At 73.4% G+C, this 55,688-nt stretch carries 55 protein-coding genes and 1 pseudogene (1 of these 56 running past the window's edge); 22 read left to right on the top strand and 34 right to left on the bottom strand.

What is annotated here, in order from left to right; all coding sequences use genetic code 11:
* Nucleotides 1–78: 78 nt before the first annotated feature.
* On the bottom strand, nt 79–1,284 hold the full coding sequence (locus G5C62_RS01015; RefSeq protein WP_241175645.1) for a zinc-dependent alcohol dehydrogenase family protein: 1,206 nt from the start codon (nt 1,282–1,284) through the stop codon (nt 79–81).
* 184 nt (nt 1,285–1,468) lie between these two features.
* On the opposite strand from G5C62_RS01015, the gene G5C62_RS01020 reads away from it, so the two are divergent.
* The gene (locus tag G5C62_RS01020) at nt 1,469–2,575 is read left to right on the top strand and encodes an acyl-CoA desaturase (protein ID WP_164699727.1); all 1,107 of its coding nucleotides are present in this window, start codon (nt 1,469–1,471) and stop codon (nt 2,573–2,575) included.
* Between the two features lie 34 nt (nt 2,576–2,609).
* On the opposite strand, the gene G5C62_RS01025 is transcribed toward G5C62_RS01020, so the two are convergent.
* The 5 genes from G5C62_RS01025 to G5C62_RS01045 all read right to left on the bottom strand — a co-directional run bounded on the left by G5C62_RS01025 (nt 2,610) and on the right by G5C62_RS01045 (nt 6,072).
* Complete coding sequence (locus G5C62_RS01025; RefSeq protein ID WP_164699728.1) at nt 2,610–3,281, bottom strand: sigma factor-like helix-turn-helix DNA-binding protein; 672 nt, start codon at nt 3,279–3,281, stop codon at nt 2,610–2,612.
* Nucleotides 3,278–3,775 carry a hypothetical protein gene (locus tag G5C62_RS01030; protein ID WP_164699729.1) on the bottom strand — a complete coding sequence of 166 codons (498 nt, stop codon included), beginning with the start codon at nt 3,773–3,775 and terminating at the stop codon, nt 3,278–3,280. Before G5C62_RS01030 ends, G5C62_RS01025 begins: the two co-directional genes overlap by 4 nt.
* Nucleotides 3,776–3,779: 4 nt before the next feature.
* Complete coding sequence (locus tag G5C62_RS01035) at nt 3,780–4,319, bottom strand: gamma carbonic anhydrase family protein (protein WP_036335893.1); 540 nt, start codon at nt 4,317–4,319, stop codon at nt 3,780–3,782.
* A 126-nt stretch (nt 4,320–4,445) separates the two neighbouring features.
* Complete coding sequence (locus tag G5C62_RS01040; RefSeq protein ID WP_164699730.1) at nt 4,446–5,336, bottom strand: NAD(P)H-hydrate dehydratase; 891 nt, start codon at nt 5,334–5,336, stop codon at nt 4,446–4,448.
* Nucleotides 5,317–6,072: a histidine phosphatase family protein gene (locus G5C62_RS01045; RefSeq protein ID WP_164699731.1), complete on the bottom strand. Its 756-nt coding sequence runs from the start codon at nt 6,070–6,072 to the stop codon at nt 5,317–5,319. The genes G5C62_RS01040 and G5C62_RS01045 overlap by 20 nt, the downstream gene beginning before the upstream one ends.
* Nucleotides 6,073–6,203: 131 nt before the next feature.
* Here G5C62_RS01045 and G5C62_RS01050 point away from each other — a divergent pair, with 131 nt between their 5' ends.
* A complete protein-coding gene (locus tag G5C62_RS01050) occupies nt 6,204–6,785 on the top strand; it encodes a YdeI family protein (protein WP_206330419.1) in 582 nt (193 codons plus the stop codon).
* A 65-nt stretch (nt 6,786–6,850) separates the two neighbouring features.
* Complete coding sequence (locus G5C62_RS01055) at nt 6,851–8,956, top strand: hypothetical protein (protein WP_164699732.1); 2,106 nt, start codon at nt 6,851–6,853, stop codon at nt 8,954–8,956.
* Nucleotides 8,957–9,257: 301 nt separating this feature from the next.
* On the opposite strand, the gene G5C62_RS01060 is transcribed toward G5C62_RS01055, so the two are convergent.
* From G5C62_RS01060 to G5C62_RS01070, 3 genes are all read right to left on the bottom strand, one after another.
* Nucleotides 9,258–10,259 carry a C40 family peptidase gene (locus G5C62_RS01060; protein ID WP_164699733.1) on the bottom strand — a complete coding sequence of 334 codons (1,002 nt, stop codon included), beginning with the start codon at nt 10,257–10,259 and terminating at the stop codon, nt 9,258–9,260.
* 131 nt (nt 10,260–10,390) lie between these two features.
* On the bottom strand, nt 10,391–10,870 hold the full coding sequence (locus G5C62_RS01065; protein WP_036335898.1) for a hypothetical protein: 480 nt from the start codon (nt 10,868–10,870) through the stop codon (nt 10,391–10,393).
* Between the two features lie 91 nt (nt 10,871–10,961).
* Complete coding sequence (locus G5C62_RS01070) at nt 10,962–11,267, bottom strand: hypothetical protein (RefSeq protein ID WP_036335899.1); 306 nt, start codon at nt 11,265–11,267, stop codon at nt 10,962–10,964.
* A gap of 275 nt (nt 11,268–11,542) precedes the next feature.
* Between G5C62_RS01070 and G5C62_RS01075 the strand changes: the two genes are divergently transcribed.
* Entirely contained in the window at nt 11,543–11,755 is a 213-nt protein-coding gene (locus tag G5C62_RS01075) for a hypothetical protein (protein ID WP_241175646.1), read from the top strand.
* 36 nt (nt 11,756–11,791) lie between these two features.
* Complete coding sequence (locus G5C62_RS01080) at nt 11,792–11,947, top strand: hypothetical protein (RefSeq protein ID WP_156119141.1); 156 nt, start codon at nt 11,792–11,794, stop codon at nt 11,945–11,947.
* Between the two features lie 24 nt (nt 11,948–11,971).
* Here the strand turns inward: G5C62_RS01080 and G5C62_RS01085 are convergent, their stop codons facing one another.
* Nucleotides 11,972–13,363 (bottom strand): metallopeptidase TldD-related protein, encoded by a 1,392-nt coding sequence (locus G5C62_RS01085; RefSeq protein WP_164699735.1) that lies wholly within the window; start codon nt 13,361–13,363, stop codon nt 11,972–11,974.
* Nucleotides 13,364–13,439: 76 nt separating this feature from the next.
* Nucleotides 13,440–14,954 (bottom strand): TldD/PmbA family protein, encoded by a 1,515-nt coding sequence (locus G5C62_RS01090; protein WP_036335902.1) that lies wholly within the window; start codon nt 14,952–14,954, stop codon nt 13,440–13,442.
* 161 nt (nt 14,955–15,115) lie between these two features.
* On the opposite strand from G5C62_RS01090, the gene G5C62_RS01095 reads away from it, so the two are divergent.
* From G5C62_RS01095 to G5C62_RS01105, 3 genes are all read left to right on the top strand, one after another.
* Nucleotides 15,116–15,943, top strand: coding sequence for an MBL fold metallo-hydrolase (locus tag G5C62_RS01095; protein WP_164699736.1), 828 nt, complete (start codon nt 15,116–15,118; stop codon nt 15,941–15,943).
* Nucleotides 15,944–16,067: 124 nt separating this feature from the next.
* Nucleotides 16,068–16,535 (top strand): hypothetical protein, encoded by a 468-nt coding sequence (locus G5C62_RS01100; protein WP_036335905.1) that lies wholly within the window; start codon nt 16,068–16,070, stop codon nt 16,533–16,535.
* A gap of 47 nt (nt 16,536–16,582) precedes the next feature.
* Nucleotides 16,583–16,969: a cupin domain-containing protein gene (locus G5C62_RS01105; protein ID WP_036335906.1), complete on the top strand. Its 387-nt coding sequence runs from the start codon at nt 16,583–16,585 to the stop codon at nt 16,967–16,969.
* Nucleotides 16,970–16,978: 9 nt separating this feature from the next.
* Here the strand turns inward: G5C62_RS01105 and G5C62_RS01110 are convergent, their stop codons facing one another.
* Complete coding sequence (locus tag G5C62_RS01110; protein WP_164699737.1) at nt 16,979–18,271, bottom strand: amidohydrolase family protein; 1,293 nt, start codon at nt 18,269–18,271, stop codon at nt 16,979–16,981.
* A 72-nt stretch (nt 18,272–18,343) separates the two neighbouring features.
* Here G5C62_RS01110 and G5C62_RS01115 point away from each other — a divergent pair, with 72 nt between their 5' ends.
* The 3 genes from G5C62_RS01115 to G5C62_RS01125 are packed head-to-tail and all read left to right on the top strand — an operon-like array spanning nt 18,344 to nt 20,396.
* Nucleotides 18,344–19,033, top strand: coding sequence for a DedA family protein (locus G5C62_RS01115; RefSeq protein ID WP_036335909.1), 690 nt, complete (start codon nt 18,344–18,346; stop codon nt 19,031–19,033).
* A complete protein-coding gene (locus G5C62_RS01120) occupies nt 19,030–19,707 on the top strand; it encodes an HAD family hydrolase (RefSeq protein WP_164699738.1) in 678 nt (225 codons plus the stop codon). The genes G5C62_RS01115 and G5C62_RS01120 overlap by 4 nt, the downstream gene beginning before the upstream one ends.
* Nucleotides 19,704–20,396: an alpha/beta family hydrolase gene (locus G5C62_RS01125; RefSeq protein ID WP_241175647.1), complete on the top strand. Its 693-nt coding sequence runs from the start codon at nt 19,704–19,706 to the stop codon at nt 20,394–20,396. The genes G5C62_RS01120 and G5C62_RS01125 overlap by 4 nt, the downstream gene beginning before the upstream one ends.
* A gap of 30 nt (nt 20,397–20,426) precedes the next feature.
* Here G5C62_RS01125 and G5C62_RS01130 read toward each other — a convergent pair whose 3' ends face one another.
* From G5C62_RS01130 to G5C62_RS01150, 5 genes are all read right to left on the bottom strand, one after another.
* Nucleotides 20,427–21,635: an SRPBCC family protein gene (locus tag G5C62_RS01130; RefSeq protein WP_164699739.1), complete on the bottom strand. Its 1,209-nt coding sequence runs from the start codon at nt 21,633–21,635 to the stop codon at nt 20,427–20,429.
* Between the two features lie 166 nt (nt 21,636–21,801).
* Nucleotides 21,802–22,659, bottom strand: a complete 858-nt coding sequence (locus tag G5C62_RS01135) for a xanthine dehydrogenase family protein subunit M (RefSeq protein ID WP_164699740.1) — start codon at nt 22,657–22,659, stop codon at nt 21,802–21,804.
* On the bottom strand, nt 22,656–25,154 hold the full coding sequence (locus tag G5C62_RS01140) for a xanthine dehydrogenase family protein molybdopterin-binding subunit (protein ID WP_164699741.1): 2,499 nt from the start codon (nt 25,152–25,154) through the stop codon (nt 22,656–22,658). Before G5C62_RS01140 ends, G5C62_RS01135 begins: the two co-directional genes overlap by 4 nt.
* Nucleotides 25,151–25,705 (bottom strand): (2Fe-2S)-binding protein, encoded by a 555-nt coding sequence (locus tag G5C62_RS01145; RefSeq protein ID WP_164699742.1) that lies wholly within the window; start codon nt 25,703–25,705, stop codon nt 25,151–25,153. The genes G5C62_RS01140 and G5C62_RS01145 overlap by 4 nt, the downstream gene beginning before the upstream one ends.
* Nucleotides 25,706–25,882: 177 nt before the next feature.
* Complete coding sequence (locus G5C62_RS01150) at nt 25,883–27,103, bottom strand: MFS transporter (protein ID WP_164699743.1); 1,221 nt, start codon at nt 27,101–27,103, stop codon at nt 25,883–25,885.
* Between the two features lie 123 nt (nt 27,104–27,226).
* On the opposite strand from G5C62_RS01150, the gene G5C62_RS01155 reads away from it, so the two are divergent.
* Nucleotides 27,227–28,012: a hypothetical protein gene (locus G5C62_RS01155; protein ID WP_164699744.1), complete on the top strand. Its 786-nt coding sequence runs from the start codon at nt 27,227–27,229 to the stop codon at nt 28,010–28,012.
* A gap of 13 nt (nt 28,013–28,025) precedes the next feature.
* Here the strand turns inward: G5C62_RS01155 and G5C62_RS01160 are convergent, their stop codons facing one another.
* From G5C62_RS01160 to G5C62_RS01175, 4 genes are all read right to left on the bottom strand, one after another.
* Entirely contained in the window at nt 28,026–29,348 is a 1,323-nt protein-coding gene (locus G5C62_RS01160; RefSeq protein WP_164699745.1) for a multidrug effflux MFS transporter, read from the bottom strand.
* A 132-nt stretch (nt 29,349–29,480) separates the two neighbouring features.
* Nucleotides 29,481–30,908 carry a mycofactocin biosynthesis glycosyltransferase MftF gene (gene mftF / locus G5C62_RS01165; RefSeq protein WP_164699746.1) on the bottom strand — a complete coding sequence of 476 codons (1,428 nt, stop codon included), beginning with the start codon at nt 30,906–30,908 and terminating at the stop codon, nt 29,481–29,483.
* Nucleotides 30,905–31,441 (bottom strand): cysteine hydrolase family protein, encoded by a 537-nt coding sequence (locus G5C62_RS01170; RefSeq protein WP_164699747.1) that lies wholly within the window; start codon nt 31,439–31,441, stop codon nt 30,905–30,907. Before G5C62_RS01170 ends, mftF begins: the two co-directional genes overlap by 4 nt.
* Nucleotides 31,438–32,916 carry a cytosine permease gene (locus tag G5C62_RS01175; RefSeq protein WP_206330420.1) on the bottom strand — a complete coding sequence of 493 codons (1,479 nt, stop codon included), beginning with the start codon at nt 32,914–32,916 and terminating at the stop codon, nt 31,438–31,440. The genes G5C62_RS01170 and G5C62_RS01175 overlap by 4 nt, the downstream gene beginning before the upstream one ends.
* Nucleotides 32,917–33,055: 139 nt before the next feature.
* Here G5C62_RS01175 and G5C62_RS01180 point away from each other — a divergent pair, with 139 nt between their 5' ends.
* Nucleotides 33,056–33,382 (top strand): PadR family transcriptional regulator, encoded by a 327-nt coding sequence (locus G5C62_RS01180; RefSeq protein ID WP_164699748.1) that lies wholly within the window; start codon nt 33,056–33,058, stop codon nt 33,380–33,382.
* A complete protein-coding gene (locus G5C62_RS01185) occupies nt 33,379–34,350 on the top strand; it encodes a hypothetical protein (RefSeq protein ID WP_164699749.1) in 972 nt (323 codons plus the stop codon). Before G5C62_RS01180 ends, G5C62_RS01185 begins: the two co-directional genes overlap by 4 nt.
* A 58-nt stretch (nt 34,351–34,408) precedes the next feature.
* Here the strand turns inward: G5C62_RS01185 and G5C62_RS01190 are convergent, their stop codons facing one another.
* The gene (locus G5C62_RS01190; protein ID WP_036335573.1) at nt 34,409–34,660 is read right to left on the bottom strand and encodes a type B 50S ribosomal protein L31; all 252 of its coding nucleotides are present in this window, start codon (nt 34,658–34,660) and stop codon (nt 34,409–34,411) included.
* 189 nt (nt 34,661–34,849) lie between these two features.
* Here G5C62_RS01190 and G5C62_RS01195 point away from each other — a divergent pair, with 189 nt between their 5' ends.
* Nucleotides 34,850–35,863: an iron-siderophore ABC transporter substrate-binding protein gene (locus tag G5C62_RS01195; RefSeq protein ID WP_164699750.1), complete on the top strand. Its 1,014-nt coding sequence runs from the start codon at nt 34,850–34,852 to the stop codon at nt 35,861–35,863.
* A gap of 47 nt (nt 35,864–35,910) precedes the next feature.
* Here the strand turns inward: G5C62_RS01195 and mftE are convergent, their stop codons facing one another.
* The 5 genes from mftE to mftA all read right to left on the bottom strand — a co-directional run bounded on the left by mftE (nt 35,911) and on the right by mftA (nt 40,652).
* Nucleotides 35,911–36,615, bottom strand: a complete 705-nt coding sequence (gene mftE / locus G5C62_RS01200) for a mycofactocin biosynthesis peptidyl-dipeptidase MftE (protein ID WP_241175648.1) — start codon at nt 36,613–36,615, stop codon at nt 35,911–35,913.
* 370 nt (nt 36,616–36,985) lie between these two features.
* Nucleotides 36,986–38,824, bottom strand: coding sequence for a bifunctional diguanylate cyclase/phosphodiesterase (locus tag G5C62_RS01205; RefSeq protein ID WP_164699751.1), 1,839 nt, complete (start codon nt 38,822–38,824; stop codon nt 36,986–36,988).
* A 166-nt stretch (nt 38,825–38,990) separates the two neighbouring features.
* Entirely contained in the window at nt 38,991–40,208 is a 1,218-nt protein-coding gene (mftC, locus tag G5C62_RS01210; protein ID WP_164699752.1) for a mycofactocin radical SAM maturase, read from the bottom strand.
* Nucleotides 40,205–40,522 (bottom strand): mycofactocin biosynthesis chaperone MftB, encoded by a 318-nt coding sequence (mftB, locus tag G5C62_RS01215; RefSeq protein ID WP_164699753.1) that lies wholly within the window; start codon nt 40,520–40,522, stop codon nt 40,205–40,207. The genes mftC and mftB overlap by 4 nt, the downstream gene beginning before the upstream one ends.
* Before the next feature lie 10 nt (nt 40,523–40,532).
* Nucleotides 40,533–40,652, bottom strand: coding sequence for a mycofactocin precursor MftA (gene mftA, locus G5C62_RS01220; protein ID WP_064972396.1), 120 nt, complete (start codon nt 40,650–40,652; stop codon nt 40,533–40,535).
* A gap of 135 nt (nt 40,653–40,787) precedes the next feature.
* Here mftA and mftR point away from each other — a divergent pair, with 135 nt between their 5' ends.
* Nucleotides 40,788–41,381: a mycofactocin system transcriptional regulator gene (gene mftR, locus G5C62_RS01225; protein ID WP_241175649.1), complete on the top strand. Its 594-nt coding sequence runs from the start codon at nt 40,788–40,790 to the stop codon at nt 41,379–41,381.
* A gap of 53 nt (nt 41,382–41,434) precedes the next feature.
* Nucleotides 41,435–42,622: a GGDEF domain-containing protein gene (locus G5C62_RS27720; RefSeq protein WP_164699755.1), complete on the top strand. Its 1,188-nt coding sequence runs from the start codon at nt 41,435–41,437 to the stop codon at nt 42,620–42,622.
* 17 nt (nt 42,623–42,639) lie between these two features.
* On the opposite strand, the gene G5C62_RS01235 is transcribed toward G5C62_RS27720, so the two are convergent.
* Nucleotides 42,640–43,191 carry a hypothetical protein gene (locus G5C62_RS01235; protein ID WP_164699756.1) on the bottom strand — a complete coding sequence of 184 codons (552 nt, stop codon included), beginning with the start codon at nt 43,189–43,191 and terminating at the stop codon, nt 42,640–42,642.
* A gap of 212 nt (nt 43,192–43,403) precedes the next feature.
* Here G5C62_RS01235 and G5C62_RS01240 point away from each other — a divergent pair, with 212 nt between their 5' ends.
* Both G5C62_RS01240 and G5C62_RS01245 read left to right on the top strand, forming a co-directional pair.
* A complete protein-coding gene (locus G5C62_RS01240) occupies nt 43,404–43,874 on the top strand; it encodes an SRPBCC family protein (RefSeq protein WP_164699783.1) in 471 nt (156 codons plus the stop codon).
* Nucleotides 43,875–43,931: 57 nt separating this feature from the next.
* Nucleotides 43,932–44,711, top strand: a complete 780-nt coding sequence (locus tag G5C62_RS01245; RefSeq protein WP_164699757.1) for a DUF389 domain-containing protein — start codon at nt 43,932–43,934, stop codon at nt 44,709–44,711.
* An 11-nt stretch (nt 44,712–44,722) separates the two neighbouring features.
* On the opposite strand, the gene G5C62_RS01250 is transcribed toward G5C62_RS01245, so the two are convergent.
* Together G5C62_RS01250 and G5C62_RS01255 are read right to left on the bottom strand one after the other, a co-directional pair.
* Entirely contained in the window at nt 44,723–45,442 is a 720-nt protein-coding gene (locus G5C62_RS01250) for an Atu4866 domain-containing protein (RefSeq protein WP_164699758.1), read from the bottom strand.
* 82 nt (nt 45,443–45,524) lie between these two features.
* A complete protein-coding gene (locus tag G5C62_RS01255) occupies nt 45,525–46,739 on the bottom strand; it encodes a cysteine desulfurase-like protein (protein ID WP_164699759.1) in 1,215 nt (404 codons plus the stop codon).
* Between the two features lie 300 nt (nt 46,740–47,039).
* Between G5C62_RS01255 and G5C62_RS01260 the strand changes: the two genes are divergently transcribed.
* On the top strand, nt 47,040–47,435 hold the full coding sequence (locus tag G5C62_RS01260) for a helix-turn-helix domain-containing protein (protein WP_206330421.1): 396 nt from the start codon (nt 47,040–47,042) through the stop codon (nt 47,433–47,435).
* A 719-nt stretch (nt 47,436–48,154) separates the two neighbouring features.
* Here G5C62_RS01260 and G5C62_RS01265 read toward each other — a convergent pair.
* From G5C62_RS01265 to G5C62_RS01275, 3 genes and pseudogenes are all read right to left on the bottom strand, one after another.
* Nucleotides 48,155–49,323, bottom strand: a pseudogene (locus G5C62_RS01265) (IS3 family transposase).
* A 37-nt stretch (nt 49,324–49,360) separates the two neighbouring features.
* Nucleotides 49,361–50,890: an RHS repeat protein gene (locus tag G5C62_RS01270; protein ID WP_164699760.1), complete on the bottom strand. Its 1,530-nt coding sequence runs from the start codon at nt 50,888–50,890 to the stop codon at nt 49,361–49,363.
* Between the two features lie 457 nt (nt 50,891–51,347).
* Nucleotides 51,348–52,748, bottom strand: a complete 1,401-nt coding sequence (locus G5C62_RS01275) for a bifunctional 3-(3-hydroxy-phenyl)propionate/3-hydroxycinnamic acid hydroxylase (RefSeq protein ID WP_164699761.1) — start codon at nt 52,746–52,748, stop codon at nt 51,348–51,350.
* A gap of 65 nt (nt 52,749–52,813) precedes the next feature.
* Here G5C62_RS01275 and G5C62_RS01280 point away from each other — a divergent pair, with 65 nt between their 5' ends.
* Complete coding sequence (locus tag G5C62_RS01280) at nt 52,814–53,209, top strand: DUF3224 domain-containing protein (protein WP_164699762.1); 396 nt, start codon at nt 52,814–52,816, stop codon at nt 53,207–53,209.
* Between the two features lie 34 nt (nt 53,210–53,243).
* Here G5C62_RS01280 and G5C62_RS01285 read toward each other — a convergent pair whose 3' ends face one another.
* Entirely contained in the window at nt 53,244–55,142 is a 1,899-nt protein-coding gene (locus G5C62_RS01285) for an L-lactate permease (RefSeq protein WP_064972398.1), read from the bottom strand.
* Between the two features lie 223 nt (nt 55,143–55,365).
* On the opposite strand from G5C62_RS01285, the gene G5C62_RS01290 reads away from it, so the two are divergent.
* A protein-coding gene (locus G5C62_RS01290; protein WP_036335589.1) for an NDMA-dependent alcohol dehydrogenase crosses the window boundary here: on the top strand, nt 55,366–55,688 show its 5' end (the start). Its footprint extends 805 nt past the window's final position; only the first 323 of its 1,128 coding nucleotides appear in the window; it begins with the start codon at nt 55,366–55,368; its stop codon lies off the right edge, out of view.

Below are 55,688 nucleotides of genomic sequence, written 5' to 3' on the forward strand. Positions count from 1 at the left end.
CCTGGTCGACGCCCGGGGCCTCGCCGCTGCGGGTGGAGCCGGACGACGGCTGCCCGGGTGGGTTGTTCGGTGGGTTCGTCACGTGGCGTGGCGCCTGATCGGCGCCCCTCCCTTCGGGTCGGCGCGCGGGGGGTGGTCGTCCGGGACGGCGTGCCCACCGGCTCCTCGTCCTCGCCGTCGTCCGGCGGCACCGGGCTGGTGGGCGCGACCGGGACGGGCGTCTCCGGCTCCGTGGGCGTCGGCGTGCCCGTGGGCACGTCGTTGGGCAACGCGGAGTTGGGCACGTCGACCGTCTGCCCGTTGGGGAGCGTGACCGGCGTCGTCCAGGCCGAGTTCGCGGGTGACCAGCAGCTCCGGGTGCAGCCGGCCGGCCGTGATCAGCGAGAGCATCGCCGGGTAGTCGGCCGCCGCCATCCCGTGGCTGCCCAGCAGGGCGAGCTCGCCGGCGATCACCCGCTCCATCGGGATCTCCGGGCGGCCGAGCACCGGCGGCAGCAGCCCGACCTGCACGTGCCGCCCCCGCGGGCGGAGGCTGCGGATGGAGTTCAGGCAGGTCACGGCGGCGCCGAGCGCATCCAGCGATACGTGCGCACCGCCATCGGTCAGCTCGGCGATCGCGCCGGGGACGTCGCCGGCGCCGTCCACCGTGTGCTCCGCACCGCAGGCCCGGGCCAGCTCGAGGGCACCCGGGGCGATGTCGACGGCCACCACCCGGGCCCCGGCCGCCACCGCGACCTGGACCGCGGACAACCCGACCCCGCCGCAGCCGTGCACCGCCACCCACTCCCCGGGCCGCACCCGGCCGACGCCGGTGACGGCCCGGAAGGCGGTGGCGAACCGGCAGCCCAGGCCGGCCGCGGTGGCGAACGGCATGCCGTCGGGCAGGGCGACCAGGTTGACGTCGGCGGCGTCCAGGGCGACGTACTCGGCCAGGGAACCCCAGTGCGTGAACCCGGGCTGCGTCTGGTTCAGGCAGACCTGCCCGGCGCCCTCCCGGCACGGCCCGCAGTGCCCGCACGCGCAGACGAACGGCACGGTGACCCGGTCGCCCACCGACCAGGTCCGCACCCGGTCACCGACCGCGGCCACGGTGCCGGCCAGTTCGTGGCCGGGCACGTGCGGCAGGACGACGTCGGGGTCGTGGCCGGACCAGCCGTGCCAGTCGCTGCGGCAGATCCCGCTTGCTCCGACCCGGACGACGACGCCGTCCCGGTCGGGGGTGAGGTCGGGCACCGACCGGACCGTCAGCGGGCCACCGAACTCCTCGAACACCAACGCGCGCACCCCGACAGCCTCCCTCAGGGGGCCGGGGCGGCGGCGTCGGCCCGGCACCCGCATGGCACAGGTGTGCGCCGTCGCCTACCGTCGGCGCTACGCGGTGCTCCAGCCAGACGTAGCGCGGTCCCCTGTCGTCGCCGGTCAGACCGGCACAGCCCGGAGCAGCCCGGGACCCAGCCTGAGAGAGCAGATGACCGCCACCACCCTGGAGGGCTCCACGCCCCTCCCTGCCCGGGCGCCTCGCCCCGAGCGAGCCCGCGACCGTCAGGTCAGCGTCTACGCCGAGCTCTCGCAGCAGGTGAAGGACGCCGGGCTGCTGAACCGCCGCCGCCCGTACTACGTCGTGTCGATCGCGCTGACCGTGGCCGCCTTCGCCGGGGTCTGGGTGGCGATCGTGGCACTGGGCGACTCCTGGTGGCAGCTGGGGCTGGCCGTCGTCTTCTCGCTGGTCTGCACGCAGTTCGGCTTCCTGGGCCACGACACCGCCCACCGGCAGGCCTTCGGCTCGCACCGGGCCAACGAGTGGAACGCCCGGGTGCTCTCCTGCGGTTTCGCGGGCATCGGCTACGGCTGGTGGATGCAGAAGCACAACCGGCATCACAACGCCCCGAACCAGATGGGCAAGGACCCCGACATCGAGTCCGCGGTGCTGGCCTTCACGCCGGACGACGCCGAGGACCGGATGAGCGGGCTGCGTGGCTGGTGGACCCGGCACCAGGGCTGGGCGTTCTTCCCGCTGCTCTGCTTCGAGGGCGCGGCCCTGCACGCCAACAGCCTGGCCACCCTGGCCCGCGAGAAGGCGATGCCGCACCGCCGGCTGGAGATCGCGATCATCGCGGCCCGGCTGGGGCTCTTCGTCGCCGCGGTCTTCCTGATCATGCCGCCGCTGCTGGCCGTGGCGTTCATCCTGGTCCAGCAGGCCGTGTTCGGTCTGCTGCTGGGTGGTTCGTTCGCGCCCAACCACAAGGGCATGCCGATCGTCCCGAAGAACGCGAAGGTCGACTTCCTGCGCCGTCAGGTGCTCATGTCGCGCAACATCAAGGGCGGCCGGGTCACCGACTTCATGATGGGCGGCCTGAACTACCAGATCGAGCACCACCTCTTCCCGAGCATGCCGCGGCCGAACCTGAAGAAGGTGCAGCCGATGGTGCGCGCGCACTGCGCCCAGTACGGCATCAGCTACACCGAGACGTCGCTGGTCGGCTCGTACCGGATCGTCGTCCAGTACCTGAACCGCGTCGGGCTCGGCGAGCGCGACCCGTTCGTCTGCCCGCTGACGGCCTCGATCCGCAACTGACGTCGGGCTCCGCTGCCTCACCGGCAGCGGGGCCTCATCGTCCGGTGAACAGCAACAGCAGGACGACGAGGACGAAGAACCCCGCCAGGGCGAGCAGCCCGGCCCGGTGCCGACGCTGCGACCGCTCACCGTCCAGCACCCAGCCGTGGACGTCGCCGATGTCGGCGGGGGCCCGCCCGGCGAGGTCGCCCACCCGGGCCGCCGCGGTTCCGCCGTCCACCTCGAGGAGCTCGCCCAGCCGGCCGAGCCCGTCGGCGATGCGCGCCCGGACGTCGGCCACCGGCGCGCCCAGCGCGTCGGCGACTGCCGCCTCCGACAGGTCCGTGCCGTACCGGAGTGCGAGGGCCGCCCGCTGCCGCGGGAGCACGTGGGCCAGCGCGGCCGCCGTCTCGTCCGACGGGACCGGATCCGGGTGCGCCGAGGCGAAGCCGGGGATGCCGGTGGTGCCGGCCATCAGCCGGGAGTCGGCGAGCACCGCACCGAACCGGCTCCACCGCCGGCCCAGGTGCGCGGCCACCAGCTCCCGCCGGAGGGCGGCCGCCGCCTCCTCCCGGTCCGCGAGCCGGTCCCAGCGGCCGTGGACGGCGATCAGCGCCTCCTGCAGCAGGTCCCCGGCCGCGCGGCCGTCACCGGTCAACAGGTACGCCGTGCGGAGGGACGGCGTCGACTCCGCGGCGACGAACTCCTCGAACGCCCCAGCGGTCATGCGCTCCCCGGCGACGCCACCGGCTCGGACCAGCCGGCCACGTGACCGAGCCAGGCGAGCCCCAGCCACGCGCCGGTCAGTGACCCGTGCGCCGACCCGTCGCTGACGGTCAGCGTCCACTCCGCCTCCGGGTGGCGGGGCGAGCGCGAGCCGGTTCCGGGCACCGCCGCCACCACCCGCCACGCCTCGACCGGCAGCCGTCGCGCCGGCCTCCCCGCCGGGGTCGCCCAGACCCCGGTCCGCGTCGCCTGCACCGGCTCCGACGGGCCGGACTCGGGCATTCGCAGGGTCAGCGGACCGAGGTCCAGGTAGTCGTCCGGGTCGGCCGGCAGGGTCCACCCGGGTCGACGAGCCCCGGTCCCGGCGTCCGCGCCCAGGGTCGCCAGCGCGGAGACCAGATGGACGACCCCGCCGAGGAACCGGCCGGCCCGCCGGGCCGCTGAGGTGTCATCGACGGTCCAGGAGACCTGACGGCGCAGCTCCTCGGCGCTCATCCGCTCAGCCCGCCTGCTGCACCCGGCGGACGGCGCGGTGCTGGTCGAGCCGGTCGGTGTAGCTCTTCGCGTTCAGCTCGATCGCCGTGCGGTCGTCCTCGGTGGTCTCCCGCCGCACCTTGGCTGGCACCCCGGCGACCAGGGAGTTCGGCGGGATCTGCGCGCCCTGCATGACCACGGCGCCGGCGGCGACGATCGAACCGGAGCCGATGTGCGCGCCGTTGAGGACGGTGCTGCCCATGCCCACGAGCACGTGGTCGTCGACCCGGGCGCCGTGCAGCACGACGTTGTGGCCGACGGTCACGCCGCGACCGATCACCAGCGGGTGCCCGGGGTCGCTGTGCAGGGTGGACCCGTCCTGGACGTTGGAGTCCGCACCGATCTCGATGACCTCCGAGTCGGCCCGGGCGATGGCGCCGTACCAGATGCTGGCCCGCGGCCCCATCCTCACCTTGCCGACCACGACGGCCGTGGGGGCGACGAACGCCTGCTCGTCGATCTCCGGGGCACCGAAGTCGAGGGCTCCGATGTAGCTGTCAGCCACGTTGCTGCACTCCTCACCGAGGTCGCGGGCGGTTCCCGCTGCTGGGCGCAGCAGATCACACCGGGCCGTCGGCGCGCCGGGTGACCACGACGTTGCGCAGGGAAGCCGTCGGGACCAGCCGCCAGCTCAGAGGTCCACCTCGGCCATCACCCGGGGGATCTCCGGTGGCAGCTCGCGGGCGAGGAAGCCCAGCTGCCCGACGGTCGCGGCCAGCCGCTCACCGGCCCGGCCGTGCAGGTGCGCGGCCCAGACGGCCGCCTGGGCCGGCTCCGCGCCCCGGGCCAGCAGCCCGGCGACGATCCCGGCGCGCACGTCGCCGGAGCCGGAGACCCCCAGCCCGGCACCCCCGCTCTCGTCGGCCCAGAGCCGCCCGTCGGGTGCGGCGATCCAGCTGGTCACCCCGCCCAGGCCGACCACGGCGCGGGTCTGCTCGGCCAGCCGCTGGGCGGCACCCGCCGGGTCGTCGTCCACCTCGTCCGGTTCCACGTGCAACGCGATCGCCAGCTCGGCCGGGTTGGGGGTGAGCACGACGTTGCTGCCCAGGTGGTGCAGGCAGGCCGGGTCGGCGGTGACGGCGGCCAGCCCCAGCGCGTCCAGCGCCACCGGCCCCTCGAGCTCGGGCAGCAGCTGTTCGACCAGGCTCCGGGTCTCCGGCTCGTCGGCCATGCCTGGACCGATCAGCACCGCCGAGGCCTGCTGGGCCAGGTCGAGGAACAGCTCGGCCGAGGAGCCCCGGATGGCGCCGGCCTCGGTGGACGGCACGCCGCGGACCAGCGCCTCGGGCAGCGAGATGGAGACGTGCGGGGCGACCTTGGACGGGACGACGACCTGGAGCTTCCCGGCCCCGGAGCGCAGCGCGGCCTCGGCGGCCAGCAGGACGGCGCCCACGGTCTCGGTGCTCCCGCCGACGACCAGGATCGAACCGCGGGCCTCCTTGCCGCCGGTCGGCTCGGGCAGTCGCCAGTCGCGGAGCACCTGGGGGCTGACCAGGGTGTGGTCAGGCCGGGGACGGGACATCGGTCTCCTCGGTCACGGGGGCGCCCTCGCCCCGGTCGGCGTCGTCCAGGTGGTCGACGCCGTTGAAGCCGGCAAGCCGGAACAGCCCGCCGTCGGCGGACTCGTAGCGGGTCACGGACGTGTTGGCGACCTGCTCGGCCCGGTCGATGTCCAGCAGCTGCTGCTCGGAGAGCTCCTCCAGCACGTACCGGAAGACCATGATCACGGCCTGGTGCGAGACGCAGAGCAGCCGCTCGCCGTCGTGCCGCAGCGCCTCGGTGGCCAGCAGGCTGCGCACCCGCAGGGCGACGTCGGCCCAGCTCTCCCCGCCCGGTGGCCGGTAGTAGAACTTGCCGAGCAGCTCCCGGCGGCCGGCCTCGTCCGGGTGCTCCTCGCGGATGCCCTGACCGGTCATGCCGTCGAAGACGCCGAAGTCCCGTTCCCGCAGCCGCTCGTCGTAGCGGACGGTCAGGTCCAGCCCGCTCGCCGCCACCGCCCGCCGGGCGGTCTCGGCCGCGCGGCTGAAGGGCGAGCTCAGCACGGTGGTGGGGCGCTCGTCCGCCGGCAGCCCCGCCAACCACGCGCCGAGGGCGTCGGCCTGCCGCTCGCCGGTGTCCGACAGCGGGACGTCGGGGTCGCGGACGTCGAGCTCCAGCCGGCCAGAACCGGTCTCGTGCGCGTGCGCATCGGCCAGGTTGCCCACGCTCTCGCCGTGCCGGACCACCCACAGGGCAGTGGGGCCAGGTGCCCGTGCCATCCGTCGTCCCGTCCGTCGTCGCGGCGCCTCTGCTGGGCGCCGTCCGCCCTGCGGTAGCCGACCGGCCGCCCGGACAAACCGGACGCCGGGCCCCCTGGACGGCGCGGGTGCGGCTGCGGACGATGGCCGGCGTGGCCGACGAGAGCACGTTCGAGACCCGGGTGTTCGCGACCCCCGCCGACTTCGACGCCTGGCTGGCCACCGAGCACGACCGGGCGCCGGGCCTGTTCCTGAAGATCGCCAAGAAGTCGGCCGGCATCCCCTCCCTGACCGCGGCCGAGGCGGTCGAGGTGGCGCTCTGCCACGGCTGGATCGACGGCCGGGCCAACCGCGTGGACGACGACTGGTTCACCGTCCGGTACACGCCGCGGCGGCCGAAGAGCGTCTGGTCGCAGAAGAACGTGCAGACGGTGGCCCGGCTGGTCGCCGAGGGCCGGATGCGCCCGGCGGGGCTCGCCGCGGTGGAGGCCGCGCAGGCCGACGGCCGGTGGGACCGCGCCTACGCCGGGCCCGCCACGATCACCGTGCCCGACGACCTGGCCGCCGCACTGGCGGCGGCCCCCGCCGCCCAGGAGGCGTTCGCCGGGCTCGACGGGGCCAACCGGTACGCCGTGCTGTGGCGGGTGCACACCGCCGCCACGCCGCAGACCCGGGCCAAGCGGATCGCGGCCTGCGTGCAGCTGCTCGCAGAGGGTCGCCGCTTCCACGACTGATCCGGCAGGGACTGCACCTGAGAGCAGTCCTGGCCACGAACTCCCCGTTCCAGCAGGATGCCCCTATGAACGTCTTAGAGTTCGCGCAGCAACTGCCCTCGGCCCCGCCACCACCAGTCGTCGATGAGTCTCGCGGACTCAGCCGGGTTGCCAACATTCGTCAGGATTTCGTCGCACCAAATTTGCTGGAACGGGAGGGCCCGCAAAACGCTCCGGCTGTTCTGATTATAGCCCCAGCGGCGGCGGGAAAGAGTACGGCAGCGGAAGCCATAGCAGCATCCAGCAACGGCCTACTGGCCGACCTAGCCGGGCAGCGAGTCGCCGACGGGTCCTTCGTGGGACTACTCGACGAGGGGCTAGGCGAAGATGCCAGTTTGACGTTCAAGCGATCACTGCGAGCAGGCCACAGCACACTTGTCCTCGACGCACTGGACGAGACGCACGTCTCGTCCAGTGAGGCAAACTTTGTCGCATTCCTACAAGGACTGGCCCGTTTCCTGCGAACGTCACAGGGCGCACGGAACGTTGTCTTGATGGCGCGCCACGAAAGCGCAGAGTGGGTCCGGTTCGCTTTCGATACCGAGAATGTCCCGATCGCCGAGCTTGAGCTTGATTACTTTAGTCGCGACCAAGCACTCGCCTACCTTGACCTGAAACTGGACGCACTGTTTCGGAAGAACGAGCGAACGCTTGCCCACCGCCAGCATCGAGAGAGCTTCCAGACATCACGCGACACCGTCCTGAGCCGCTTGGGGGAAGCTGCTGGCTATCCGACACTCGACCAAGCTTGGACTAGCGCAAACGGCCGCAGATTGCTCGGCTATTCGCCAGTGCTTGAAGGCTTGGCAACCTATCTGCACGTTCCTGACTTTCGCAACCTTGATGTGGGGCACCTGACGACTCTGACGGACACGTTCCCGGAGTGGACCCTCCTCTCGAACCTCATGCTCCGCCTACTGGAGCGTGAGCATGACAAGTTTTTGAACAACTGGCTCGACGATATCAGCCGAGCCATGTTCACAGCAGAGCAGCTCAATAACCTATACGACGTCCGAGAGCAATGCTCCCGGCTGGCCGTTCGGTCGTTTAAGCACAGCACGACGACGGATTTTGACGAGCAGGTACCAGACTCGCTCGTGGACTCATATCGTGCCGCAATCGAATCACAGCTCTCCAATCACCCGCTACTTGCCACCAACGACCAATTCGTGAACAGCACCTTCCGTGATTACGTCGCGGCGTTTGTCCTAGTCAACGGATCACATGATGAACAGCGCGCCGTTGCGCGCGTGCTCCGAGGCGGCTCCGACCTTCCCTCGCCGGGGCTGGCCCCGTTCATGCTCAGCCTCTTGGAAGACCGAGCCCTTAGCACGGAACTGCTCGATCTCGCACTAGCCTCTCTCGGCGCGAGAGAAGAGGCTCGAGCTCAATACTCCTTCAGTCTGAGGAGCCTCAGGAGTGATGGGCTACTCACGATTGAACTTGACTCGTCGATGGGCGAGGCACCAGCCGTCATGACAGTGCCGACCCACTCTCCGGGCACCGTCTTGCTGCCCGCACGGATCAAGCGCTTGGACCTGACCACGGATGACGAGGTCCGCATAGAAGGCCGATCATTACGCATCGGACCCGATGTGCAGATCGACGCCATGTTCGTGACGCTTAAGGGGGCAGAGTGTGCGATCGAGGCGCATAGGGGATTGAGTATTCGCGGTCAGATTGTGACTGCGGACTGGGACCAGCAGGTCCGCATCTCTGGCCAGGGACTGCTTATTGAAGCTGTCGAATCTGAGGGGTGGGTGCAGCGCTTCTCCAGAGAACCGTCCCTCTCGGAGGACAGGGCCGATGTTCAAGAGTATTACCACGCCCTGCGCAGACTTCTGCGCTTTTTCCGGCGGACTCAACACGTCGCGGCCGGCACATTGGCTGCCGACAAGGAGCAAATCTGGAGATTCGTGCTGCGCACCGACGACAAGGCCGACGCAATAATGAAGACCCTCACTGACGATGGTTACGTGCGCTACCACGGCCCCGAATACAGGTTAAGTCAGGACTTCTTGGCAAGCCTCGCCCTTAGCTTCGAGGACATCGGACGGGCAATAGTGACACCCGAGCTGTCACGCTTCCTGCATCGGGTCGCCCAGCAGGCCGCCGCCCCAGAGTCTCCCTAGACGAACAGCTGGCGATGTCTGCCGTACCCCTATCGGCAGGCATCGCCGGAAGCTGACTGCGGTAGTCCAGCGCGGTGCCTTCATGCTCCCTGAAAGGTCGGCATCACTGACCACCCTCCCCGACGTCACAATTTGCTGGTTAGTCGTCCACCGTCAGGCACTAAAGGGCTTCACCATGTTGCGGCGGAAGGTTAGGGTCCGAAAGGCTAGGGTCCGAGCGGGCTGGACGCTGGAACTAGCCCTGCGAGTGCGCCCATGGCAAGCCAGAATTGGTGGCTAGCTGGTCGGGGCCGTGGACAACTCAGCCGGTGACGCGGCGAGCGCTGACGTAGCCGCCCTTGTCCACGCTGGTGACCGCGACTGGGCGGCCGGAGACGCTGGCGTGCACCATCTGGCCGTTGCCGATGTACATGCCCACGTGGCTGATCGGCGAGTAGAAGAAGACCAGGTCGCCGGGCTGGAGCTCCGCCCTCGACACGGCGACGCCCAGGCTCGACTGGGCGCGGCTGGAGTGCGGCAGCGAGATGCCCGCGGCGGCGTAAGCGTACTGGGTGAGGCCGGAGCAGTCGAAGGAGTCCGGGCCTTCGGCGCCGATGCCGTACATGTCGCCGATCTGGGCGAGCGCGGTCTGCACGGCGACGCCGGCGGCGGCCGTCGGGGCCGGGGCGGGGGCCGGGACCACGTCGGGCCCGGAGATGACGTTGTGCACCCGGACCTGGTCGGCGGCCGACAGGCGGGCGAGGTCGGCCTGGTACCCGGCGAGATCGCCCTCCAGCTGCTCCTTCTGCGCCCGCAGCTCTGACTCGGCGGCGGCCGCGGCGGCCGCGGCCGCGGTGGCGTCCTGCTGCGCCTGCTCGGCCGCGGACCGGGCGGTGGCTGCCGTGGCGACGATGCCGTCGGCGTGCGTGGCCAGCTGATCGAGGGTGTTCATCTGCTGGATCAGGTCGTCGGCCGAGCCGCTGGTCAGGAAGGCGGCGAGCCGGCCGCGGGTGGTGCCGACGTACCCGGCCTGGGCGATCGACCGCAGCTGCGGCTCGAGCGCGTCCAGCTGCGCCTGCGCCTGGACGGCCGCGGCAGCGGCGGCATCCGCGGCGGCCTGGTGCTGCACGGCGGCGGCCTCGGCCTCGTGGACCTGCTCGTCCAGGGCGGTGAGCTCGAGCCCGGCGTCGGTGACGGCCTGCCTGGCCTCGGCCGCAGTGGTCGGCGCCGCGACGCCGACCGACGGGGTCAGGACGACGGCCGCGCCGACGGTCAGCGCGAGGGCGGCAGCGCGCGTCCACCGCCGGTTGGTCGATCGGTTCACTGGGCCTCCGTCTGCGCACGTTCCGCCCGGGGAGGGGCGAGGGACTCCGTGCACGTCTCGACGGACGGTAGGGAGATCGCGCTCTTGTCAAGAGGCGCGGCGCGCCGGGACCGATCGGTCCACAGTGGACCTCAGTCCCACAAGCCCCGTGCGCCTCTCCTGCCCCGCACCGGCGCGACGAGGCGGTCGGCGACGGCGCCGGTGGCGAAGGAGTAGACGGCCTTGTGCGCCACGTCGACCACCTGGTCCCGCCGGGACCAGGTCCACGGCGGCGCGCCCACGCCGGTGACGTTCTCCAGGGTCTGGTCGACCGCCAGCCGCACGGAGGTGTGCCAGGCGGAGGCCCGCACGCCGCGCAGCCCGGCCGCGGCCCAGACCCCACGCAGCGCGCCGACGGCGGCGCCGGTGCCCCAGTGCATGAGGTGGTTGCGCACCGGGGGGCGCGCGGAACCGGGGAGCCGCCGCCCGGTGGCCAGGGCGGTGAGCGTCCGGGCCGGGACATAGGAGTCCGGGCGACCGGTCACCTGCTGTTCGAGCTTCTCCCCCACCGTCATGACCGCCACCCCGGCCAGCCCGGCCACCGCACCGCGTACCGCTGCTCTCGCCCACATGGGCACCGGCCTACCCGGAGAGGAGGCCCGGCAAAGACGACGAGCCGCCCACCGGTTCCCCGGTGGGCGGCTCGGTCGGATCTGGTGGGGCTCAGCCGGCGGCAGGCTCCGAGGCGTCCAGTGCCTCGACCGCGGCGACGTCGCGCAGGATCGCGGACAGCTCGGCCGACGTCCACGCCTCACAGCAGTCGCAGGTGCCGGTCGGGGTGAAGCTGCGCAGGCCCAGGCTGCCGCCGGCCTGGTCCTCGGCGAGGGACAGCTGGCCGTCCTCCGGGTTGCGGTGGCATCGACACGACGAGGCGCACATGCCCAGGCCCCAGCCCGAGACGATCACGGACGGGCCGTTGTCGTGGACCTTGCCCACCTGGAAGATCGAGGGCTTCTGGCAGTACGTCATGTGGAGCTCCCCTCGCCGTCCTGCCGGAGAGGCAGGGGGTCGTCGTCGGCGTTCGTGGGGAAGTAGACACGAATTGCGTTTCATGTCCGTGACACAGGGGCACGAAACGCGGTTTGGTCGCCGAGTTGCGCACACCCGTCACACCCACCACGCCCATCCCGGCCGCCCCGGGGACCGCACCCCGCCCCAGCGGTGCCGTGGCGGGGGCGTCCCGGCGCGCGTGCATCCGCCGGCGACCAGCGGGGTAGGGGCCGGCCATGTCGATGAGCGCACCCATGGAGCCGAACCTGCCGAACGCGGACGACGGGATCCCCGCGGCCGATCCCGGGGCCGGGGCCCCGCCGACGGCCGAGGGCTTCGGTGTCGGGGGCGAGGAGCCGGACGCCCCTGAGGAGGGCGAGGGCGACGCCGAGGCGGCGCCGCCGACCGACACGGCCTTCCGGACCCCCGAGCCCGACGACGTCGGCCGCGGACCCGTCACCCCCTGACCGTTCCGGCCGGGCTCCACGGGGTACCCGGTCGCCATGACCGAACCCGCCGGCTCCGACCCGGCCACCGAACCCACCTCCACGGACGCCGGCACGCAGGGCCCCGAGCCGACCGGTGACCCGGTCGACCCGGCGGTCGCGACGTCGAGCCCCGACCCCGGCCAGACGGGCCGCGACCGGCGCGAGCACTGACCGGGGTCGGCCGCCCGGCCGGCGTCAGCTGGCCGGGCTGACCGAGCTCATGTTGAAGTCGGGCACCCGGAGCATCGGCATCGAGGCCCGGCTGAACCAGTCGTTCCACTCCCGCGGCAGGGTCCGCTCGGTGCGGCTGGCCTCGGTCGCCCGGCCCAGCAGGTCGACCGGCGACTCGTTGAACCGGAAGTTGTTCACCGCGCCCGTCACCTCGCCGTCCTCGACGAGGAAGACCCCGTCGCGGGTCAACCCGGTGACCAGCAGCGTCTGCGGGTCGACCTCACGGATGTACCAGAGCGTGGTCAGCAGCAGGCCGCGTCCGGTGCGCGCGATCATCTCCGCCGGCGAGGCGGTGGCGGTGGGGTCCTCCAGGATGATGTTGTCCACCGCGGCGGTCGCCGGTGCGGTCGTCCGCAGGGCCCAGGCCCGCGGCCGGATCAGGTTGGTCAGCACCCCGTCGCGGATCCAGTCGACGGCGGGCGTGGCCATGCCGTTGTCGAAGACGGAGGCGGACCCGGACGAACCGCCGACCACCTGGAACGGCGCGGTCTCCAGCCCCGGGGCGTACGGGTCGCTGCGCAGGGTGAGCGGGAGCTGGGCCAGCCGGTCCCCGATCCGGTTCCCACCACCGGTCCGGGCGTAGACGCTGCGCCCCTCGTCGGCGTCCCGGGCCTCCATCGCCCAGTAGGTGGGGATCATCAGGTCGCTCACCGTGGACGGCGGCAGGAGCGTCTCGTACCGCCCGGCCGGCAGCTCGACCCGGCGCTGCGACCAGGCCATCTTCTGCTGCACCTCGGCCGCGAGGCCGGCCACCGAGACGTCGGTGAAGTCGCGGGTGCCGACCCCGGCCCAGACGGAGCGGCCGAAGTCGGCGCTCTTCCCGTTCAGCTCGACCCGCCCGGTGGGCTGGTCGTGCCGCAGCCGCAGCCCGGTCGAGGTGCCCAGGTAGGTCGTGGCCAGCTGGTGCTCGGCGAACCCGAAGAGCAGCTCGCCCCGGTCGCGGGCGCCGCCGAAGGCCTCGCCCAGCGCGGGCGCGAAGTCGGCGAACACGCCGATGGAGGTGGTGGACGCCTCGGCGTCCCAGTCGCCCGACCCGGCGGGGGCCTCGCTGATCAGCGGCATCGCGTCCTCGGCCGGCCCGGCGTCCCGGGCGGCCTGCTCGCTCATCCGCACCAGCTCGGCGATGTCCGGGGTGCCGGTGCGGGCCACGGTGCCGGTGGCCATGCCGGCGCCGCCGTCGACGAAGGAGATGACGACGACCTGCCGCGAGCGCATCGCGCCGTTGGTGGTCAGGCTGTTGCTCGCCCAGCGGAGGTTGGCCTCCGAGCTGTCGGTGACGTAGGTGATCTGCCCATCGGCGGTCGAGGCGGCCAGCGCCCGCTCGACCAGCTCCTGAGGGGAGATGTAGGAGCTCATGACCTCATCGCTCCGCTCCTCGCTCGCTGGCGCTCGCTGCGATGCTCACTCGTCGCCTCGCTGACGCTCGTCGACATCAACGCCCGCCCTCCTGCTTCGTGTTGAGGATGGTCGTGTTCTCGAACAGCGCGGTCGGGCAGCCGTGGCTGACCGGGGCCACCTGGCCGGGCTGGGCCTTGCCGCAGTTGAAGGCGCCGCCGAGCACGTACGTCTGCGGCCCGCCGACCGCGGTCATCGAGCCCCAGAAGTCGGTGGTCGTCGCCTGGTAGGCGACGTCGCGGAGCTGACCGGCCAGCCGGCCGCCCTCGATCTTGTAGAAGCGCTGCCCGGTGAACTGGAAGTTGTACCGCTGCATGTCGATCGACCAGCTGTTGTCACCGACGACGTAGACGCCGCGCTCGACCCCGCCGATGACCTCCTCGGTGGAGGGGCCGCCGGGGGTGGGCTGCAACGACACGTTCGCCATCCGCTGCACCGGCACGTGGGCGGCGGAGTCGGCGAACGCGCAGCCGTTGGAGCGCTCCATCCCGCGCAGCCGGGCCATGTTGCGGTCGACCTGGTATCCGACGAGCACCCCGTCCCGGACCAGGTCCCACTGCTGGCCGGCGACACCCTCGTCGTCCCACCCGACGGTGGAGAGCCCGTGCTCGGCGGTGCGGTCGCCGGTGACGTGCATCAGCGGCGAGCCGTACTGCAGGGTGCCCAGCTTGTCGACGGTGGCGAAGGAGGTGCCGGCGTAGGCGGCCTCGTAACCGAGTGCGCGGTCCAGCTCGGTGGCGTGCCCGATCGACTCGTGGATGGTCAGCCACAGGTTGGACGGGTCGACGACCAGGTCGTACCGGCCCGGCTCGACCGAGGGGGCCTTGACCTTCTCCCGCAGCAGCTCGGGGAGCTCGGCCAGCTCACCGCGCCAGTCCCAGCCGGTGCCGGTGAGGTACTCCCAGCCGCGGCCCACCGGCGGGGCCAGCGTGCGCATCGACTCGAAGGTGCCGGTCGTGCGGTCGACGGTCAGCGCGGTGAACTCCGGGTTCACCCGGACGCGCTGCTGGCGGGTGCGGGTGCCGGCCGTGTCGGCGTAGAACTTCTGCTCCTTGACCTGCATCACGCTGCTCTGCACGTGCTCCACGCCGTCGGCGGCCAGCAGCCGCTCGGAGAGCTCGACCAGCAGCGCGGTCTTCTCCGCGTCCGGGACGGCGAACGGGTCGACCTCGTAGGCCGACACCCACTCGCCGTCGGCGTACACCGGCTCGGGCGCCAGCTCGACCCGGTCGGTGTTCATCGCCGCCGACACCTGGGCGACGGCGACGGCCTCCTCGGCCAGCCGGACCGCCTCGGCCGCGGTGAGCACCACACCGGCGGCGAACCCCCAGGTGCCCTCGTGCACGACCCGCACCGCCAGGCCGAGGTCCTCGCCGTCGGCCAGCGCCTCCAGCCGGGCGTCACGCAGCCGGACGGTCTGGGTGCGGATCCGCTCGACCCGCAGGTCGGCGTGCTCGCAGCCCAGGTCGACCGCGCGGGTCAGCGCCGCATCGGCCAGCGCGGACAACGGGAGGGCGAGGAAGGACTCGTCGACGGAACGGGGTTGTGCCACGGCTCCGTGTCTACCAGGCGCACCCGACAGGAGCGACGCAGTTCGTGAGCCCGGCTACCGATCCCCCGCTGTTGTGCGCGCGCCGTCGGTTCCCGGTCCGTGGAGCGACGACGAGCGCACAACAGCGGAGTGACCGACGTCCTCTGCGGGTAGCCGCCGACATGGCAGCTGACCAGGCACGCCCCGGGAACGACGTCACGCTCACCTTCGGTGGTACCGCCACCACCTTGCTGCGGATCGGGCCGTTCACCCTGCTGACCGACCCGAACTTCCTGCACCGCGGCCAGTGGGCGCACCTGGGCTACGGGCTGCGCAGCAGGCGGCTGACCGACCCGGCGCTGGTGCCCGCGCAGCTGCCCGCGCTGGACGCCGTCCTGCTCAGCCACATGCACGGCGACCACTGGGACCGGGTGGCCACCCGGTCCCTGCCCAAGGAGACCCCGGTGGTGACCACGCCGGAGGCAGCCGGCTGCCTGGGCAAGCGCGGCTTCACCGCCACGGCCGACCTGCGGCCCTGGCAGACCCACGTGCTGACCCGCGGCACGGACACGCTGCGGATCACCAGCGTGCCGGGCGTCCACGGCCCCGGCCCGCTGGCCCGGGTGCTGCCGCAGGTGATGGGCAGCGTCCTGGAGCTGGTGCTCGGCGGCGTCGCCGGCCCGGAGGTGACCTGGCGCGGCTACATCAGCGGCGACACCCTCTACCGGCCGTACCTCGGGGAGGTGCTGCAGCGCTGCGGGCCGCTGGACGCCATGGTCCCGCACCTGGGTGGCACCAAGGTCGCCGGCATCACCGTCACCATGGACGCCCGGCAGGGCGCCGACCTGGTCGAGTTGCTGCGCCCGCCGGTCACCGTGCCGGTCCATTACGACGACTACGGCCTGTTCAAGAGCCCGCTGGGCGACTTCGTCGCGGAGGTGGCCGCCCGCCGGGCCCCCGGTGAGGTGCGCATCGTGGGGCGCGGCCAGACGATCTCGCTGCGCGCCTGATCCGCCCGGGGGACGACCTGCTGACCTGGGCGGATCAGCCCGGCGGGCGACGCCCGCTGACGACGGCCGGCCCGATGCTCGTACCGCCACCGACCGGTGGCGCGAACGAGTGGAGGCACCACCGGTGGTCAGCACGAAGAAGGTCCTGCTCGGCGCCGTGACGGCGATCCTCGGCGTGGTCGGGGCGGGGTCCGCCGCGCTGGCGGTCACCATGCCGTCCGGGGTGGACGGTCCCGGCGCCGCGCTGGCCGAGCTGCAGGGCCACACCGCGACGTCCGACCACGACACCGCCGAGGACGCGCCCCGCGGCGACGTGCCGGACTGGACCCGCGCCGTCGGCTCCGACGTGACGGTGGTCCGGCCCGGGGAGGCCGCAGGCGACGACGGCGGCAGCGTCCGCGTGCACCTGACGCTGGCCGGCGGGACGTCGCTGCCGACGGACTGCACCCCGCTGGACCAGGTCGGCATGCCCTTCGACGGGGGAGGGCAGTGGCCCGACCTCGGCGACACCGCCCAGCTGTGCGAGGGCTGGGTCACCGTGCTGCTGGAGGACCAGCTCTACGCCTGGACCGACGACCAGACGCGAGGCTGACCCGGCGATCGGGCATACCGGTACGACGCGGCGGGCATCACCCCACGATGCAGCCCCTGGTCCGCGACAGTGCCGAGATCGACGCCGAGACGTGGGACGACCCGGTGCGGGGCAGGGTGTCGTTCCGGGTGCTCTTCAGCCAGGACCGGACGCCGACAGCCGCGCTGTACACCGGGCTCACCGAGCTGGCCCCCGACGGCTGGCTGGGCCTGCACCGGCACACCGCCACCGAGGTCTACCACCTCGTCGAGGGCAGCGGCGTCGTCGTCCTGGACGGGGTGGAGCACCCGGTGACCGCCGGCTCGGCGGTCTTCATCCCGGGCGACACCGAGCACGGCATCCGCAACACCGGCGAGGGCCCGCTGCGGTTCGTCTACGCGTTCCCGACCGACTCGTTCGACGACGTCCGCTACCGCTTCTCCGCGGAGGAGTGACCTCCCTGCTCAGCGGCCGGCGAGCCGCATCGCCCGGGTCTGCACGTCCGCCCGCAGCTCGGCCTCGTCGACCGTCGTGGACGCCCCGTCACGCACGACCTGCCGCCCGGCCACCCAGGTGTCGCGCACGTGCCGGGAGCCCACCGACCAGACCAGGTGGGTCAGCAGGTCGGTGACCTCGCCGACCGGTACGAAGGCGATGTCGTCGGTGTCGACGTGCACCAGGTCCGCCCGCCGTCCGACGGTCAGCTGGCCGAGGTCCTCACGGCCGATCGCCGCCGCCGCCGCGCCGGTGGCCAGCCAGAACGCCTCGGGGGCGGTGAGCGCAGTGGCGTCCCGCTCGCGCAACCGGGCCAGCTGGGCGGCCAGCCGGAGGTCCTCGAAGAGGTCGAGGTTGTCGTTGGACGCCGGCCCGTCGGTGCCCATGCCGACCCGGATGCCGAGGTCGAGCATGTCCCGCAGCCGGGCGGTGCCGCTGGCCAGCTTCGTGTTGCTGCCCGGGCAGTGGGCCACGGCGACGTCGTACTCGCGCCACAGCTCCAGGTCGCCGTCGTCCATGTGCACGCAGTGCGCGCCCAGCACCCGGCCGCCGAGCACGTCGTGCGCGGCCAGGAGCTGCGGCACGCTGAGGCCGTGCTGTGCCAGCAGCCCGGCGCCCTCCGTCGTGGTCTCGGCGACGTGCGTGGTCAGCAGCAGGCCGTGCTCGCGCGCCGCCTCGGCCGCCTGGGTGAGCACCGGCAGCGGCACGGTGTAGGCCGAGTGCGGGCCGATGCCCCACTCGACCTGGTCGTCACCGGTGCCGGCGGAGTCGGTGGCGCGGGCGAGCTGCTCGTCGAACGTGCCGAAGCCGGGCAGGCCGATCAGCGGGTGGGTGATCACCCCGCGGGCGCCGGTGCGCCGCACCGCAGCGGCCATCCGCTCGGGGTGGAAGTACATCTCGACGCTGGTGGTGACCCCGTGCCGCAGCATCTCCGCCGACGCCGCGGTCATCGCGACCTCGACGTCCTCGGGGGTGAGCTTCGCCTCCCGGGGCCACATCACCTCGTTCAGCCAGCGGTCCAGCGGCAGCCCCTCGCCCTGGCCGCGGAACAGCACCATCGGTGCGTGCGAGTGGGTGTTGACCATGCCGGGGGCGAGCACCCCGGGCAGCGCGGTGACCTCGGCGTCCCCGGCCGGCGGCGCCTCGGCAGCGGGGCCGACCCAGCTGATCAGCCCGTCCTCGACGTCCAGCACGGCATCGGGGACGACGGTGCCGGCGCGGTCCCCGACCACGACGGCGCGGGCGGTGAAGCGGTGCACCATGGGGACAGACCCTACGACCGGCCCGGCCCGGCAGCAGGACGGCGCACGGCGACCGCCGATACCGTGGGCCCCATGTCCGTCCTCGCCGCCGCCACATCCGACGAAGGCGGCATCACCGGCTTCCTGCTCGACCTCATCGACCGGCTGGGGGCGGTGGGCGTCGGCCTGACGATCCTCATCGAGACGGTCATCCCGCCGATCCCCAGCGAGGTCGTGCTCGGCGCGGCCGGGGTGCTGATCAACGACGGCCGGATGTCCCTCGTGCCGGTCATCCTGTGGGCGACCGTCGGCTCGGTGCTCGGGGCGATCGTCCTCTACTGGGTCGGCCGGCTGTTCGGCCCGCGCCGGTCGCACGCCTTCCTCGACCGGCTGCCGCTGGTCGAGACCGCCGACGTGGACCGGACGTTCGAGTGGTTCGCCCGGCACGGTCGCGCCGCGGTCTTCTTCGGCCGGATGGTGCCGATCGTGCGCAGCTTCGTCTCGGTCCCGGCCGGCGTCGTGAAGATGCCGATGCCGCAGTTCCTGCTCTTCACCGCCGCCGGCAGCCTGCTCTGGAACAGCCTGCTCATCGGCCTGGGCGTCGCGGCCGGCGACTTCGTCCAGGCCAACCTGCAGTACCTGGACTACGTGGTCGTGGTGGCCGTCGTCGCCGCCGTGGCCTGGTTCGTCTACAAAAAGGCGACCGGTCGGTTCCACCGTCCGCCGGACGCCGGCACCGACCTCCCCGTGGAGGCCCCCGCCGAGGAGCGGGACCAGGCATGACCGCACCGAGGACGCGACCGGCCGTGGTCGCCTTCGACGTCAACGAGACGCTGCTGGACCTCGCCCCCGTCCAGGCCACGCTGATCGAGAACGGCGAGCCGGGGCACCTCCTGCCCACCGTCTTCAGCCGCACGCTGGCGCTGGGGTTCGCTGCCGCCACCGCCGGCACCCGGTGCCGGTTCCGGGACGCGTTCGAGGCCGCACTCGCCCAGCTGACCGGGTTGTCGGCGGCGCAGCGGACGGCGGTGGCCGACGCCTTCGGTGAGCTCAGCCCGCACCCCGACGTCGAGCCCGCGCTGCGCCGGCTGACCTCCGCGGGGGTGCGCGCGGTGACGCTCAGCCAGGGGACGCCAGGCGTCGCCGAGGCCGGGCTGTCCCGCGGCGGGGTGACCCCACTGGTCGAGCGGACCTTGACCACCGAGTCGATCGGCGTCTGGAAGCCTGACCGGGCGGCCTACCTCTGGGCGGCCGGGGTGTGCGACGTGGCGCCGGCGGAGCTGGCGCTGGTCGCCGTCCACTCCTGGGACGTGCACGGTGCCCAGCGCGCCGGCCTCACCGGCGGCTGGTGCTCCCGCGCCGAGTCCGCCTACGCCGCGGTGTACGAGCCGCCGCACGTGCAGGGCGCGTCCCTCCTGGAGGTCGTCGAGGCGCTGCTGGCGCTGCCGCCGGCGTGACCGCCGCGGAGGTCCCCACCCCCCTCGGCCCTGCCCGCGTGCACCGCGCCGAGCCGGCGGGCGACGTCCGCGGCACCCTCGTGCTGGGTCATGGCGCCGGCGCCGGGTCGGACTCCGCCGACCTGCTCGCCGTCTCCGCCGCCGCGTGCGCCGCCGACTGGCGGGTGCTGCGGGTCGACCAGCCGTGGGTGGTGGCCGGCAGGCGGATCGCACCCGCCCCGGCCCGGCTGGACGAGGGCTGGACGGCGGTGCTGGACGCACTCCGCACCAACGGACTGCTGACCGGCCCGCTGGTGCTGGGCGGGCGCAGCGCCGGGGCCCGGGTGGCCTGCCGGACGGCGGCCGGACAGGGAGCCGCCGGGGTGCTGACGCTGGCCTTCCCGCTGCACCCGCCCGGCAAGCCGGAGAAGAGCCGCGCGCCCGAGCTGCAGCAGGTCGCCGTCCCACTGCTGGTGGTGCAGGGGGAGACCGACGCGTTCGGCCGCCCCGATGAGGTGGTCGCCGCGCTCGCCGGTCACCCCGGAACGGTCGCGGCGGTGCCGGGCGACCACGGGCTGAAGAAGGACCCCGCCGCCGTGGCCGCCGCAGCCGTGGCCTGGCTGCCCGCCACTGACCCGCTCGCTGGCCCGTCTCCCCACACGGGAGACTGTCCTCCCGCACCAACGCTGGTGCGGGAGGACAGACGGTGATCAGGTCACCTGATCACCGTCCGGAGGCTCCTACCTGCGGCGGCGGCGCACCAGCAGGGCGATCAGCAGCGCCAGCACGGTGACCCCGGCCGCCGGCGCGGCGTAGCGGGTCAGCGCCGCCCCGCCGGCCACCTCGAGCAGGTCGATCGGCTCCGGCTCGGCCGGGGTCACCGGCCGCCGCGGCGTGCTGGGGGTGCTGCGCACCGGGCCGCCCCCGGCCGGGCGGTTCGGCGGGGCGGTGGTGCCGGTCGGCGGCTTGCTCGGCGCCTTGCGCGGGCCACCGTCCGGCGCGTCGGCCGCCGTCGTGGAGGCCGGCTCGGCGTCGGCTGCCTGGTCCTCGACCGTCCCGGTGCCGGAGAACGGTGCCGGACTGCCGGCAGCCGGGGCGGTGTCGCCGGCGGCTGGGGCCGTGTCGCCGGCAGCCGGGGCGGTGCCGGTGGCGGCCGGCGCGCCCTTCGTCGGCGGGGCCAACGGATCCGGGACCGCAGCCTTGGCCGGGGCGCTCTTGGCGGGAGCGGCCTTCTTGGCCGCCGTCGCCGGAGCCGCCGCCTGCTCCGCGTCTGCTGCCTTGTCCGCCGCCGCAGCGGCGGTCTTCTTCGCCGCGGCACCGGCCTTCTCGGCCGCGCCGGCCGCCGGGGTGTCACCGGCAGCGCCCTCGACGCTCGCCGCGGCCTCCTCGACGACGCCGGCGGTGGTCGCGGCGGCCTTGGCGGCAGCGGCGGTGGCCTTCCCCGCCACGGTCGGCTCCTGCGTGCCCACGGCCGCTGCGGCCCGGGAGGCGTCACCCTCGGCGTCGCCGCTGGCCAGCTGGGCGGAGAGCTTGTCGGCGAACTGGCCGAGCAGCTTGTTGCCGACGTCGGTCATGACGCCGCGGCCGAACTGGGCGGGCCGGCCGGTGATGTTCAGGTCGGTCAGGACGTCGACGCGGGTGGTGTCGCCCTCGGCCGCGAGCGTCGCGGTGATGACGGCCGCGGCGGTGCCGTTGCCGCGCTGGTCCTTGCCGCGGGCGTCGATGACCGCACGGTGGGCGGCCTCGTCCTTCTCCACGAACGACGCCTTGCCCTGGTAGGTCAGGTTGATCGGCCCGAGCTTCACCTTGACCCGGCCGGTGAAGTCGTCACCGGTCACCGAGTCGAGGGCGGCCCCGGGCATGCAGGGGGCGATGCGCTCGATGTCCAGCAGCACCCGCCAGGCTTCGTCGATCGGCACCGGCACGGTGAACGCGTTCTCCAGCTGCACTGCAGGACCTCCGAGAGTGGGCAGCCCGGGCGGGAGGCGACGAGTCGGCGACAGCCCGTCCGGGTCGTGCGGTGATCGAGGCGAGACGGCGACGCTACCGCGCCCCTGCCGGCGCCGCCGGACCGGTCACGTCACGGATGTGACGGACCGGTCCGGCGCTACGCCGCTACAGGCCGACCGCGGCTGCCAGCGCCCGCCGGGTGAGCACCTGGGCGAGGTGCTGCCGGTAGTCGGCCTGGGCGTTCAGGTCGTTGCTGGGGCTGGTGCCCTCAGCGGCCTGGGCGGCCGCCGCAGTCACCGTCTCCATGCTGACGTCCACCCCGACCAGCGCCGCCTCGGTGGCCGAGGCCCGCAGCGGGGTCGGCCCCATGTTGGTCAACCCGATCCGGGCCTCCGCGATCCGGCCACCCTCCCGCCGGACGGCCGCGGCCACCGCCACGATCGACCAGGCCTGGGCCACCCGGTTGAACTTCTCGTACCGGACCCCCCAGCCCTCGCCGAGCTTGGGCACCCGGATCTCGACCAGCAGCTCCCCCTCCTCCAGCGCGGTGGTGAGGTAGTCGACGAAGAACTCCGCGGCGGGCACGGTGCGCCGCCCGCCCGGCCCGGCGAGCACGAACTCCGCGTCCAGGGCCAGCGCGACCGCCGGGAGGTCCCCGGCCGGGTCTGCGTGCGCCAGGGCACCGCCGAACGTGCCGCGGCGGCGCACCTGCCGGTCGGCCACCGTCTCGGTGGCCTGCACGATGAGCTGGCCGTACTGGGCCAGCAGCGGGTCGGTGAGGACGTCGGCGTGCGTGGTCATCGCCCCGATGACCAGCATGTCGCCGTCCTCCCGCACCCCACGCAGCTCCTCGACCCGGGTGAGGTCGACGAGCACCTCGGGAGCGGCGAGCCGCAGCCGCATGACCGGGATCAGCGACTGCCCGCCGGCCAGGACCTTGACGTCCTCACCGCCCTCGGCGATCGCCTGCAGGGCCTCCTCGACCGTCGTCGGGCGGGCGTAAGCGAACGGTGCGGGAATCACAGGTGACCTCCGGAGGACGACGGATCGGTGGACGCGGCAGCCGTCTCGCCGGCGGTGGCGCCCTGGGCGTTGGAACCGGCGGCGGCCCGGTCTCCGCCGTCGCCGCCCTGGTGGATCGCCCGCCACACCCGTTCCGGGGTGAGCGGCATCCGGATGTCGGTGACGCCCAGGTGCCGGACGGCGTCGAGCGCGGCGTTGACCACCGCCGGGGTGCTGGCGATGCAGCCGGCCTCCCCGACGCCCTTGGCGCCCAGTGGGTTGCTGGTCGCCGCGTGCACGGTGTTGCCGGTGTCGAAGTGCGGCAGGTCCGAGGCCGCCGGCACCAGGTAGTCGACGAAGCTGCCGGTGGTCAGGTTGCCCTCGGCGTCGTAGATCGCCTCCTCGTACATCGCCTGGGCGATCCCCTGGGCCAGGCCGCCGTGCACCTGGCCCTCGACGATGAGCGGGTTGACGATCGTGCCGACGTCGTCGACGCAGGCGTACTTCCGGATCTTGGCGAACCCGGTCTCGGTGTCGATCTCCATCGCGCAGATGTGCGTGCCGTGCGGGAAGGAGAAGTTCTCCGGGTCGAAGGTGGCCTCGGCGTCGATGGTCGGTTCGACGCCCTCCGGGTAGTCGTGCGCGGCGAAGATCGCCAGGGCGACCTCCTGGATGCCGACCCCGGCGCCCGGCGTCCCCCGCACGGTGAACTTCCCGCCGGTGAACTCGAGGTCGTCGGCGTTGGCCTCCAGCAGGTGGGCGGCGATCACCCGGGCCTTCTCCACCACCTTCTCCGCGGCCTTCACGACCGCGGTGCCCCCGACGACCAGCGACCGGGAGCCGTAGGTGTCCAGCCCGCGCGAGGAGATGGCGGTGTCGCCGTGCAGCACCTCGACGTCCTCGAACGGCACGCCGAGCTGGTCGGCGACGATCTGGCTCCACGCCGTCTCGTGCCCCTGGCCGTGCGGCGTGGAGCCGGTGACCACCTCGACCTTGCCGGTGGGCAGCATCCGGATCGACGCCTGCTCCCAGCCACCCGCGCCGAAGGCGAGCGAGCCGAGCACCCGGGAGGGGGCCAGCCCGCACATCTCGGTGAAGGTGGAGAAGCCGATGCCCAGCTGGACCGGGTCGCCGGACTCCCGGCGACGCTTCTGCTCGGCCCGCAGCTCGTCGTAGCCCAGCAGCTCCAGCGCCTGCTCGGTGGCCTGGTGGTAGTCGCCGGAGTCGTACTCCAGCCCGGCGACCGTGGTGAACGGGAACTCCTCGGCGTTGATCCAGTTCTTCCGACGCACCTCCAGCGGGTCCATGCCCAGCTCGACGGCGAGCTCGTCCATGATCCGCTCGATCGCGAAGGTGGCCTCGGGCCGGCCGGCGCCGCGGTAGGCGTCGGTGGGCACCTTGTTGGTGAAGACGCCGTCGCACTCGAACCGGTAGGCCGGGAACTTGTAGATCCCCGGGAACATGAACGCGCCCAGCGCCGGGACGCCGGGGGTGATGAGCCGCAGGTAGGCGCCCATGTCGGCCAGCAGCCGCACCCGCAGGCCCTTGACGGTGCCGTCGCGGTCGGCGGCGACGTCGATGAACTGGACCTGGTCGCGGCCGTGGTGGGCGGTCATCAGCGACTCACCGCGGGTCTCGGTCCACTTGACCGGCTTGCCCAGCCGCCGCGCGATGAGCAGGCAGAGGATCTCCTCCGGGTTGACCTGCAGCTTCCCGCCGAACCCGCCACCGACGTCGGGGGCGATCACCCGCAGCTTGTGCTCCGGGATGCCGGTGACCATCGCGGCCATCACCCGCAGGATGTGCGGGATCTGGGTGGCCGACCACATCGTGTAGTTGTCGCCGGAGGGCTGGACGACGACCGAGCGGGGCTCCATGAACGCCGGGATCAGCCGCTGCTGGACGAACCGGCGGCTGACCACGACCTCGGCGTCGGCGAACGCCTGCTCGGTGTCACTGCCCGTGCCGGCCTCGCCGGCGTCGAAGACGAAGTGGTAGCTGGTGTTCGACGTGGTGTGGTCGTGCACCAGGGGCGAGCCCTCCTGCACGGCCTGCTCCATGTCCAGCACGACCGGCAGCGGCTCGTAGTCGACGTCGATCGCCTCGAGGGCGTCGGCGGCGGCGGTGCGGCTGCGGGCCACGACGACCGCGACCGCCTCGCCCACGTGGTTGACCTGCTCGACGGCGATCGAGGGGTGCCCCGGGTTGACCATGTCCGGGGTGACCGGCCAGGCGCAGGGCAGCGAGCCCTGCTCCTCGGCGAGGTCGGCCCCGGTGTAGACGGCGACGACGTTCGGCCGCTCCTTCGCCGCGCTGACGTCCAGGTGGGTGATCCGGCCGTGGGCGACCGGGCTGCGCAGCACCGCGAGGTGCAGCATCCCGGGCAGCACCATGTTGTCGGTCCAGGTCGTCTTGCCGGTGATCAGCCGGGCGTCCTCCTTGCGGCGACGCGCCTGCCCCACCTCCTTGGCCGGCGGCAGGCCGACCGAGGAGGTCGGGTCCTCGACCGCGGTCATGCCTGCACCGCCACGTGCTCGGCGGCCGCGGTGTCGACGGCGGCCGGCTCGGCCTGCGGGTCGTCGGCGGCCTTGCCCGACATCTCCGCCGCCGCCTGGCGCACCGCCCGGACGATGTTCTGGTACCCGGTGCAGCGGCAGAGGTTGCCCTCGATGCCCTCACGGACCTCCTCGTCGGTGGGGTCGGGGTTCTCCTTCAGCAGGTCGATCGAGGCCATGATCATCCCGGGCGTGCAGAACCCGCACTGCAGGCCGTGCATCTCGTGGAAGGCCCGCTGCACGGGGTGCAGGGTGGCGCTGTCGCCCTCGCCGGTGGCGACGCCCTCGATCGTGGTGACCTGGCAGCCGTCGGCCTGGACCGCGAACACGGTGCAGGACTTCACGGCCTGGCCGTCCAGGTGCACGGTGCAGGCACCGCAGTTGCTGGTGTCGCAGCCGACGACGGTGCCGACCTTGCCCAGCTGCTCCCTCAGGTAGTGGACCAACAGGGTCCGTGGCTCGACGTCGTCCGTGTAGGACGCCCCGTCGACCCGCACGTTGATCTGGGTCACGAGTCCTCCGCTCCGTTGCAGGGCCGTTCGTGGCCGAGAACACCCGGCCTCGGCGTGAGTGTGTCAACGGACACACTCACGCGCCAGACCGAGTTGGCTGCTCGGGACGGCGGGCCGCGGGCGGACCCGGCTGCGGGCGGGCCGGCTGCCGGCGGAAGCGGGTCAGGCGGCGGCGGGTCAGGCGGCGGCGCGCAGCTCCCGGCGACGCAGCACGGCCGAGGCGGCCAGGAAGCCCAGGCCGAGGACGGCGAGCCCGGCGCCCACCACGCTCGGCGCCCGGTAGCCCAGGCCGGCGGCGATGACCAGACCACCGAGCCAGGCGCCCAGGGCGTTGGCCGCGTTGAGCGCCGAGTGGTTCAGCGCGGCGCCGAGCATCTGTGCCTCACCGGCGACCTCCATCAGCCGCAGCTGCAGGAGCACGACCATCGTGGAGGCGGCCGCGGCGATGGTGAACACCGTGACGATCAGCGCCAGGGCGTTGCCGGCGGCCACCGCCATCACGCCGAGGAGCACGCCGGTGGCGACCGTCGCCCCGACCAGCGAGCGGAACAGCGCCCGGTCGGCGAGCCGTCCGCCCAGCACCGTCCCGAGGACGCCACCCACCCCGAAGGCCAGCAGCACGACCGGCACGAAGCCGGCCGACCGGCCGGCCACCTCGGTGACGATCGGCGCGATGTAGCTGTACATGGCGAACATCCCGCCGAAGCCGACGGTGGCGACCAGCAGGGTCAGGACCACCTGGGGCCGGCGCAGGGCACCCAGCTCGGTGCGGATCGTCGCCTCCGACCGCCCGGGCACCGACGGGACGACGGTGAGCACGGCCAGCAGCGTGACGGCGCCGATGACCACGACCGCCCAGTAGGCCGAGCGCCAGCCCAGCTGCTGGCCCAGCCAGGTCGCGGCGGGCACCCCGGCGACGTTGGCGGCCGCCAGCCCGAGCATCACCGAACTGACCGCGCGGCCGCGCAGGTGGGCCGGCACCAGGGACGCGGCGATCAGTGAGGCGACGCCGAAGTAGGCGCCGTGCGGGAGGCCGGCGACGAAGCGGGAGAGCACCAGGGAGCCGTAGCCGGGGGCCAGCGCGCTGAGGGTGTTGCCGACGACGAACGCCACCATCAGCCCCATCGCCAGGCGCCGGCGTGGCAGCCGGGCGCCCAGCGCGGCGAGCACCGGGGCGCCGACGACGACGCCGAGGGCGTAGGCGGAGATGACGTGCCCGGCCTCGGGGATCGTCGCGTCCACCCCGCGGGCGATGTCGGGCAGCAGGCCCATGGTCACGAACTCGGTGGTGCCGATGGCGAACCCGCCGAGCGCGAGGGCGACGATCGCCAGGACGGCGGTGCGGGTGGACGGTGCGGTGGGGACCGACGTCGTCGAGACGGCGGGGGCTGCGCTCACAGCTGGCCCAAGACGTTGCCCGCCGCCACCATTCCCACCGCCGTCGCGACCCGTTCGGGTGGTTCGGCGCGAGCCGGAGGCCCTCCGTGCCGATGCTCCCCCGAGGACCGGGAGGAGGCCGTCATGGCCGAGCAGAGACGACGCACCGCGGGCAGCCGCCCCGTGGCGCGGCGGCGCGCCCCCGCCCGGCGGCGCGCCCCGGCCCGGCGCCGGGACCACACCCGCTGGCTGGTCCCGCTGCTGGCCGCCACCGTCGGCGCGGTCGTGCTCGCCCCGCAGCTCACGCCGGTGCTCGTCGACCTGACTGCCACGAACGCACCGGTGGCGCAGGACTCCGTCGCCGGCCCGGCCCCGGTTGCGGCGCCCGTGCCCGCGGAGGTGCCCGTGCTCGCGCAGGGCGTGGACACCCTGGCCGACGTTGCCGCCGCCCGCGCGGAGACCCGCTCGCGCGCCGAGGTGGCCGCCGGTGGCGGCGGCCTGGTCGTCCCCCAGCCGCCGCGCCCCGGACGAATCTCGATCATGCCCAACGCGTCGGTCGGCCGGGCGCCCGTCTACAAGCTGGAGCCCGACGGCTGCGGGGGCGCCGGCACCACACCGCGCCGGATCGTCCCCGGCGTCGTCCCCGGGCCGGGGTCGGCGACGTTGGACTGGATGTCGGACAACCGGCCCGAGGTGGTCGGGTACCGGGTCCAGGCGGTCAGCCAGCGACTCGTCGGAGGGCAGCAGCCGCCGCCGGTCGTGCGGGCCGTCGACCAGGTCGAGGGCTGCCAGCCGATGACCGTCACGATCGACGGGCTGGCCCCCGGCGAGCCCTACGTCTTCTGGTTCGAGGAGCAGGTGACCAGCGCCAGCACCGGGGTGACCCGGATGGTGCAGGTGGGCACGACCGCCGCCGTCGTCATCGGCTGACCCGCGCCGCCGCTCAGTGAGCGGCGACGGCGGCCATCTCGGGGTCGGGCTCCTCGAGCTGCCACGGGCGGACGACGACGACCAGGACGACGATCGCCAGCACCAGCGACCCGACGATCACCGCGCCCATCGCCACCGCGTCGTTGCCCAGCAGGCCGACCAGCGGGGAGACCGCAGCGCCGACGCCGAACTGCACCGCACCGAGCAGCGCCGCCGCGGTGCCGGCCGACTCGCCGTGCCGGGAGAGGGCGAGGGCCGGGGCGTTGGGCAGCGCCAGGCCGCAGGCGAACAGCACCGCCCACAGCGGGATCGCGACGGCGAACAGGCCGCCGGTGCTGGTGGCAGCCAGCAGGAGCAGCACCGCGCCGGAGACCGCGCCGGCCACCGTGCCGGCGACGAGCACCTGCGCCGGGGAGAAGCGGCGCAGCAGCAGCGGGTTGAGCTGGGTGGCGGCGATCAGCCAGAAGGCACCGGCGCCGAACAGCAGCCCGAACTGCTGCTCGTCGAGGCCGAACTGCCGCTGGTAGACGAACGACGAGCCGGAGACGTAGGCGAACAGCCCGGCCATGGTCAGGCCGGCGACCAGCACCAGGCCGACGTAGCTGCGATCCCGGAACAGCGACCGGTAGCCGCGCAGCGTGCCGCCGACCCCCTCGGTGCTGCGGCGCTCGGGCGGCAGGGTCTCCCGGATCAGGAAGAAGCCGATCGCCAGCAGCGCCAGGCCGTAGAGCGCGAGGATCAGGAAGACCCCGCGCCACGAGGTGAAGCGGAGGACCTCCCCGCCGATCGTGGGCGCCAGCACCGGCGCGGCGCCGAGCACCAGGAACAGCCGGGAGAGCATCGTGGCCGCCGCACGGCCGACGAACAGGTCGCGGACGACGGCGATCGCGATCACCGCACCGGCCGCGGTGCCCACGCCCTGCAGCACCCGCAGGGCGCCCAGGACGGCGATGTTCGGGGCGAGCAGCACCAGCAGCGAGGCGACCACGTGCACCGCCGTGCCGGCGAGCAGCGGGCGGCGGCGGCCGAACCGGTCGGACAGCGGGCCGAGCACCAGCTGGCCCAGCGCGAGGCCGATCAGCGTGCCGGTGAGCGTGAGCTGCACCGCCGCGGACGTCGTCTCCAGCTCGGTGGCGATCGTCGGCAGGGCCGGCAGGTACATGTCGATGGTGAGCGGCCCGAGCGCGACGAACGCGCCCAGGGTCAGCGCGAGGCGCGCGGTCTTCGGCTTCTCCACCTGCGGGTCGGGCAGGCCGGAGACGTCGACCGGGGCGGCGGCGTCGGCCTGGGCCGGCGCGGCCGGATCTCGTCGTGCGGAGTGCTGGGTGGCGGTCATCGGGTCCCCCTGGTCGGTGCTGTGCTCCCGCGGGACCGACGCTGGCCACGTTCGCGATACCTGGGCGACAAGGCTGCATGATGCAACTGCATTCCGGCTGGACGGGGTGTTCAGCCGCACGTCACCCCGACGTCACCCCCGTGGGGCGACCGGCTCGGGTGCGGCGGGCAGCAGCGCCCGGCCGTCCCGGGCCCGCAGCGCCCCCCACCAGAGCCCGGCCCCGTACGCCAGGTCCTCCAGCCGGCGGCCGGCCGCGAAGGCCGGCAGGTCGATCTCCCGGCGGTGCGGCCACCAGCCGGCCACGGCGTCGGCGACCGCCACCGCACCGGCCGCCCGCCGCGCCCGGCGGGAGACCAGCGCCGCGGCCACGGTCAGCGGCCAGTGGTGCCGGGTCACCGAGCGGGCCAGCGCCCGCCCGGACGACGCCGTCCCGCGCAGCACCAGGCCGGCCGCCCAGCCGATCGGCAGCGATCGGCCGGGCACCGCCACCCGTCGGGCGAGCAGGACGCTGGCCCGGCCGAGCACGCCGAGGGAGCCCAGCAGGCCCCACCGGCCGGCGAACGCCGGGAGCACCCAGGCCGCCAGCGACCAGGGCGAGATCACCAGTGGGGCGACCGCGGCGCCGTGCCGCTGGGCGAGCAGCGCCGCGCCGGTGCCGTAGAACGCCCGGCGCCGCAGCCAGTCGCCGAGCTCGACGCGGTGGTCGTGGGCGACCCGCGCGGCCGGCTCGTAGCGCACCCGCCAGCCGGCGCCGGTGAGCCGCCACACCAGGTCGACGTCCTCGGCGACCGGCATCGCCTCGTCGAAGCCGTCCGCCAGCGCGGTCCTCCGGGCCAGCAGCGCCGCGCTGGGCACGTAGGAGACGCCCGTCCCCGGGGCGACCCGTGCGGCGGCCGGGCCCATGTCCAGCGCGCTGTCCAGCGCCTCGTACCGGGCCACCCAGCCGGGCTGGGCCGGGTCCAGGGCGGTGATCCGGGGCGCGACCAGGGCCAGCCGCGGGTCGGCCAGGTGCCCGGCGAGCGTGGCCAGCCAGCCGGGCTCGGGCACGCAGTCGGAGTCGACGAACGCCACCGCGTCGGTGTCGGCGACCCGCAGCCCGGCGTTGCGGGCGGCGGCCGGGCCGCGGGCGTGCTCGTGCCGGAGCAGCCGCGTGCCGGCGGCCACCGCGGCAACCGCAGGCGGGTCGACCGAGCCGTCGTCCACGACCACCACCGGGCAGCCGGCCGTGCCGGGGTCGGCGCGCAGGGCGGCCAGCAGCCGGGCCAGCCCGTCGGTCCGGTCCTTGACCGGGACGACGACCGTGACGTCGGGCCGCGGCACCTCCGGCACCTCCGGGACGGCGACGCCGGCGTCGAGCAGCCGGGCCGCCAGTGCGGCGCTGCGGGCGTCGGTGACCTCCAGCCGGTCGCCGGCCAGCAGCTCCTGCGCGGCGGGGGAGAGCCGGAGCAGCCGGGCCGGGGAGCCGCCGAGCAGCGCCGTCCCGCCGTCCCGGCGCTCGACGCCCGGGCCGAGCACCACGGTGAAGCCGTCGGGCAGCCGGTCGGTGGGGGGCGGGTTCATCGCCGGGCGAGCACCGCGTCGGTGGTGGTGAGGGCGATCAGCGGCGCGTAGAGCGCCATCGCGGCCAGCGCCCGGTCGTGGTCGGCGTCGCTGGCTCCCGCGCAGGCGTCGGTGACCACCTGCACCGGCACCCCGGCGTCCGCGGCGGGCAGGGCGGTGGAGAGCACGCAGCAGTCGGTGGAGACGCCGGCCAGCACCAGCGGCCCGGCCCCGACCAGGGCGGCGAGCTCGGGGCCCCACTTGCCGAACGTGGTCGCGTCGAGCACCGGCGCGTCGCCCGGGTCGTCGACCAGCGCGTACAGCGGCGCGTCCGGCGGTTGCCGCGCGAAGGGGTACTGCGCGTAGTAGGGCACCCAGGCCCCGGCCGGCTCGGCCGGGGCGACGAAGCGGGTGTGCACCACGCGCCCGGCGAAGGCCGTGGTCAGCCGGCGGATCGCCGGGTGCACCTCGGCGAACCGGGGCGCGCCCCACGGGGAGTCCCGGTCGGCGAAGACGTGCTGGGCGTCGACCACCACGAGCACGCCGTCGGTCACGCCGCCTCCTGCCGCCGCACCGCGCCCCGGCGCAGCAGCAGTGTGCCGGCGAAACCGACGGCCAGGGCGACCAGGACGCCGAGGTTGGCGAAGGCCCAGTCGCCGTCCTTGCCGCCCAGGCCCACCGGGCCGAGCAGGTAGCCCTGCCAGGTCAGCCAGGTGGCGTAGGTGTTGGTGACCAGCCCCCAGCCGAGCACGGTGCCGAGCCCGAGCAGCGCCAGCGGGACCGGCGGGACCGAGCCGTAGCGGCCGCGCGGGTCGTACAGCTCGGCCTCGGCGTAGTCGCGGCGGCGCAGCAGCAGGTCGGCCAGCACGATCCCGCACCAGGCCGCGACCGGGACCCCGAGGGTGATCAGGAAGCCCTGGAACTGGACGAAGAAGTCGCCCTCGGCGAGGAAGACGACCCAGATGGCGCCGAGCACCATCAGCAGGCCGTCGATCGAGGCGGCGACCGGGCGGGGGACTCGCACGCCGGCGGCGAGCAGGGACAGGCCGGAGGAGTAGATGTCCAGCAGGGCGCCGCCGACCAGCCCCAGGACGGCGACCAGGGCGAAGGGCACCAGGAACCAGGTGGGGAGCAGGGCGGCCAGGGCACCGATCGGGTCGGCGCTGATCGCCGCCGCCAGGTCGGTCGACGAGCCGGCCAGCAGCAGCCCCACGACCAGCAGGACGACCGGGGCCAGCGCGGAGCCGAACGTCGTCCAGCCCACGACGCCGCGGGTGGAGGCGGTGCGCGGCAGGTAGCGGGAGTAGTCGGCCGCGGCGTTGACCCAGCCGAACCCGTAGCCGGTCATCACGAAGACCAGCGCACCGATGAACGCCTGCGTCGACCCGGCGGGCAGGTCGCTGACCACCGCCCAGTCGATCTCATCGGCGACGAGGAGCAGGTAGCCGACGGTCAGCACGCCGGTGACGACGGTGATCACCGTCTGCATGCGCATGATCAGGTCGAAGCCGAGCACGCCGCCGACGACCACCAGCGCGGCGACCACCAGCAGGGCGACGACCTGGGTCGCCGTCCCGCCGCCCCAGCCGAGCTGGGTGAACACGGTGGCGGTGGCGAGGGTGGCCAGCGAGGCGAGCACCGTCTCCCAGCCGACGGTGAGAACCCAGGAGAGGACGGCGGGCACCCGGCCGCCGGTGACGCCGAAGGCGGCGCGGCTGAGCACGAGGGTGGGCGCCGAGCCCCGCTTGCCGGCGATGGCGATGAGGCCGCAGAGCCCGAAGCTGAGCACGATCCCGACGACGCCGGCGACGACGGCCTGCCAGAAGGAGATGCCGAAGCCCAGGACGAACGCGCCGTAGGCCAGGCCGAGCACGCTGACGTTGGCACCGAACCACGGCCAGAACAGCTGGCGCGGGGTGCCCTTGCGCTCGGCCTCGGCGATCACGTTGATGCCGTTGGTCTCCACCGCCACCCGCGGGGTGGCGGCCTCCGCCGGGGGCCCGGCCTCCCCCGTTGCCTGGTGCGCCATCCGTGCGTGCTCCGTCCTCGCCGGCGGTGCTGGCGCCCCGCTCCCGGTGCGGGACCCTAACCGCGGCCACCGACACCGGCGCGGGACTCCGGGCGCCGATGCATCGACAGCCGATGCATGGAGCCGCTAGCGTCCGGCCATGGACGTGCGGCCGCTCACCGAGCCGACCTTCTTCGTGCTGGCGGCCCTGGCCGACCGGCCTCGGCACGGGTACGGAGTGATCGCCGAGGTCCAGGGCCTGTCCGGCGGCCGGGTGACGCTGCGGGTCGGCACGCTCTACGGCGTGCTCGACCGGCTGGTCGCCGAGGGGCAGGTGGCGCCGGACCGGGAAGAGGTGCACGCCGGCCGGCTGCGCCGCTACTACCGGCTCACCGACGCCGGCCGACTGGCACTGGAGGCCGAGCTCGCCCGGCAGGAGACCAACGCCCGCGCCGTACGGGCCCGGCTCGCGGTGCGGCCGGCATGAGCCCGCTGGAGCAGCGCTACCGACGGCTGCTGACCTGGCTGCCCGAGCCGGCCCGGTCGCGCTGGGCCGACGACATGACCGAGACCTACCTGCAGGTGGAGACCGCCGACGACCCCGAGTACGCGGAGTTCGGCAGCCCGTCGCTGACCGACCGGCTGGACGTCGCCCGGCTGGCGTTGCGGCTCCGGCTGGGTGCCCCCGGCGCCTCGGTCCGCGCCGTGGCGACCGGTCGGACGGTGCGGCTGGTGGCCGTGGCCGGCACGGTGGCGCTGGCCTCGCTGGGGCTGCTCGGGCTCTTCTCGACGGCGTGGCTGCACGGCCGGCTCCCGTTCATCGACGCTCCGGACCTCGGCGGCCGGCTGCTGTGGGGGCCTTCATACGCGGTCCACACCGTGGTCAGCGCGCTCACCGTCGCGCTGGCGGTCTGCGCCGCCCGCGGGCTGGCCGCCACCCGCCCCCTGGCCGTCGTCGTGCTGATCGGGCAGCTGGTGCCGGCGGTCGTCGCGGTGATCCGGCCGGTGGAGCTGCTGGTCCAGCTGACGATCGCCGTCCCGCTCGTCGCCGCCGCGCTCATGCCCACCGGCGCTCCGCTGCACCGGCCGCTGTGGCTGATCCCCGTCCCGCTGGTCGCCTCGGTGTCGGTGACGGCGCTCCGCCCGGGCGAGCCGCCGGAGTGGACCTGGGGGCTCTTCGACCCGGTGGTGCAGTGGGCGCTGCTGACGGTCGTGGCCGGCGCCGTGCTGCTGCTGCGCCGCGGGCGGGCGCGGGGGCCGGGTGAGCTGGCGGTGGCGGTGCTGGCCGCGACGACGCTGCCGGCGCTGGCCAGCCGCTGGCCGTACGACACACCCTCCGGCTACGCGACAGTCGTGGTTCTGGCCACCCTGGCCGCCGCCGCCACGGCGGTCGTCACCGGCGCCATCGGGCTGCGCGCCGTCCGCGTCCTGCCGATGGTGCCGGCCGACCGCTGACACGACGACGCCCCCGCCGGTCCGGGTGGACCGACGAGGGCGTCAGGCAGGTGGTGCGTCAGCTGCGGGTGCGCGCGCCGTACCGCTGGTTGAACTTCTCGACCCGGCCGGCGGTGTCGAGGACCCGCTGGTTGCCGGTCCAGAACGGGTGGGACGACGCGCTGATCTCGACCGGGACCACCGGCAGCGTCTCGCCGTCCAGCTCGATCGTCCGGCTGGTCTGCACGGTGGAGCGGGTCCGGAACGTGGCCCCGGTCGCGGTGTCCTGGAAGACGACGGTGCGGTACTCGGGGTGGATGCCGTGCTGCATGGCTGGTCCTCTCGGTCTGCGCGGGACGTCCACCCCCGTTGGGGCGGGCTGATCGCGACTGTCTGGGTCAACCACCCCTACGGGCCCGCTGTTCCCGGCCCAGGGCCGCAGGAGGAGCCGCCTGCGGTGACCGGACCGTGACCTCCGTGTGCTTAGGTCAGCCTCACCTGACCCACCGAAGGAGCTCGAATGTCCCGCCTCCCCCTCCGCCGCAGGGCCGTCCGCGGCACCGCGCTGCTGGCCGCCGCCCTCGTCATCACCAGCTGCGGGGGTTCCGACTCCAGCGACGACACCGCGGCCGAGGGCACCGACCCGGCGACCGGGTCGTCGGACGCCTTCCCGGTCACCGTCGAGACCGCCTTCGGCGACGTGACGGTCCCGGAGGAGCCGACCCGGGTCGTCGCCCTCGGCTGGGGCGACGCCGAGATGGCGCTGGCGCTCGGCGTCCAGCCGGTCGGCGCCAGCGACTGGCTCGGCTTCGGCGGCGAGGGCGTGGGCCCGTGGGCCGAGGGGCTCTACGACGAGGCCCCGGAGATCATCGAGACGCTGGAGCCCAGCCTCGAGGCGATCGCCGCGCTGGACCCCGACCTGATCCTGGACACCAAGTCCCCCGCCACCGAGGAGCGGTACCAGGCGCTGAGCGCCATCGCGCCGACCATCAGCCAACCGGTGGGCACCGACCCCTACATCGTCCCCTTCGAGGAGCAGCTCGACCTGGTCGGCCAGGCGCTGGGCAAGACGGAGGAGGCCGAGGAGGTCGCGGCCGAGGTCGACGAGGCCTTCGCCGCCGCCGCCGAGGCACACCCGGAGTTCGACGGCACCGAGGTGGCGGTCGCCGCCTACACCGCCGAGGGCTTCGGCGCCTACGTCAGCGGTGACTCGCGGGTCGACTTCATGGAGCAGCTCGGCTTCGTGAACAAGCCGGCCATCGAGGAGCTGGCCACCGACAGCTTCTACGTGCCGGTGAGCGAGGAGCAGCTCCCGCTGCTCGACGCCGACCTGACCGTCGCCTTCCCGATCTTCGTGGAGGCCAGCGAGATCACCGACAACCCGCTGTGGCAGGCGATCCCGTCCGTGCAGGCCGGCAACGCCGTGGTGCTCGACGACGAGACGCTGACCAGCGCCTTCTCGATCGGCACGCCGCAGGGCATCCAGTACGCCCTGGACAACGCCGTCCCGCAGTTCGCCGACACGCTCGGCTGACCGCCGGAACCACCTGACCGGACCGGCGCCGCCGGGCAGCACCTGGCTCAGCCCAGGAGCCGCCCGGCGGCGTCGGCGTCCCAGGCCCGTACGGCGGCGACCAGCCGGCCGGTCAGCGTCCGCAGCAGGTTCGCTCCCTCCGCCGCCGAGGCACCGGCCGGGTCGCCGAGCACCCCGTCCGGGCTCACCGCCCGCACGCCCTCGGCCCGCAGCCGGGGCAGCAGCTCCCCGATCGGTGCGGTCTCCCCCGCGGCGGCGAGCTCCGGGCGGACCCCAGCAGGTTCCACGTGCAACATCAGTGACGTCTCGGTGCGCCCGGCGTGTGCGTCGCCCCCGGGCACCCCGCACGGGAACCAGACGACGTCGCGACCCTCGCCCCGCAGCTGTGGCACGGCCGCCCGCAACGCCTCGACGTTGCCGCCGTGCCCGTTGACCACCAGCAACCGGCCGGCCCAGCGTCCGGCCGAGCGCCCGTACTCCACCAGCAGGGTGGTCAGCGCGGCGGTCCCGATCGAGATCGTGCCGGGGAAGTCCTCGTGCTCACCACTGGCGCCGTACGCCAGCGCCGGGGCGAGCACCGCGCCGTCCAGCTCGCCGACGGCGGCCTCCGCCACCGCCTGGGCGACGGCGGTGTCGGTGGTCAGCGGCAGGTGGCGGCCGTGCTGCTCGACCGACCCGAGCGGGACGACGAGCAGCGGCCGGCCCTCCAGGTCGGGCCAGGTCGCCCCGGTCAGCCGCACGACGTCGTCCACGGCTGGGCACCCTGCCAGAGACCGTGTGTGTCGTCCGCCGCCGGAGCGGGCAGCGCAGCCCCCTGACCACCGACACGCAAGGGAGCGGAGCTGCCGGAGGGCGAGCACATCGCCGCGTTGGCCACGACCACCGACGGCACGCTGATGGCCGTCCGATGTCGATGCAGCAGGGCGAGGTCGACGGCGACGTCTCGTCCTTCACCAGCCGGCGCGCCCGCAAGGTCGCCCAGGTCACCGCCAACCCACGAGCCAACGTGGTCACCGCGGGAAGCGGCAGCTGGGTCTCGCTGGCCCCGACATGGTGTTGCCAGGGGTCGACGACGGCGGGGAGCACGCGACTGTCCGGCTGTGACCGCCGGCGCCGTCCGGACTACGCCCGGACGGCGCTCGGCGAGAGCAGTTCGGCGGCGGGGCGGCACCGCTCGGCCGGCTCTGGCCGGGCGAACAGGTATCCCTGAGCCGATCCGCAGTGCAGGTCGACCAGCGCCCGGCGCTGGTCCTCGGTCTCGACGCCCTCGGCGACGACTCCGAGGCCGAGGCTGCGGGCCAGTTCGACGATCGAGGCGACGAGCGTCGCCGACGGGCTCCCGGCCGAGAGGTCGTTGACGAAGCTGCGGTCGATCTTGATCACGTCGGCGGGCAGTCGCCGCAGGTAGGACAGCCCGGCGAAGCCGGTGCCGAAGTCGTCGATGGCGATGGCGACACCGAGAGCGCGGAGCTGCTCCAGCTGACCGGCCACCGCGTCGACGTCTCGCACGAGCACGCCCTCGGTGACCTCCAGGGTGAGCTGGCCGGCGGGGAAGCCGGTGTCCTGCAGGGCAGCGGTGACCTCAGCGGCGATCTCCCGGTCCATCAGCTGGCGGGGCGACAGGTTGACCGCCATCCGTACCGGGTGCCCCGCCGCAGCGGTCCAGGCCGCACCTTGTCGCAGCGCCTGCTGGAGCACCCAGCTGCCGATCTCGGAGATGGCGCCGCTCTCCTCGGCCAGCGGGATGAACTCGGCAGGCGGGACGAGGCCGCGCACCGGGTGGTGCCAGCGGACGAGGGCCTCGAAGCCGGTCGTCCGTCCGTCGGAGAGCCGCACCGTGGGCTGGTAGTGAACCTCGAGCTGCCCGGCGGGGACCGCATGGCCGAGGTCCTGCTGCAGCTCGGCGCGGCGCCGGGCCGCCTCGGCCATCCCGCCGGCGTAGGCGACCACCTGGTTGCCGCCGCGCGCCTTCGCCAGGTACATCGCCAGGTCTGCGTCGCGCAGCAGCGAGTCGGCGGTGTGCTCGCCGGGATCGGTCGACGTGGCCAACCCGATGCTGGCATGAACGGTCGCCAGCCCGCCGTCCAGCCCGATCGGGACGCTGAGCGCCAGCAACATGCGCTCGCCCACCGAGCGTGCCTCGTCCGGGCCGGCCGCCAGCAGGACGGCGAACTCGTCGCCGCCGATCCGGGCCACCAGGTCACCCGGGCGCACGCTGCGCCGGAAGCGCTCGGCCACGGTGAGCAGCACCTGGTCGCCGGCGGCATGCCCGCGACTGTCGTTGACGTCCTTGAAGCCGTCGAGGTCGATGAACAGCAGACTGGCCCGGACGCCGTCCCGGAGCAGTCGGCGGGCGCTCTCCTCCAACTGGGTGCGGTTGGCGGTCCCGGTGAGGGCGTCGCTGAGCACCTGGTCCTCGTTCAGCCGCCAGGCAGCCAGATGGGCCAGGCTCGCGGCGAGCACGAAGGCCGCGTGGATGCCGGCCCACGCCCACGGGTCGTGCATGCCGCCGTGGCCGAAGACCGCGTGCGGGTAGAGCGTGCCGATCACGCCGTGGTGCAGCGTGACGACGACCAGCGCGATGCCGAACGGCACCCAGTGCTGGTACAGCGACACCACGCCGACCATCACGAAGAAGGCGAAGTGCGCCTCGGTGACCCCGCTCCACAGGTGCACCAGGGCGACGGAGGCGGCCATCAAGCTGACCGTCGTCGCGGCCGAACGGGTCGTCCGGCCCAGCGAGGACGCGGCAGCCACCAGCAGCGGCCCGCCCACGGCGGCCAACACGAGCACGGCGACCGGCTGACCGGCCCCCCAGGCCAGGCACAGCACGAGCAGGGTGGCGGTCGACAGCAGCGCCAGCCGCACGATGACCCGGTGTCGGCGATGCCAAACGAACTCGGGGAGCAGGCGGCCGCTTGGCAGTAGCGCGATGAGCCGCGCGCGCGGGCTGGTGGTCACCCCCTTTCATCGACCGGACGCGGCAATCGCTGGATCGCCGGCCCCCCGAAAGGGCTGCATGAACGTCGTGCACGCCGGTGCCCGGCGGGCCAGGCTCTGGGGCAGGACCCACCCACGTCTCGCGCGCAGCGATGCCGAGGGCGCCGTCTCTGACTGAGCCGACCAGTCAGCCCAGCTGCAGCCCGGCCAGCGGCGACTCGTCGCAGATCTTGGCCGGCGGGACGCTGGGCATGCCCAGCAGCGTGGGCTGACCGCGCACCGGGCCGGTGTGCGAGTGGTCGACGTGGCTCCTGGGCGTGACCACCTCCATGTCCCGGGCGGCCAGCGCGGTCTCGCCGTAGCCCTGCACGCACTCGGGGTCGGGCCCGTCCAGCGGCAGGCCGGTGAAGAACTTCGCCGCCATGCAGCCACCGCGGCAGGCGTCGAAGTGGGCGCACTTGGTGCACGCGCCGCCGGTCTGCGGGCTGCGCAGGTCGGCGAACAGCTCCGACTGCTGCCAGACCTGCTGGAAGCCGCCGGGGGACCGCACGTTGCCGGCCAGGAAGTCCTCGTGGATGGCGAACGGGCAGGCGTAGACGTCACCGACCGGGTCGATCAGGCAGACCACCCGGCCCGCACCACACAGGTTCAGCCCGGGCAGGGCCTCACCGAACGCGGAGAGGTGGAAGAACGAGTCGCCGGTGAGCACGTTGTCGCCGTTGGCCAGCAGCCAGGCGTACAGGTCCTTCTGCTGGGCCATCGTGGGGTGCAGCTGGTCCCAGACGTCCGCCCCGCGGCCGGAGGGCCGCAACCGGGTGATCCGCAGCTGGGCGCCGTAGGAGTCGGTGAGCGCCCTGAACTCGTCGAGCTGGCCGGCGTTCTCCCGGGTGACGACGACGGAGACCTTGAAGTCCTTCATCCCGGCCTCGGCCAGGTTCTCCAGCGCCCGGACGGCCATGTCGAACGAGCCGGTACCGCGGACCCGGTCGTTCACCTCTGCCGTGGCGCCGTCCAGGGAGATCTGCACGTCGACGTAGTCGGTGCGCGCCAGCTGCGCGGCGCGGGTCTTGTCCAGCTTCACGCCGTTGGTGGAGAACTTGACGCCGACGTCGTGCCCGATCGCGTAGTCGAGCAGGTGCCAGAAGTCCGGCCGGACCGTGGGCTCGCCGCCACCGACGTTGACGTAGAAGACCTGCATCCGCTGCAGCTCGTCGATCACCGCCTCGGCCTCGGCGGTGCTCAGCTCGCGGGGGTCGCGGCGCCCGGAGGAGGACAGGCAGTGCGCGCACGCCAGGTTGCAGGCGTAGGTGAGCTCCCAGGTCAGGCAGATGGGGGCGTCCAGGCCGTACTCGAACTGGTCGATCAGCCGCCCGCCGGTCGGGCGGGAGGGGAGGACGGCGGTCACGCGGCTGCCTTCCGTCGTTCGATCATCTGCGACCGGGCCAGGTCGGCCAGCGCCTTCACGTAGGTGGGGCGCTGCGTCTCCGGTACCTCGCACGCGAGGAGGGCGGCCGTGGCGGAGGGGTGGTCGGCGAGGGTCTCCACGACCCGGACCAGCGTCTTCGACTTGAGGAAGGAGAGCTTCCGGGTGCCGAAGTGGTAGACCAGCGCCCCGAAGGGCTCCGGCCGCAGCGCGACCGACCGGGCACGCTGCCAGGGCAGCTCCGGGTCGAACACCGCTGGGTCGACCACCGCTCGGGCCGGAGCAGGCGAGGTCATCGGGCGCGGGTCAGTAGACGCCGCACATGCCGTCGATGGAGACCTCCTCCACGAGGGACTCCTCGACGAGGGCCTCCTCGGGGGCCGCGGGGGTCTCGACGGTGAGCTCGTCCTGCGTCGTCTCGGGCACGGTGCCTCCGGGTGAGTTGGGTCACGGACCTGACCCGGCAGACCGTAGGTGACACCCAGTGCCACCGGCAAGCGCTGCGACGGCTCAACGCGGCGCCGGGCGGTCACCGCGCTGCCGAGGGGCAGGATGGGCGCCGTGACCGAGACGATGGTCGCGGCCGACGCCCGCGAGGAGACCCGCGCCCGGATCGAGCAGGCCGCCCTCGACCTGTTCACCGCGCAGGGGTTCGAGGCGGTGACCATCGACGAGGTGGCCGACGCCGCCGGGATCAGCCGGCGCACCTTCTTCCGCCACTGCGGCACCAAGGCCGACGCGGTCTGGGGCCAGTTCGACGGCCACGTCGTCCGGCTGGAGGGGATGCTCGCTGCCGCTGCGGCCGACCAGCCGGTGCTCGCCTCGGTCTACGCCGCCTACGTCGAGGTCAACGACTACGCACCGGCCGACCTGCCAATGCTGCGCCAGCGAATGCGGCTGATCCTGACCGAGCCGGCGCTGCTGGCGCACTCCCAGCTGCGCTACGCCGACGTCGACCGGGTCGTCGCCGCGCACGTGGCCCGGCGGACCGGGGTGGCGCCGGACGCGTTGGTGCCGCGGCTGGTCGCCACCAGCACCCGCGCCGCCGCGACGACGGCGTTCGAGCTGTGGCTGGCCGACGGTCGGATCACCCTGGGCACCGCACTGCACCAGGCCTTCGACGAGCTGGCCGCCGGCTTCCCCAGCCTGCGCTGAGCCCGCGCGGGAGCCCGCCGACACCCCCTCCGGGGGAGCCCTGCCAGGAGACCGTGCAGTTCCGCCCGGTGCCGACCGTTGTCTCCGGGGTGACCCGCTCCGCGCCCCAGGACCCCATCCGGTCCGACCCGGCCTTCTCCGAGGCCGTGCGCGCCCATGCGCTCGTCCGTGCGCGGTCGTCCGGCCTGCTCGTCTGCTCGGTGGCAGCGATCTGCTACCCCGGCTGGGCGTTGCTCGACGTGGCGCTGGAGTCCGGCTCGGCTGACCGGCTGGTCGCCGTCCGGGCGGTCGGGACGGTCGCACTGTGGACCCTGCTGTGGCTGCTGTGGCGACACCCGCTCGGTCGGCGGTCACCGGGGGCGCTCGCCTTCGGTGTGCTCGCCGTCGTGCAGGTGACCTCCGCCTGGATGCTCACCGACGTGACGCACATCGAGTTCTACCTGCTCGGGCTCTCCCTGGCGTTGCACGGCAGCGGGGTGCTGCTGGCCGTCCGGCCCCGCTGGACGGTCCTGCTGGTCGCCACCACCTGGGCCGCGCTGGCCGCCGCCCTGCTCGCCGACCCGACGCCCGTGCAGCCGCGGCTGATGGGCGCGGTGGCGGTCTTCCTGGCGATCACCACGCTGGTCGCCCTGCTCGCCCACCGGCGCCGCTGGGAGCTGGCCGTCGCCGAGCTGGTGGCCCGGTTGCGGCTGGAGGAGGAGCAGCGCCGGACCCGTGGACTGTTGGTGCAGCTGGAGCGGCTCAGCCTGGAGGACCCGCTGACCGGGGTCGCCAACCGCCGCCGCTGGGACGCCGACCTGGCCGAGGCCTGCGCCCGGGCGCGCGCGGACGGCAGCCGGCTGGCCGTGGCCCTCGTCGACATCGACCACTTCAAGCAGGTGAACGACCGGTACGGCCATGCCGCCGGTGACGCCGCCCTCCGCCAGGTGGCCACCCTGCTCCGCGAGCACGTCCGGGAAGGTGACCTGGTGGCCCGGCTGGGCGGTGACGAGCTCGGGCTCCTGCTCCCAGGCGCCGACGCGCAGGCCGCGGTCCGGATCGCCGAGCGGGTGCGTGTCCGCTCGCTGGAGCTGTCCCCGGAGGGCTTCACCGTCCCGGGCGTCAGCCTGTCGATCGGCGTCGCCGCGGCGGGCGGCCAGGGGGCGGTGCCCCGGGAGCTGCAGGCCGACGCGGACACCCAGCTGTACCTGGCGAAGGCCAGCCGCAACGCCGTCCGGGCCCTCCGGCCGGCCGTCGGCTGACGGCCGGCCGGGAGGGGTCAGACCGTCGGGTTCCCCGCGGTGATGCCGCGCAGCACCTCCGACGGACGCTGCTGCTCGCCCGCGTAGGAGCTGACGACGACCAGCGCCCCGGTGATCGCCGGCACGACCCACTGCAACTGGTCGAGGCGCTCCTGGGCGGCGGCGATCTCGCCCCGCGCCCGCTTGGAGGGCTTGGTCGCGCGCTTGGACGGGGTGGCGCCGCCCTGGTCGACGACCTTGCCGAGCAGCCGGCTGTAGGCGGTGACGCCCAGCGCGGCCGCCGTGAGCACGGTCTTCGCCGTCGACATGGCCCGCACGCCCTGCTGCTCGGCGACCCGCCGCTTGTTGGCCTGCAGCTGGCCGACGCTGCCGATCAGGTGCGCGCCGATGGCGGCGGCGTTGACCGGCGTCCACCGGTTCCAGCCGGCGTTGGCGACGGCGCCGGTGGCGCGGGCGCTGCCCGCCTCGCCGGAGGCGGGGTTCAGCGCGACGGCGTTGGCGAGCGTGCCGCCGAACCAGGCGGCGAGGCCGACGTCGTGCAGGGAACGGGACAGGGTGTTGCGGGCCATCGCGGGCTCCTCGGATCAGGGGTGTGTCGTGGTCAGCGACCGAGGTGGGTCGACGACCTCGATCTGCATGGACCCCCGGTACCCGCCGGTGCCGGATGCACCCGTCCGTCGGCCAACGAGGTCTGCGACCTGCCCACTCGGCGCCGGACAGCCGGGTGACCGGCGCGCTGACCCGGCTCGTCGCGTCGGCCGACCGCTGCGAGGATGCCGGGATGGACAGCCTCACCCATGCCGGCTCCGTCGTCGTCCGGTCGTCCCCCGAGGCGCTCTACGCGCTGGTGTCCGACGTGACCCGGACCGGCGAGTGGAGCCCGATCTGCACCGCCTGCTGGTGGGACGAGGGCGCCTCGGCCGAGGTCGGCGCGTGGTTCACCGGCCGCAACCAGGTGCCTGGACGCACCTGGGAGACCCGCAGCCAGGTGGTGGCCGCCGAGCCCGGCCGGGAGTTCGCCTTCCTGGTCGGCGGGAAGCTGGTGCGGTGGGGCTTCACGATGGAGCGGGTCGAGGGCGGCACCCGGCTGACCGAGTCCTGGGAGTTCCTCCCGGCCGGCCAGGAGTTCTTCGCCGAGCGGTACGGCGCCGACGCCCAGCAGCAGATCGACGACCGCACCCGTTCCGCCCACGAGAGCATCCCGGCCACCCTCGCCGCCCTCAAGGGCATCGCGGAGGGCGCGCCGCGCTGACCCGGTGCTGGACGTCCCCGGCCTGCCGTGTGGCGCCCTCCGGCCCAGGATGACCTCGTGCCCGCACCCTCGCTCACGCACCTGATGGACGAGGACACGGTCGACGAGATCGCGTCCCAGGTCCGGCTGTCCGGCAGCTACCTGCTGTTCATGACCGCCTCCGGGGTGCTCGCCTCGGTGGCGCTGCTGTCGGACTCGGTCCCGATCCTGATCGGGTCGATGATCGTGGCGCCGCTGATGCCCCCGTTGGCCCTGGCCCCGTTCGCGCTGGTGGCGCGTCGTCGCGGCGAGGCCGGGCGCGGCCTGCGGGTCGCGGTGGTCGGCCTCGCGCTGGCCTTCGCCGCCGCGTGGGCGACCACCGCGGTGATGTCCGCGCTGGGGGTCGTCGCCTCGGACGCCGTGCTGCTGAGCCAGCCCCTCCTGCAGGAACGTGTCCACCCCGGCTGGTGGTCCATGGCCGCAGCGGTGGCCGCCGGCCTGGCCGGGACCGTCGCCCAGGCCAGCGACAAGACCGACACGCTCATCGGCACCGTCGCTGCGCTGGCCCTGGTCCCCGCCGTCGGCGCATCGGCGATCGCGGTGTACGTGGGCGCTCCCGAACCGGCCCTCGGCGGGCTGCTGCTGCTCGGCATGAACGTCGGCCTGATCGTCGGGATGGGGATCGTCGCCCTGCTCGTCTCCGCAGGACGACGGGGGCTGCGCCCGCTGGCGCTGGTCCCGGTGGTCGTCGTCGTGGTCGTGGGCCTCCTGCTGGCCTGGGCCCAGTCGACCGGCACGGTCTCCGAGACGCCCCCGAACACCGGGGTCACGTCGAACGCCGGGGCTGCCCCCCGTTGACCCGTGGGTGGTCAGCGGCGGCGGAAGACGTACCCGCCGTGGTGGAGCACGCCGTCCCGGAACCGGCCGTAGGCCCAGAAGCCGAGGTCGTCGCGGTAGACGATGCGGTCGCCGTCGAGCCAGAACGCGCCCTGGTAGGCGTGCCGGCGGCCGCCGCGGGTCTCGTCGTACCGACCGTCCGCGGTGAGCTCCTGGTGGATGAGACCCGTCTCGTCGACCCACGTCCCCAGATGTGGGCTGTCCGCCGGGGCGCGGCCCGGGCCCGTCTCGTCGATCGGGGCGGCGAGCCGGCGCCCGTTCCACCGCTGGACGACACCGTCGGCCACGATCGCCGCAGCGCCGGCGGTGTACCAGACCAGCTGCTCGATCGGCCCGGTGCCCGCGGACGGGACGATGCCGAACGTGGCCGGGTCGCCCGGCGTCAGGCTGCCGACCCGGTCCCGCCGCCCGGCCACCGCCCCGGTCTCGATGACCGCCGGCGCGATCGTGAACCCGGTGCAGTCGACGACCAGGGCGTCGTCGTCCTCAGCGGCGGTGCGCAGGCCCGGCCCCACCCGCACGATCTCGGTGCAGCGGACCAGTACGTCGGCGTCGGTCAGGTCGCCGACCGAGAGGTCCATCGTGCGCACCGTCGCGTGCGCGAACAGCAGCGGGCGGTGCCCACCTGCCTGGTTGGCGAGGACCGCCGGGAGGACGTCGTCGCTCAGCTGGTGTGTCGTGGTCGTGGTCATGCCCCGACCCTGCGGGCCGGACCGGGGGCCATCCAGGCCCCGCCGGACCTGGGTGCAGCGCACCCAGGTCCGGCGCACACGGTCAGGAGGCGAGGAACTCCCGCAGCCCGGCGAGCAGCCGGTCGACGTCGGCGTCGTCGCTGTACGGCGCCAGCCCGACCCGCAGCCCGCCGGTGTCGCCGAGCCCCAGGTGGCGGCTGGCCTCGAGCGCGTAGAACGAGCCGGCCGGGGCGTTGACGCCGCGCCCGGCCAGGGACCGGTACGCGTCGGCGGCGTCCCGGCCGACGAAGGTGAGCAGCAGGGTCGGGGTGCGGTGCGCGGCGCGCGACCACACGGTCACCCCGGCCAGCGCCCGGACGCCGTCTTCGATCCGCTCCCGCAACCGGTCCTCGTGCTGCTCGATGGCGGCCATCGCGGCCACCAGCCGGCTGCGGCGGTCGCCCTCGGGGCCGGCCTGGGCGGCGAGCAGGTCGATCGCCGCCGTGGTGCCGGCCAGCAGTTCGTAGGGGAGCGTGCCCAGCTCGAACCGCTCGGGGACGGCGTTGCTGGAGGGCAGCAGCTTGTCCGGGTGCAACGTCTCCAGCAGCTCCGGTGCGGCGACGAGGCAGCCGCAGTGCGGGCCGAGGAACTTGTAGGGCGAGCAGACGAGGAAGTCCGCGCCCAGCGCGGTGACGTCGACCGGCGCGTGCGCGGCCAGGTGCACGCCGTCCACCCAGGTCAACGCCCCGGCCTCGTGCGCCAGGGCGGTGATCGCGGCGACGTCGGGGCGGGTGCCGATCAGGTTGGAGGCGCCGGTGACGGCGACCAGCCGGGTCCGCTCGGACAGCAGTGCGCCGACGGTCGCGGGGTCGAGCTCGCCGGTGGCCGGGTCGAAGTCGGCCCAGCGCACCGTGGCGCCCCGGGCCTCCGCGGCCTGCACCCACGGGCGGATGTTGGCGTCGTGGTCCAGCCGGGTCACGACCACCTCGTCGCCGGGCCCCCAGCCGGCGGAGAGCACCCGGGACAGGTCGTAGGTCAGCGCGGTGGCGCTGCGCCCGAAGACGACGCCGCCGGGATCACCGCCGGTCAGGTCGGCGACCGCCTGGCGGGCCTCCCGCACCACCGCGTCGGCGTTGCGCTCGGCCTGGGTGACCGAGCCGCGGTTGGCCATCGGCTGGGTCATCGTGGCGGCGACCGCCTGCGCGACGACGTCGGGAGTCTGCGAGCCGCCCGGGCCGTCGAAGTGCGCGGCGCCGTCGGTCAGGGCGGGGAAGTGGGCGCGGAACGCTGCGACGTCGAAGGGCCCGGTGGCGGTCATCCCCTGATCCTGCGGCATCGCCCCGTCCAAGGCTGCGGGAACGTCAGCAAGCGACCACGAACGTCTGCACGTCGGCACCGTCGCGTCGGACTCGGAGGCCGTTCATCCTCCAGCGCAACCAGTCCCCCAGCCACGCGCGCCACTGTCGGTGGCCCAACGGTGACAGTGCCGAACTCGCGGCGCAGTCCGAGGGCGGGATGACGCGATTGACTGCCCTGCTCGACACCCCTTCGACTCCGTCCCCGCGGGGCGGCGCTGTGGACCAACGAGAGTGCCGCGGCTGCGCTGACCGAGTCCGGGGTGACGACGTCGGCGGCCTACCTCAGTCAGCTGCGCACCGGGAAGCGGGACAACCCCTCCGCCCGGCACCTGGCCGCGATCGCCGGGCTGTTCCGGGTCCCGATGGAGTACTTCTTCGACGAGGACCTGGCCGCCCGCATCGATGCGGACATGAAGCTGCTGGTCGCCGTGCGCGAAGCCGGCGTGCAGACCATCGCGCTGCGCGCGCACGGGCTGTCGACAGCCGGCCTGACCGGCGTCGCGGACATCATCGAGCACATCCGCCGCCTGGAGCAGGTCAACGCCCCCTCCCTCACCGACCCGCCGGCCACCGGCTCAGCCGCACCCGGCCGGTCGCCCGGCCAGGCGGTGGATGAGCCGTCGGTACCGGGCGAGGTGCCTCCCGACCGTGCGTGATTCCCCCGCACTTAGTTCACCCGCCGTGAGCCCGGGTGCCCAACGTCCATGCGGAACAAGGTTGGAAGGTGTCAGCTCGACGGCGCGCCGGGAGGCGCGGACACCCGTGCGGGCGTTATAGCCAACCGCCGATCGCGATTGCTAACCCAGCTACCGACATGACAGCGCCCACCACGACAAACATCGCCTCGACAAATTTGTAGGAAGCTCCAGTTGATGAAGCTCGGCTGGACATGGGGCTGCTCTTCAGGGCGCCCATTGCCAAGCTCTTCCGTCGAAGCATGAAGAACGCACCGACGACTGCCGCCGCTAACGCAATAGCTTCCGTCATGTTCCTATCCAACCCCAAGCCCGAAGTTGTAGCCAGCAGTCAGGAACGCGCCAGCTCCCCCGCCTACTCCAGCGGAAGCGGTGGGTTGACCTCCAACGAAGCCCGCGTTTCCGCAGAGGCCTCCCCCGCATCCCCCAGCGGTCATGTATGGACCCGAATACCTATCCGGGGAACCGGTGAACGATACGTCTCCCCCCACACCAATCCCGGCCCCCGCTGAGCCCCCGAGTCCTGACCGAGTGCTATAGGAGACTCCTCCGCACACTGCGATGCCAAATCCGATACAGCCCGAAAGGCTGAACGACGCCCTTCCTTGGGGATCTACATAGTTGACCGGGTTGCTGTTGGGACTGCCCAGACTTCAGTTGACTCGGTTGGGTAGGGGCGGTCAGGCCGCGTGAGCGGTCTGGGTCAGTGTCTCGAACTCGATGGGGGTCATGCGGCCGAGGGCGTCTTGTCGTCGGCGGCGGTGGTAGGTCTTCTCGATCCAGATGACGATTGCCAGGCGCAGCTGTTCGCGGCTGGTCCAGCGCTGGCGGTTGAGGACGTTCTTCTGCAGCAGGCTGAAGAACGACTCCATGGCGGCGTTGTCGGCGCAGGCACCGACCCGGCCCATCGAGCCGCGCCCGGACGTAGGCGTGTGATCGGAATTGTAGGCGTGTGATCGGAATTGGCTGCCGCGATCGGAGTGCATGATCGCTTCCGTCGGCCCGCGGAGCGCGATGGCGTTGCGCAGCGCGTTGACCGCCAGGTCCGAGGTCATCCGGGAGTCGATGGAGTAGCCGACGATGCGCTTGGAGCAGACGTCCTTCACCGCGCAGAGGTAGAGCTTCCCCTCCGCGGTCGGGTGCTCGGTGATGTCGGTCAGCCACAGCTGGTTGGGCTCGGCGGCGGTGAAGTCGCGCAGCACGAGATCGTCGTGGACCGGCGGTCCGGGCTTGCGGTTCAGCCCGCGCTTGCGCGAGTGCACCGACCACAGGCGCTGGGAGCTGCACAGCCGGTTGACCCGGTTGCGCGACGCCCGCACCCCCAGTTGGGCGAGTTCATCGGTGATGAACCGGTAGCCGAAGCCGGGGTCGTCGTGGTGAATGTCGATCGCGGCGTTGATCAGGTGCGCGTCGTCCCAGTCGCGCTGGCTGACCGGGTCGGCCTGCCACTTGTAGAACGCCTGCTTGGAGAAGCCCAGCACCCGGCAGGTCACCGCGACAGGGATCTTGTCGGCGGCCAGGTCTTGGACCAGCGGGTACATCATTTTGGGAGCACATCGCGGGCGAAGTAGGCCGTCGCTCGGCGCAGAATCTCGTTTTCCTGCTCCAGCTGCTTGGCGCGCTTGCGCAGCTCTCGGTTCTCGGCTTCCAGGTCGTTGCCGGCGCGTGAGGTGACTGTCGAGGAGACGCCGGCGGTGGCGCCGTCCTAGCGGTCGGCGATCTTCAGCCAGCGTTGCAAGCAGGACTCAGAGACCCCGAAACTCCTGGCGACCTGCGCGACCGACTGGTCACCCTGCCGGGCAACCGCGATCACGTCAGCCCGGAACTCCTTGGGGAACGGCTTGGGCACGATGCTAATCCTTCCAGCGAGACCGAAGCCTCACAGGTCAGGAGTCAACCGAACCCTGGGCAGTCCCGAAGGTGGCGGCGTTGCCCTGGGCGTCGGTGGAGCTGGAGGGCTGGAACTGCGCGGGGCCGCTGTTGCCGTAGCTGAACGACGAGGTCGCCCCGCTCGCTCCGGTGATGCCGGTCAGGGACTCGCCACCGTTGACCGCGGCGTCGTAGCCGAAGGTGGTGGCACCGGCGGAGTCGCTGGCGCTGGCGACGTCGAGGAACGGGGTGTAGCTGGCCTCGCGTGCATTGCCGGCCGGGTCGGTTACCTTGGCGATGAGCTTCATGCCATCGCCAGTCAGGTCGTAGGTGGTGTGCGGAACATCGACCAGGTCACCCTCGGCCTGATTGGTCGTCGGATCGGCGACCAGGACCGAGGTGGCGGTGTAGGCGAAGCGGGTCACCGCGTTCACCTCGTAGTCCTCGGTCGGCTGGGTGACGGTGAGCACCCGGCCGAACTCGTCGTAGGTGAAGCGGGTGACCGCTCCGCCGGGGGCGGTGACGGAGTTCAGGTTCCCGCTGCGGCCGTGGAAGAAGGTGGTGACCCGGCCGAGGGTGTCGGTGATCGAGGACAGCTGACCTGCCTGGTTGTAGGCGTAGGTCGCCCACCGCGGGCTACCGCCCCGCTCGTACTGCGGGTACTGCTGGATCCGGGTGATCTGCTTGCCGCCGGCGGCGGTGGTGACCTGCAGGGTGCGGGCGTCGACCGGCCCGGAGTCCCCGACGATCCGGGTGAGCGCGGCGCCGTCGTAGGCGAAGGTGGTGGAGTTGCCGTTGCGGTCGGTCAGGGCGGTGAGCTGACCACCACTGTTGAACACCCGTTTGTCGAAGGAGGCGTGGTCGGTCAGCGCCCACCCCGCGGTGGCGTTGCCGGCCAGGTCCATCTTGAACCCGGCCGGGGGGGTGTAGGTGTCACCGCCGGCCGGCAGGAACACCCCGGTCAGGCCGTTCTCGCCGTAGTAGGTGACGGCCCCGGTGATCCCTTCATGACGCAGGTACACGTCCGAGCCGGTCGACAGCCGCCAGCCAGAGCTCAACGACGTCTGGAACCGGGACTTCCACCTGCTGATGCTGTTGTAGACCGCCCCCACCGACAGGTCGCCGGCCACCCGCGGAACGGTGAACTGCGGGGTGCTCACCATCAGGTTGCCGCTGCCGGGGTCGACCTGGGCGTTGATCCGGTCCCCGATCGAGAACGGCACCCCGGAAGCGCCAGGCCGGGGCCCGATGCCGACATCGGAGGACACCGCACCGGTGAGCGTCGCCGACGACGTGCAACCGGTGCTGTCACAGTGCTCGGCCCGGTACTCGAAGGACTGCTGGATGCTCAGCCGGCCGGCGGGGAGCGAGGCACTGCCGGTGGCACCGTTGACGGTGGCGCCGTCGAGCAGGTTCCACGTCGTCGCGCCCACGGTGCGGGCGTAGAACTCCAGCGACGGGGCGCCCGAACCAGCTGTCGTGGTCGCGGCGCGAAGCACCGGCTGCACCGACTCGGTGAACGCCAGAGACACTTCCGGCGCACTCACCGGAGCAGCCAGCACGGCGGAGGCCTGCCCCATCACCACCGCGGCGGTGACGGCGCCGACCGTGGCCAGCCGGAGGGCCCGCGCACGAGCACGACCCCCACCAGGGGATCGGGACAGCAGGGAACCAGGAACGGGCACAGCACACCTCACCGGGAACGCAGGGAGTCGGGATCGAACGACGTGCGATCGCCCCGGCCGGAGGCGCTCAGGACAGACCTTGGCAGTGACCGTGCGCCTACACAAGACCACGCACGGTCACGATGGGGTGAACGTCATGACGCGGCCGTCACACCTGGTCATGGGCACGATTGCGCGGCTGACCTGCGCGTTTACGAGACCGATTGTTCTCGTCCGGCCCCGGGACATCCGCGCCAGCTCGACCACGGACAGTCCGTCCCGGCATGCGACTCCACCCAGCCGCAGATGCGTCCGCGGGCACCGGACGCCACGCCGTTCCTCACCCGTGGACGGCGGCCACGATCCGGTCGGGACGCACCAGCACCGAACGCCTGCCGAGCCAGCGGACCAGCTCCGGCGAGCCGAGCCGGTCGGCCCGCACGACGGGACCCGGCCAGTCATCGGGCACCGGCCCGCCGGAGCTGAGCACCGTCCAGCCGGGGCCGAGCAGGTCGTCCAGCCGCTGGGCGCCCGCGACCGGCGGCTGCGGCAGGAGCGTCCCGACCGCGGAGCCGGGCGCGACGAGGGGCCGGCGCACCAGCGGCCCCCGACGCAGCGGCGGCGTCCGGCTGGCGGCGGCGAAGGCGGCCAGCCGCGGCAGCCGGCGCACCCCGGTCAGCACCGCCCGGCGCACCAGCACCGCCCGGTCGCCCCCGCCGGTCATCAGCCGGCCGAGCAGCAGCGCGACCCGGATCAGCGCCCGGGCGTGCGGCGCCCGCTCGGTCTGGTGGGTGTCCAGCAGCGCGTCGTCCGCGCCGTCCAGCACCGCCGCCAGCTTCCAGGTCAGCTGGTGCACGTCGCGCAACCCCAGGCCGAGCCCCTGGCCGATGAACGGCGGGGTCAGGTGGGCGGCGTCGCCGCAGAGCAGCACCCGCCGGTCCCGCCACCGGTCGGCCACCTGGGCGGCGTAGGTGTACTCCGCGGTCCGGACGACGGTGCACCCCTGCGCCCCGAACCGGCCGAGCAGCGCCGGGAGGTCGAGGTCCGCGGCGGACTCCCCCGCGGCCAGCCGGAACTCCGCGCGGTACCGGTCGCCGGCGATCGGCATGAACGTCGCCGGCCGGACCGGGTCGCAGACCTGGTGCACGCCGGGCCAGACGTCCAGCGGGGCGTCGGCGGCCAGGTCGACCACCAGCCAGCGCTCGGAGGGGCCGAGGTCGTGCATCCACGAACCGATCAGCCGGCGCACCGTGCTGTTCGCGCCGTCGCACCCCAGCACGGCGTCGGCGACCAGCTCCTCCTCGACGCCGGTGGCCCGGTCGCGGACGGTGAGACGAACCGGTCCGGGTTGTTCCACGTGCAACACCTCGACCCCGCCGCGCAGCTCGGCCCGAGGCTCGGCGGCCAGCGCGTCGCGCAGCACCGCCTCCAGGTCGGGCTGGCTGAACATCGACGCCTGCGGCCAGCCGTGCGCGCCGTCCCCACGCCCGAACTCCACGAGCGTGCGGTGCTCGCCGTCCAGGAGGCGCAGCCCGGCCATCGGCCGGCTCACCGCGGCGAAAGCGTCGGCGACGCCGGCGGCCTGCAGCACCCGCAACGACTCGTCGTCCAGGTGCACCGCCCGCGGCTGCGGGTAGGCGGCCGGGTACCGGTCCAGCACCAGGACGTCGATGCCCCGGCGGGCCAGCAGCAGCGCCGCCGTCACCCCGACCGGCCCGGCGCCGACCACCACCACCGTCACGGCGATGAGTCTGCCCGTGGCCCCACCCCAGGACAGACGGCAGGCCACGGGCCAGGATGCCGGGCATGGACCTGCACCTGACGGCGCCGTTCACCATCGACACCTGGGACGTGGTCCCGGACCCGGAGACCGCCGAGCCCGGCGCGCCGGCCACTGCGCGGGTCGTGCTGGTGAAGACCTACCAGGGCGACGACCTCACCGGCTCGGCCACCGGCCACGCGCTCACCACCCAGGGCGAGCGCGGCGCCTCGTACGTGGCGCAGGAGCGGATCACCGGCGCCCTGGCCGGCCGGCGGGGCAGTTTCGTGCTCGAGCACGGAGCCGCCATGGGCGAGGGCGTGGAGACCACCCAGTGGGCCCGAGTGGTCGCCGGCTCGGGCACCGCCGCACTCGCCGGACTGAGCGGTACGGGGACGGTCGCCCACGAGCTGCTCACCCTGGACGTCGTCCTGCCCGACTGACACCCCGCCCCGGCGGGGGCGGGGTGTCCGTCGATCAGCGGTCGTCGCGGGTGGCGTTGGGGTCGGGGACCATGTCCGTCTGGTCCCGGCCGTCGCCGGGCGCCCCACCGGTCGTGGGGCTGTCCGCCGGCGACCCGGCCGTGTCGACGAGCTCGTTGTTCGGCTTCCCGGGCGAGCGCCGCATCGCGATGATCAGCGCGGCGATCGCGACCAGGAGGACGGCCAGCCACAGCGTGCTCAGGTTGGCCCCGAACCCGTAGATCAGCACCAGCGAGATGCCACCGGCCATCAGGCAGTAGTAGATCGTCGGCAGGACGGTCTTGCGGATCAGGTCACCCTCCCGCCCGATCAGGCCGACGGTGGCCGACGCCGCCACGATGTTGTGCACCGTGATCATGTTCCCGGCCGCGCCGCCGACCGCCTGGGTGGCGACGACGGTCTCCGGGGTCACCCCGATCTGCTCACCGGTGGAGAACTGGAAGAGCGAGAACATCAGGTTGCTCACCGTGTTGCTGCCGGCGACGAACGCCCCCAGCGCACCGATCCACGGCGCGAAGGCCGGCCAGGTGTCGCCCGCGATGGACGCCGCGCCCTCGGCCAGGGTCAGCGGCATCGACGCCAGCCCGGACTCGTTGAAGTCGGCGCCGGAGTTGATGAACACCCGGACCAGCGGCAGCGCGAACAGCAGCGCCACCGCCGCGCCGGCCAGCTGGCTGCCGGCCACCTTCCACGACGCGGCGATGTCGGCCGGCCGCATCCGGTGGATGGCGTAGGTGATCAGGCAGGTGAGGATGAAGAGGAAGCCGGGCAGGTAGACCATCTGCAGGGCCTGGGCGATGCCGGTGCCGAAGATGTCGTCCACGGTGACGACCCGCCAGCCGGTGGTCAGGAACTCGGTGATCGGGTCGATGGTCCGGCTCAGCACCAGCAGGGCGGCGACGATGACGTACGGCGTCCAGGCCAGCCAGATGCTCATCTTCTTGCCGGCGACGTCCTTCTCGTCCTCCGGGGAGAGGTTGCCCATCCAGTTGGTCGCCCACCGCTGCCGGGCCGGGAAGTCCCAGGTCTCCTTAGGCATGAGGAAGCCGCGGCTGGACGCGAACATCACGATGACCAGGCCGATCAGGCCGCCGAGCAGCGACGGGAACTCCGGGCCGAGCACCGCGGCGACGGTCACGTAGGGCACGGTCATCGCGAAGGCGGCGAAGAGCGCGAACGGCCAGATCGCCAGGCCGTCGGCGAACCGCTTCCGCTCGCCGAAGAAGCCGCACAGCATGCAGGCGAGGATCAGCGGGATGAGCGTGCCGATGGTGGCGTGGATGGCGGCCACCTGGAAGCCGATCCGCTCCAGGAACTCGGGGAACTCGATGCCGAGGAAAGCCGTCCGCTCCTCGACGGCGTCCGAACCGGTCAGCCCGCCGCTGACGCCGACCAGGATGGGCGTGCCGACGGCGCCGAAGCTCACCGGCGTGCTCTGGATGATCAGTCCCACCATGACCGCGGCCATGGCCGGGAAGCCCAGCGCCAGCAGCAGCGGGGCGACCACGGCGGCGGGGGTGCCGAAGCCGGACGCGCCCTCGATGAAGCTGCCGAACAGCCAGCCGATGATGATCGCCTGCACCCGGCGGTCGGGGCTGATGCTGGTGAAGCCGGCGCGGATGGTCGCCATCGCGCCGCTCTTGGTGAGGGTCTCCAGCAGCAGCAGCGCGCCGAAGACGATGTAGAGCAGCGTGAGGGCCAGCAGCAGCCCCTGGACCGCCGAGGCGGCGATCGCGGTGGGGCTCATCTCCCAGGCGAACAGGGCGACGAGCACCACGACCACGAAGCCGATCGGCATGGCCCGCTTGGCGGGCCACCGGAGGCCGGCCAGCAGCACGCCGACCACCAGGATCGGGAGCAGGGCCAGCAGGCTGAGCACAGCGAGGTTGTCCACGTTGACGCCTCTCGTCGGCAGTGTCCGCACCATCGAGGGCGTGCGGAGTCGCTGCACTGTGACGCACCGCACGGTCGCCCGCCACCCCTGCGCACACGGCCGTGGACCGTTGTCCGCCCGGGATCCCCGGCATCCCGCCTTGACGGCACCCACCGGCCTCCGCAGGCTGTGAGAGAGACCACATCAACGACGACGTGGTCGCTGCAGACCTGGAGGACATGACTTGAAGACCAAGGGCGCCATCCTGTGGGGAATCGGCCAGGAGTGGTCGATCGAGGAGATCGAGATCGGGGACCCCCGGGCCAACGAGGTCACCGTGCAGCTGGCGGCCTCGGGGCTGTGCCACTCCGACGAACACCTGGTCACCGGCGGCACCCCGGTCGGCTCCTACCCGGTGCTCGGCGGGCACGAGGGCGCCGGCGTCGTCACCGAGGTGGGCCCCGGTGTCACCGGGCTGGCCGTCGGCGACCACGTCGTCACCGCGTTCATCCCGGCCTGCGGGCAGTGCCCGCCCTGTTCCAACGGCCACCAGAACCTCTGCGACCT

It is taken from the genome of Modestobacter sp. KNN46-3, from assembly GCF_011039295.1.

Bases quoted from the DNA above. Each gene is read 5' to 3' on its own strand.
- mftB (WP_164699753.1), bottom strand. From the start codon at position 40,522: ATGACCTCGCCTGCTCCGGCCCGAGCGGTGGTCGACCCAGCGGTGTTC.
- G5C62_RS01180 (WP_164699748.1), top strand. From the start codon at position 33,056: ATGGACGTGCGGCCGCTCACCGAGCCGACCTTCTTCGTGCTGGCGGCC.
- G5C62_RS01185 (WP_164699749.1), top strand. From the start codon at position 33,379: ATGAGCCCGCTGGAGCAGCGCTACCGACGGCTGCTGACCTGGCTGCCC.
- G5C62_RS01105 (WP_036335906.1), top strand. From the start codon at position 16,583: ATGCAGCCCCTGGTCCGCGACAGTGCCGAGATCGACGCCGAGACGTGG.
- G5C62_RS01075 (WP_241175646.1), top strand. From the start codon at position 11,543: ATGGAGCCGAACCTGCCGAACGCGGACGACGGGATCCCCGCGGCCGAT.
- G5C62_RS01140 (WP_164699741.1), bottom strand. From the start codon at position 25,154: ATGACCGCGGTCGAGGACCCGACCTCCTCGGTCGGCCTGCCGCCGGCC.
- G5C62_RS01155 (WP_164699744.1), top strand. From the start codon at position 27,227: ATGGCCGAGCAGAGACGACGCACCGCGGGCAGCCGCCCCGTGGCGCGG.
- G5C62_RS01055 (WP_164699732.1), top strand. From the start codon at position 6,851: ATGAACGTCTTAGAGTTCGCGCAGCAACTGCCCTCGGCCCCGCCACCA.
- G5C62_RS01195 (WP_164699750.1), top strand. From the start codon at position 34,850: ATGTCCCGCCTCCCCCTCCGCCGCAGGGCCGTCCGCGGCACCGCGCTG.
- mftF (WP_164699746.1), bottom strand. From the start codon at position 30,908: ATGAACCCGCCCCCCACCGACCGGCTGCCCGACGGCTTCACCGTGGTG.
- G5C62_RS01025 (WP_164699728.1), bottom strand. From the start codon at position 3,281: ATGACCGCTGGGGCGTTCGAGGAGTTCGTCGCCGCGGAGTCGACGCCG.
- G5C62_RS01080 (WP_156119141.1), top strand. From the start codon at position 11,792: ATGACCGAACCCGCCGGCTCCGACCCGGCCACCGAACCCACCTCCACG.
- G5C62_RS01120 (WP_164699738.1), top strand. From the start codon at position 19,030: ATGACCGCACCGAGGACGCGACCGGCCGTGGTCGCCTTCGACGTCAAC.
- G5C62_RS01115 (WP_036335909.1), top strand. From the start codon at position 18,344: ATGTCCGTCCTCGCCGCCGCCACATCCGACGAAGGCGGCATCACCGGC.
- G5C62_RS01045 (WP_164699731.1), bottom strand. From the start codon at position 6,072: ATGGCACGGGCACCTGGCCCCACTGCCCTGTGGGTGGTCCGGCACGGC.
- G5C62_RS01065 (WP_036335898.1), bottom strand. From the start codon at position 10,870: ATGTGGGCGAGAGCAGCGGTACGCGGTGCGGTGGCCGGGCTGGCCGGG.
- G5C62_RS01255 (WP_164699759.1), bottom strand. From the start codon at position 46,739: ATGACCGCCACCGGGCCCTTCGACGTCGCAGCGTTCCGCGCCCACTTC.
- G5C62_RS01190 (WP_036335573.1), bottom strand. From the start codon at position 34,660: ATGCAGCACGGCATCCACCCCGAGTACCGCACCGTCGTCTTCCAGGAC.
- G5C62_RS01280 (WP_164699762.1), top strand. From the start codon at position 52,814: ATGGACCTGCACCTGACGGCGCCGTTCACCATCGACACCTGGGACGTG.
- G5C62_RS01110 (WP_164699737.1), bottom strand. From the start codon at position 18,271: ATGGTGCACCGCTTCACCGCCCGCGCCGTCGTGGTCGGGGACCGCGCC.
- G5C62_RS01250 (WP_164699758.1), bottom strand. From the start codon at position 45,442: ATGACCACGACCACGACACACCAGCTGAGCGACGACGTCCTCCCGGCG.
- G5C62_RS01160 (WP_164699745.1), bottom strand. From the start codon at position 29,348: ATGACCGCCACCCAGCACTCCGCACGACGAGATCCGGCCGCGCCGGCC.
- G5C62_RS01095 (WP_164699736.1), top strand. From the start codon at position 15,116: ATGGCAGCTGACCAGGCACGCCCCGGGAACGACGTCACGCTCACCTTC.
- G5C62_RS01070 (WP_036335899.1), bottom strand. From the start codon at position 11,267: ATGACGTACTGCCAGAAGCCCTCGATCTTCCAGGTGGGCAAGGTCCAC.
- G5C62_RS01235 (WP_164699756.1), bottom strand. From the start codon at position 43,191: ATGGCCCGCAACACCCTGTCCCGTTCCCTGCACGACGTCGGCCTCGCC.
- G5C62_RS01175 (WP_206330420.1), bottom strand. From the start codon at position 32,916: ATGGCGCACCAGGCAACGGGGGAGGCCGGGCCCCCGGCGGAGGCCGCC.
- G5C62_RS01240 (WP_164699783.1), top strand. From the start codon at position 43,404: ATGGACAGCCTCACCCATGCCGGCTCCGTCGTCGTCCGGTCGTCCCCC.
- G5C62_RS01030 (WP_164699729.1), bottom strand. From the start codon at position 3,775: ATGAGCGCCGAGGAGCTGCGCCGTCAGGTCTCCTGGACCGTCGATGAC.
- G5C62_RS01040 (WP_164699730.1), bottom strand. From the start codon at position 5,336: ATGTCCCGTCCCCGGCCTGACCACACCCTGGTCAGCCCCCAGGTGCTC.
- G5C62_RS01085 (WP_164699735.1), bottom strand. From the start codon at position 13,363: ATGAGCTCCTACATCTCCCCTCAGGAGCTGGTCGAGCGGGCGCTGGCC.
- G5C62_RS01020 (WP_164699727.1), top strand. From the start codon at position 1,469: ATGACCGCCACCACCCTGGAGGGCTCCACGCCCCTCCCTGCCCGGGCG.